General features: G+C 59.2%; 55 protein-coding genes, 1 tRNA gene and 2 pseudogenes (1 of these 58 cut by a window edge). 23 read left to right on the plus strand and 35 right to left on the minus strand.

Features of this window, described 5'->3' with window-relative positions:
* Positions 1–123 precede the first annotated feature (123 nt).
* The 15 genes and pseudogenes from AC07VF_RS23970 to AC07VF_RS24040 form a co-directional block, all read right to left on the minus strand.
* Positions 124–483, minus strand: a complete 360-nt coding sequence (locus tag AC07VF_RS23970; RefSeq protein ID WP_192174800.1) for a type III secretion protein HrpV — start codon at positions 481–483, stop codon at positions 124–126.
* 2 nt (positions 484–485) lie between these two features.
* The gene (gene hrpT, locus AC07VF_RS23975) at positions 486–689 is read right to left on the minus strand and encodes an HrpT family type III secretion system protein (protein WP_074891941.1); all 204 of its coding nucleotides are present in this window, start codon (positions 687–689) and stop codon (positions 486–488) included.
* A complete protein-coding gene (gene sctC / locus AC07VF_RS23980; RefSeq protein WP_495009804.1) occupies positions 686–2,791 on the minus strand; it encodes a type III secretion system outer membrane ring subunit SctC in 2,106 nt (701 codons plus the stop codon). Before sctC ends, hrpT begins: the two co-directional genes overlap by 4 nt.
* Before the next feature lies 1 nt (position 2,792).
* Positions 2,793–3,221: a type III secretion system chaperone family protein gene (locus tag AC07VF_RS23985; RefSeq protein ID WP_495009805.1), complete on the minus strand. Its 429-nt coding sequence runs from the start codon at positions 3,219–3,221 to the stop codon at positions 2,793–2,795.
* Positions 3,208–3,432, minus strand: coding sequence for a type III secretion protein (locus AC07VF_RS23990; protein WP_065989219.1), 225 nt, complete (start codon positions 3,430–3,432; stop codon positions 3,208–3,210). Before AC07VF_RS23990 ends, AC07VF_RS23985 begins: the two co-directional genes overlap by 14 nt.
* 90 nt (positions 3,433–3,522) lie before the next feature.
* Positions 3,523–4,104, minus strand: a complete 582-nt coding sequence (gene sctL, locus AC07VF_RS23995; RefSeq protein WP_495009806.1) for a type III secretion system stator protein SctL — start codon at positions 4,102–4,104, stop codon at positions 3,523–3,525.
* A 37-nt stretch (positions 4,105–4,141) separates the two neighbouring features.
* Complete coding sequence (locus AC07VF_RS24000) at positions 4,142–4,684, minus strand: type III secretion protein (protein ID WP_495009807.1); 543 nt, start codon at positions 4,682–4,684, stop codon at positions 4,142–4,144.
* Positions 4,684–5,487: a type III secretion system inner membrane ring lipoprotein SctJ gene (gene sctJ, locus AC07VF_RS24005; RefSeq protein WP_495009808.1), complete on the minus strand. Its 804-nt coding sequence runs from the start codon at positions 5,485–5,487 to the stop codon at positions 4,684–4,686. Before sctJ ends, AC07VF_RS24000 begins: the two co-directional genes overlap by 1 nt.
* Positions 5,488–5,496: 9 nt before the next feature.
* Positions 5,497–5,871 carry a type III secretion system inner rod subunit SctI gene (gene sctI / locus AC07VF_RS24010; protein WP_192134532.1) on the minus strand — a complete coding sequence of 125 codons (375 nt, stop codon included), beginning with the start codon at positions 5,869–5,871 and terminating at the stop codon, positions 5,497–5,499.
* A gap of 41 nt (positions 5,872–5,912) precedes the next feature.
* Positions 5,913–6,956, minus strand: a complete 1,044-nt coding sequence (locus AC07VF_RS24015) for a harpin HrpZ family protein (protein WP_192174806.1) — start codon at positions 6,954–6,956, stop codon at positions 5,913–5,915.
* 53 nt (positions 6,957–7,009) lie between these two features.
* On the minus strand, positions 7,010–7,339 hold the full coding sequence (locus AC07VF_RS24020) for a type III secretion system major pilin HrpA (protein WP_108122843.1): 330 nt from the start codon (positions 7,337–7,339) through the stop codon (positions 7,010–7,012).
* 171 nt (positions 7,340–7,510) lie between these two features.
* On the minus strand, positions 7,511–8,419 hold the full coding sequence (locus tag AC07VF_RS24025) for a sigma 54-interacting transcriptional regulator (RefSeq protein WP_192174807.1): 909 nt from the start codon (positions 8,417–8,419) through the stop codon (positions 7,511–7,513).
* 215 nt (positions 8,420–8,634) lie between these two features.
* Positions 8,635–9,576 carry a sigma 54-interacting transcriptional regulator gene (locus AC07VF_RS24030; protein WP_346628140.1) on the minus strand — a complete coding sequence of 314 codons (942 nt, stop codon included), beginning with the start codon at positions 9,574–9,576 and terminating at the stop codon, positions 8,635–8,637.
* A 1,064-nt stretch (positions 9,577–10,640) separates the two neighbouring features.
* Positions 10,641–11,726: pseudogene (locus AC07VF_RS24035) on the minus strand (transglycosylase SLT domain-containing protein); the annotation flags it as partial.
* A gap of 113 nt (positions 11,727–11,839) precedes the next feature.
* Positions 11,840–12,280, minus strand: a complete 441-nt coding sequence (locus tag AC07VF_RS24040; RefSeq protein ID WP_065989204.1) for a LexA family protein — start codon at positions 12,278–12,280, stop codon at positions 11,840–11,842.
* Between the two features lie 98 nt (positions 12,281–12,378).
* On the opposite strand from AC07VF_RS24040, the gene AC07VF_RS24045 reads away from it, so the two are divergent.
* Positions 12,379–13,107, plus strand: coding sequence for an SOS response-associated peptidase family protein (locus tag AC07VF_RS24045; RefSeq protein WP_495009809.1), 729 nt, complete (start codon positions 12,379–12,381; stop codon positions 13,105–13,107).
* Between the two features lie 45 nt (positions 13,108–13,152).
* Here the strand turns inward: AC07VF_RS24045 and AC07VF_RS24050 are convergent, their stop codons facing one another.
* Positions 13,153–15,375 (minus strand): TonB-dependent siderophore receptor, encoded by a 2,223-nt coding sequence (locus AC07VF_RS24050; protein WP_495009810.1) that lies wholly within the window; start codon positions 15,373–15,375, stop codon positions 13,153–13,155.
* A gap of 330 nt (positions 15,376–15,705) precedes the next feature.
* On the opposite strand from AC07VF_RS24050, the gene AC07VF_RS24055 reads away from it, so the two are divergent.
* Positions 15,706–16,065, plus strand: a complete 360-nt coding sequence (locus AC07VF_RS24055) for a DUF4190 domain-containing protein (protein ID WP_495009811.1) — start codon at positions 15,706–15,708, stop codon at positions 16,063–16,065.
* A gap of 16 nt (positions 16,066–16,081) precedes the next feature.
* Positions 16,082–16,531, plus strand: coding sequence for a DUF805 domain-containing protein (locus AC07VF_RS24060; RefSeq protein WP_423574732.1), 450 nt, complete (start codon positions 16,082–16,084; stop codon positions 16,529–16,531).
* Positions 16,532–16,609: 78 nt separating this feature from the next.
* On the opposite strand, the gene AC07VF_RS24065 is transcribed toward AC07VF_RS24060, so the two are convergent.
* Positions 16,610–17,494, minus strand: a complete 885-nt coding sequence (locus AC07VF_RS24065) for an EamA family transporter (RefSeq protein WP_495009812.1) — start codon at positions 17,492–17,494, stop codon at positions 16,610–16,612.
* A 261-nt stretch (positions 17,495–17,755) separates the two neighbouring features.
* Here AC07VF_RS24065 and AC07VF_RS24070 point away from each other — a divergent pair.
* The 3 genes and pseudogenes from AC07VF_RS24070 to AC07VF_RS24080 form a co-directional block, all read left to right on the plus strand.
* Positions 17,756–18,523: pseudogene (locus AC07VF_RS24070) on the plus strand (MCP four helix bundle domain-containing protein); the annotation flags it as partial.
* A 69-nt stretch (positions 18,524–18,592) separates the two neighbouring features.
* Positions 18,593–19,381, plus strand: a complete 789-nt coding sequence (locus AC07VF_RS24075) for a methyl-accepting chemotaxis protein (protein WP_407073265.1) — start codon at positions 18,593–18,595, stop codon at positions 19,379–19,381.
* Positions 19,382–19,657: 276 nt separating this feature from the next.
* The gene (locus AC07VF_RS24080; RefSeq protein WP_282369999.1) at positions 19,658–19,834 is read left to right on the plus strand and encodes a DUF3606 domain-containing protein; all 177 of its coding nucleotides are present in this window, start codon (positions 19,658–19,660) and stop codon (positions 19,832–19,834) included.
* A 180-nt stretch (positions 19,835–20,014) separates the two neighbouring features.
* On the opposite strand, the gene AC07VF_RS24085 is transcribed toward AC07VF_RS24080, so the two are convergent.
* The 7 genes from AC07VF_RS24085 to AC07VF_RS24115 all read right to left on the minus strand — a co-directional run bounded on the left by AC07VF_RS24085 (position 20,015) and on the right by AC07VF_RS24115 (position 24,872).
* Positions 20,015–21,637 carry a methyl-accepting chemotaxis protein gene (locus AC07VF_RS24085; RefSeq protein ID WP_495009813.1) on the minus strand — a complete coding sequence of 541 codons (1,623 nt, stop codon included), beginning with the start codon at positions 21,635–21,637 and terminating at the stop codon, positions 20,015–20,017.
* A 209-nt stretch (positions 21,638–21,846) separates the two neighbouring features.
* Positions 21,847–22,272 (minus strand): cell wall hydrolase, encoded by a 426-nt coding sequence (locus AC07VF_RS24090; protein ID WP_192174858.1) that lies wholly within the window; start codon positions 22,270–22,272, stop codon positions 21,847–21,849.
* Positions 22,273–22,341: 69 nt separating this feature from the next.
* Positions 22,342–22,581 (minus strand): Rz1-like lysis system protein LysC, encoded by a 240-nt coding sequence (gene lysC / locus AC07VF_RS24095; protein ID WP_346631374.1) that lies wholly within the window; start codon positions 22,579–22,581, stop codon positions 22,342–22,344.
* Positions 22,490–22,915 carry a hypothetical protein gene (locus tag AC07VF_RS24100; protein ID WP_495009814.1) on the minus strand — a complete coding sequence of 142 codons (426 nt, stop codon included), beginning with the start codon at positions 22,913–22,915 and terminating at the stop codon, positions 22,490–22,492. Before AC07VF_RS24100 ends, lysC begins: the two co-directional genes overlap by 92 nt.
* Positions 22,912–23,229, minus strand: a complete 318-nt coding sequence (locus AC07VF_RS24105; RefSeq protein WP_192174817.1) for a phage holin, lambda family — start codon at positions 23,227–23,229, stop codon at positions 22,912–22,914. The genes AC07VF_RS24100 and AC07VF_RS24105 overlap by 4 nt, the downstream gene beginning before the upstream one ends.
* A 277-nt stretch (positions 23,230–23,506) precedes the next feature.
* Complete coding sequence (locus tag AC07VF_RS24110; protein ID WP_346631375.1) at positions 23,507–24,679, minus strand: cellulase family glycosylhydrolase; 1,173 nt, start codon at positions 24,677–24,679, stop codon at positions 23,507–23,509.
* Positions 24,669–24,872 (minus strand): Com family DNA-binding transcriptional regulator, encoded by a 204-nt coding sequence (locus tag AC07VF_RS24115; protein ID WP_346628131.1) that lies wholly within the window; start codon positions 24,870–24,872, stop codon positions 24,669–24,671. The genes AC07VF_RS24110 and AC07VF_RS24115 overlap by 11 nt, the downstream gene beginning before the upstream one ends.
* Before the next feature lie 495 nt (positions 24,873–25,367).
* On the opposite strand from AC07VF_RS24115, the gene AC07VF_RS24120 reads away from it, so the two are divergent.
* Positions 25,368–25,688: a DUF1654 domain-containing protein gene (locus AC07VF_RS24120; RefSeq protein WP_346631376.1), complete on the plus strand. Its 321-nt coding sequence runs from the start codon at positions 25,368–25,370 to the stop codon at positions 25,686–25,688.
* Between the two features lie 91 nt (positions 25,689–25,779).
* On the opposite strand, the gene AC07VF_RS24125 is transcribed toward AC07VF_RS24120, so the two are convergent.
* Together AC07VF_RS24125 and AC07VF_RS24130 are read right to left on the minus strand one after the other, a co-directional pair.
* Positions 25,780–26,592, minus strand: coding sequence for an XRE family transcriptional regulator (locus AC07VF_RS24125; protein WP_346631377.1), 813 nt, complete (start codon positions 26,590–26,592; stop codon positions 25,780–25,782).
* 185 nt (positions 26,593–26,777) lie between these two features.
* A tRNA-Ser gene (locus AC07VF_RS24130) sits at positions 26,778–26,868 on the minus strand.
* Positions 26,869–27,037: 169 nt separating this feature from the next.
* On the opposite strand from AC07VF_RS24130, the gene AC07VF_RS24135 reads away from it, so the two are divergent.
* The 7 genes from AC07VF_RS24135 (at position 27,038) to AC07VF_RS24165 (ending at position 31,308) form a co-directional block, all read left to right on the plus strand.
* Positions 27,038–27,709, plus strand: a complete 672-nt coding sequence (locus tag AC07VF_RS24135; RefSeq protein WP_133777231.1) for a Bax inhibitor-1/YccA family protein — start codon at positions 27,038–27,040, stop codon at positions 27,707–27,709.
* A gap of 114 nt (positions 27,710–27,823) precedes the next feature.
* Entirely contained in the window at positions 27,824–28,216 is a 393-nt protein-coding gene (tusD, locus tag AC07VF_RS24140; protein WP_272635008.1) for a sulfurtransferase complex subunit TusD, read from the plus strand.
* Between the two features lies 1 nt (position 28,217).
* A complete protein-coding gene (gene tusC / locus AC07VF_RS24145) occupies positions 28,218–28,580 on the plus strand; it encodes a sulfurtransferase complex subunit TusC (RefSeq protein WP_282370016.1) in 363 nt (120 codons plus the stop codon).
* Entirely contained in the window at positions 28,580–28,879 is a 300-nt protein-coding gene (gene tusB, locus AC07VF_RS24150) for a sulfurtransferase complex subunit TusB (RefSeq protein ID WP_346628127.1), read from the plus strand. Before tusC ends, tusB begins: the two co-directional genes overlap by 1 nt.
* Complete coding sequence (locus AC07VF_RS24155; protein WP_423574722.1) at positions 28,876–29,211, plus strand: TusE/DsrC/DsvC family sulfur relay protein; 336 nt, start codon at positions 28,876–28,878, stop codon at positions 29,209–29,211. Before tusB ends, AC07VF_RS24155 begins: the two co-directional genes overlap by 4 nt.
* Positions 29,208–30,209, plus strand: a complete 1,002-nt coding sequence (locus tag AC07VF_RS24160; RefSeq protein ID WP_346631378.1) for a glycosyl transferase family protein — start codon at positions 29,208–29,210, stop codon at positions 30,207–30,209. Before AC07VF_RS24155 ends, AC07VF_RS24160 begins: the two co-directional genes overlap by 4 nt.
* Before the next feature lie 97 nt (positions 30,210–30,306).
* On the plus strand, positions 30,307–31,308 hold the full coding sequence (locus AC07VF_RS24165) for a glutathione S-transferase family protein (protein WP_346631379.1): 1,002 nt from the start codon (positions 30,307–30,309) through the stop codon (positions 31,306–31,308).
* A gap of 183 nt (positions 31,309–31,491) precedes the next feature.
* On the opposite strand, the gene cysG is transcribed toward AC07VF_RS24165, so the two are convergent.
* From cysG to AC07VF_RS24195, 6 genes are all read right to left on the minus strand, one after another.
* A complete protein-coding gene (cysG, locus tag AC07VF_RS24170; RefSeq protein WP_346628123.1) occupies positions 31,492–32,886 on the minus strand; it encodes a siroheme synthase CysG in 1,395 nt (464 codons plus the stop codon).
* Entirely contained in the window at positions 32,887–34,167 is a 1,281-nt protein-coding gene (gene serS / locus AC07VF_RS24175) for a serine--tRNA ligase (RefSeq protein ID WP_346631380.1), read from the minus strand.
* Positions 34,168–34,183: 16 nt separating this feature from the next.
* Positions 34,184–34,558: a fluoride efflux transporter CrcB gene (crcB, locus tag AC07VF_RS24180; RefSeq protein ID WP_282370032.1), complete on the minus strand. Its 375-nt coding sequence runs from the start codon at positions 34,556–34,558 to the stop codon at positions 34,184–34,186.
* Entirely contained in the window at positions 34,558–35,880 is a 1,323-nt protein-coding gene (locus tag AC07VF_RS24185; protein ID WP_192174829.1) for a replication-associated recombination protein A, read from the minus strand. The genes crcB and AC07VF_RS24185 overlap by 1 nt, the downstream gene beginning before the upstream one ends.
* Positions 35,881–35,898: 18 nt before the next feature.
* A complete protein-coding gene (gene lolA / locus AC07VF_RS24190) occupies positions 35,899–36,522 on the minus strand; it encodes an outer membrane lipoprotein periplasmic chaperone LolA (protein WP_282370037.1) in 624 nt (207 codons plus the stop codon).
* Between the two features lie 76 nt (positions 36,523–36,598).
* Complete coding sequence (locus tag AC07VF_RS24195) at positions 36,599–39,013, minus strand: DNA translocase FtsK (protein ID WP_282370040.1); 2,415 nt, start codon at positions 39,011–39,013, stop codon at positions 36,599–36,601.
* Positions 39,014–39,499: 486 nt separating this feature from the next.
* Here AC07VF_RS24195 and aat point away from each other — a divergent pair, with 486 nt between their 5' ends.
* From aat to infA, 3 genes are all read left to right on the plus strand, one after another.
* Positions 39,500–40,189, plus strand: coding sequence for a leucyl/phenylalanyl-tRNA--protein transferase (aat, locus tag AC07VF_RS24200; RefSeq protein ID WP_495009815.1), 690 nt, complete (start codon positions 39,500–39,502; stop codon positions 40,187–40,189).
* A gap of 48 nt (positions 40,190–40,237) precedes the next feature.
* Positions 40,238–40,945, plus strand: coding sequence for an arginyltransferase (locus tag AC07VF_RS24205; protein WP_192174833.1), 708 nt, complete (start codon positions 40,238–40,240; stop codon positions 40,943–40,945).
* 101 nt (positions 40,946–41,046) lie between these two features.
* Positions 41,047–41,265, plus strand: coding sequence for a translation initiation factor IF-1 (gene infA / locus AC07VF_RS24210; protein WP_002553999.1), 219 nt, complete (start codon positions 41,047–41,049; stop codon positions 41,263–41,265).
* A gap of 290 nt (positions 41,266–41,555) precedes the next feature.
* On the opposite strand, the gene clpA is transcribed toward infA, so the two are convergent.
* Positions 41,556–43,826 carry an ATP-dependent Clp protease ATP-binding subunit ClpA gene (gene clpA / locus AC07VF_RS24215; RefSeq protein WP_346631382.1) on the minus strand — a complete coding sequence of 757 codons (2,271 nt, stop codon included), beginning with the start codon at positions 43,824–43,826 and terminating at the stop codon, positions 41,556–41,558.
* Between the two features lie 29 nt (positions 43,827–43,855).
* Positions 43,856–44,218: an ATP-dependent Clp protease adapter ClpS gene (clpS, locus tag AC07VF_RS24220; protein ID WP_122536342.1), complete on the minus strand. Its 363-nt coding sequence runs from the start codon at positions 44,216–44,218 to the stop codon at positions 43,856–43,858.
* A 222-nt stretch (positions 44,219–44,440) separates the two neighbouring features.
* Between clpS and cspD the strand changes: the two genes are divergently transcribed.
* A complete protein-coding gene (cspD, locus tag AC07VF_RS24225) occupies positions 44,441–44,707 on the plus strand; it encodes a cold shock domain-containing protein CspD (RefSeq protein WP_495009816.1) in 267 nt (88 codons plus the stop codon).
* Positions 44,708–45,304: 597 nt separating this feature from the next.
* Positions 45,305–47,530 carry an NADP-dependent isocitrate dehydrogenase gene (locus AC07VF_RS24230; RefSeq protein WP_192174836.1) on the plus strand — a complete coding sequence of 742 codons (2,226 nt, stop codon included), beginning with the start codon at positions 45,305–45,307 and terminating at the stop codon, positions 47,528–47,530.
* A 104-nt stretch (positions 47,531–47,634) separates the two neighbouring features.
* On the opposite strand, the gene AC07VF_RS24235 is transcribed toward AC07VF_RS24230, so the two are convergent.
* Entirely contained in the window at positions 47,635–51,987 is a 4,353-nt protein-coding gene (locus AC07VF_RS24235; protein ID WP_495009817.1) for a fibronectin type III domain-containing protein, read from the minus strand.
* A gap of 215 nt (positions 51,988–52,202) precedes the next feature.
* Here AC07VF_RS24235 and AC07VF_RS24240 point away from each other — a divergent pair, with 215 nt between their 5' ends.
* The 4 genes from AC07VF_RS24240 to purB form a co-directional block, all read left to right on the plus strand.
* On the plus strand, positions 52,203–52,643 hold the full coding sequence (locus tag AC07VF_RS24240; protein ID WP_192174838.1) for an NUDIX hydrolase: 441 nt from the start codon (positions 52,203–52,205) through the stop codon (positions 52,641–52,643).
* A 128-nt stretch (positions 52,644–52,771) separates the two neighbouring features.
* A complete protein-coding gene (gene mnmA, locus AC07VF_RS24245; RefSeq protein ID WP_495009818.1) occupies positions 52,772–53,902 on the plus strand; it encodes a tRNA 2-thiouridine(34) synthase MnmA in 1,131 nt (376 codons plus the stop codon).
* On the plus strand, positions 53,902–54,522 hold the full coding sequence (hflD, locus tag AC07VF_RS24250) for a high frequency lysogenization protein HflD (RefSeq protein ID WP_495009819.1): 621 nt from the start codon (positions 53,902–53,904) through the stop codon (positions 54,520–54,522). Before mnmA ends, hflD begins: the two co-directional genes overlap by 1 nt.
* A 133-nt stretch (positions 54,523–54,655) precedes the next feature.
* A protein-coding gene (purB, locus tag AC07VF_RS24255; protein WP_369307330.1) for an adenylosuccinate lyase crosses the window boundary here: on the plus strand, positions 54,656–55,513 show its 5' portion. The gene runs 513 nt beyond the window's last position; only the first 858 of its 1,371 coding nucleotides appear in the window; the start codon lies at positions 54,656–54,658; its stop codon lies off the right edge, out of view.

The raw sequence follows: 55,513 nt of genomic DNA on the forward strand, positions 1-55,513 counted from the left end.
GGCACCCTTGGTTACTTGGGGTGCTTTTCCAAGTAACTCGCCGAAGGCGAAATGTCTGCCGTTAGGCAGACGCTCTTGATCCGGATTTTGATCCAGATCTTGAAAGCGAGCCCCGCGAGCGCGCTATTGCAAAGCATCACTGAGATGCCCCAACCCCGCCAGCTCAAGCTCCTGCCGACGAATACTGTCCAGACTCACCGCCGCCCCCTGCGCATCGGGCACCGCGTGCCAGACCACAAAATCCCGCTGCACATCCAGAAACAGAAAGAAATCGTTAAACAACTCCGCCTGCGAAAACCGCCGCTCCAACGCATCGCGCAGCTGCTCCGGGCGTAAGGCCCGGCCCTCGATATGCAGCGCGATGCCCCAGTCCCGATGCTCACGTCGACTGACAAACGCCACGCCCGTTGCCACCGGCCAGATCGCTGCACGTTCGGCGGCGACGTGGGCGTAAAACGCTGATTTTTCCGATACCCGAATCATGCTCAGTCCTTCAATGGCACCACAGTAAAATCCTGCTCATGGTCACGCTCATCAATCCCCTGACGCATGTCCGGCGGCCACCAGATCACCAGCTCCCGGTCATTGGAATCCGGCCGCTTGCACGAATAACCCGAACACCCATGGGTGGCACACCCCGCCAACGTGGCAGTGACCAGAAACAGCAAAAGCAAACCGCGCAGGTTCATCGTGTAGCCCCCTTGAGCAGCGAAGGTCGGTTCTGTTTGGCCTTGCTCGACACCTGCGGCTGACGCAGGGCGATGTAGATTTCACTCTCCGCCCCCGGCTGCAGCCACGCATGGGGCCAGGCGCTGACACCCATCACCCAGCGACCGCCGCAGCGGCTTTCGTCGATGCGCACCGGTTTGCTGGTGGTGTTGCGCGCCACGACCACCGCGATGCCCCAGTCCTTGCGGGTAAACCACTGGGAACGCTGGCGATCCATGGTCAGACCGATGCCCGGATCACACAGGCTGTCGGCTTCGAACGGCAAGGTCTCGCCACTGTTGAAGCCCACCGGGGTCACGCCGTCGAGCAACTGGGTGAAGGCGTTCTGCACGTCGCTGCGAGTCGGTTGTTCGCCACCGTCGCGGCGTTCCTTGATGCGTTTCATCTGGTCATCAACATCGTGGGGGTTGCCGTTCTGCACGTAACGCGCCGGGTTGATCTGATCGCCTATCAGCCTCGGCGTGAGGATGAACAGGCGCTCACGCTGGTTCAGCTCGCGACTGCGGGACTGGAACAGCAGTTTGCCGATCACTGGAATATCGCCCAGCAGCGGGATTTTGTTGACCTTGTCGGTGGTTTCCAGCCCGTGGAATCCGCCGATGACCAGCGACCCGTGCTCAGCGATCACCGCCTGGGTGCTGACGTTGCCCTTGCGCACCGCCGGCTGGTCTTCGTTGATTTGCGAGGTGTCGATCTGGCCGTCTTCGATGTCGACGATCAATTGCACCTGGGATTTGCCGTTCTGGTCCAGGGAGCGCGGAATCACCTGCAAGCTGGTGCCCGCCGTAATGGGCACAATGTCCGCGACGCGCTCGGAAGTGGCGGTGAGGTATTCGGTGCGGCTGAAGTCGATCACCGCCGGCTGGTTTTCCAGGGTCAGAATCGACGGATTGCCGATCACCGACGCCGCGCCGTTGCCTTCGAGGGCATGCAGGTCCGCCGAGAACTTGCCGGCATCCTGAATGAACAGCGTGGTGCTGGTGCCCTGCTCGAACAGATTGGCGCCACCGCTCACGCTGCCGCCTTTGAAGTTCCAGCGGCTGGACAGCTGCGCCAGCTCGTTGCGGTCGATGTCGAGAATCACCGCGTCGATCTCGATCAGGTTGCGCGGCGTATCCAGTTCCTTGACCAGCTTCTCGTACATCGCCCGGCGCTTGGGCAGGTCGTAGATCAGCACCGAGTTGTTGCGCACGTCGGCGCTGACGCGGATTTTCGAGCGGCCCGCCGCTTCGCTGGACGACCCGCCGCGTTTGCCCTTGGAGCCCAGCACCCGATCCAGCCCCTGTTCGATGGCCCCGGTGTCAAAGCCCTGGCTTTGCATGCCGCCGTAGTTCAGGCCTGAGGACGTGGCGCCGCCGCCTGCAGATCCCCCCGCGCCGCCCTGCCCTTGCAGCAGGTTGACGCCGTTGATGGACTCGCCACGGGAGCGACTTTCCAGCAGCTCCTGGAGAATGCTGGCGACGCCGGCGACGGTGAGCTGTTGATCGCGATAGCGAATGGTGCGGTCGGCGGCGTTGGCGTACTTCAGCGGGAGGACCACGATGTCCTGCTTCTCGGCTTTTTCCGGCGCCTCGACCTTCTTGCTGTAACTGCGCACAAAGTCGACGTACTTGGCCGGGCCGCGCACCAGCACCACGCCTTCGTCGGGCAATGCGCCCCAGCCGAAGCGCTTGTCCAGCAGGCCAACGTCGGACAGCGCCTGCTGCAGGTCATCGACCGCTTCCGGCGACACTTCGATGCGCGCCGAGGTCTGCTCGCTGGTCGGGCTGATGTACAGGGTTTCGTTGTAGACGAACCACTGGAAATGATGCTCCTGACCCAGCCGGTCGAGGAATTCCTGGGGGTTCTGCGCACGAATGCGCCCGTCCAGCGTGCCCGGTATCGCCGGCATGTCCAGGCCAATGCCGAACTCCTTGGCGAAGTCTGCCAGCGCCGTCGCCAGTTCGGTCTGCCGCGCATCGTAGGCGTAGGCGGTGTGTTTCCAGGCGTCAGGCACCGCGGCCAGCGCCGGCGCACCAATGCCGATCATCAGCAAAGGCAACCACATTAAGGCCTTGCGCATTTCACACTCCCGGTTGCCAGGTTCTGAGGGTCGAGCGGGACGACGAGGCGGTCGCGCTGCGAATCGAGGTTTGCATGAGGCTGAGCATCGCGGCGCGCTGATTGGCCAGGCGCTCCAGACGTTCGAGCAGTTGCGTGGGGTTGCAGGGGTCGGGAATCCAGCTCACCAACACCACGCAGCGGGTGTCGGGGTCGATGGCCAGCCCGCCCTCACAGGCACAGGCCACGCCGGCACCGCCCTGGGCGAGTACCGCGTCGAGGCGTTGCGGGTCGCTGCCGTCGTAGGGATCGAGCACATCGAGGCTCAGGCGAATGCCGTTGCCCGACACCGCCAGCCGCGCGTTGGCGTCATCGATCCAGCAGTCCAGCGGTGCGAGCGGACGGCGCTCGCACCACTGGGCGAGGATCGCGCTGAATTCACTGAATTCCATCGATGATCGCTTTGGTGATGCCGTGTTTGGCGCGCAGCCCTTCGTTGAGAATCATGTTGGCGACGTTGGTCTGCTGCGAGGCATCGCTGAATGCCTGGAAATCTTCCATGGTGCCGCTTTCAGAGGCGGTTTCGGCAGCGTCCTGCATGTCGTCCTGGGCGCGGGAATAGGAGTGATCGAGGTGGTTTTGCAGGGATTTGAAACTGATCATGCCGGTGGCTCCAACTGAGGGATTCAACCCCTGAGTGGAACCTGCGGCCGCTCCGGTTCCATGAACCGTCACAACCGGGTCAAGAAAAACTCATGAATGCGCCGTCGACCCCGCGAGCCCACGGCGCAGGCTGTCCCAGTCGATGTCGAACGCGCCGTTGGCATCGCTCAGGCGCAAGGTCTGCGGCGCCAGCGCCGGGTCACCTTTTAGCTGCCAGTGATCGGCAAAGCGACTGGCCGACAGCCACTCACCGAGGCTGTCGAGCATGTCGGTATGGGCGCTGAGCACGGCCCTGGTTTCGACGGTCTGGCCGGCGGCAAGATTCCTCATCAGCGCGCGACTGCGTTCAGCGAGTGTCGTCTGGTCGAGCAACTCGGCGAGGGCCTCATTGAGCAAGGCTTCAACAGCCTCCATGGATTCCTGCGCCAGCGCCGATCGCTGCTGCTCCAGCTGCTGCAGAAAACCGTTGGCGCTGTCCCAGAACTGCGCCAGCGCCTGATCCTTTTCCTGCTGCGCCTGGGCGTGTGCATCGGCAAGAATCTGCTCGGCTTCAGCGCGGGCGTTGCCCAGCACTTCAGCGGCGAGCACGGTACCGGCCAGGTCTTCGCGACGCAGAATGTCGGTGACCAGCACAGCGGAGGAAGACAACACAAGACGACGCTTGGCGAGCATGTTCAGCTCCTGAAGGACAATGAGGTAACCGCACTCATCAAGGCGTCGTCACCCGCCATAACACCGAGTGCCACAGGGTGTGCAGCTTATTTTCGGGCAGCTCGGCGCAGGGCGGCGGCAGTGCATCCGGCGCCCAGGACAGGCGCAGCCGCGACCAGCAAGGCTCACCCGCCCACGCCGCCAGCAACACCCGCGCATCCGTCACCGAGGCGTCCAGCCATAAACCGGGCCGCAACGCTTTGGCCACCGCGCGGCACCAAGGCTCATGCACGTGCCCGGCGTCATCGGCGCCAGCGCAGTCGGCCTGGCCGAAACAGATTCGGCCCGCCAGGGACAGCGCCCGGTGCTGCTGCGCTTCATCCAGTCGCAGCCACTGCATCAGCGAATCAACAGGCGGCGGCGGTTGGCTCGGGACCACGCCAACGCTGTGCAGAAACACGTCGTGGCGAGTGCCGAGCAGTTCCGTACAGTCCTCGCGGGTGATGCCGCAATGGTCGGCGAACACGTCGATCCAGTCGGCGTGGGCCCATTCCCAGGGCGCGCACCACCAGCGAATCCAGTGCTCCTCGACGCTGAGCATTACGCCCGCACCGGCATGCTCGTCCGGGCACTGCGGCGCAGGCCGATGCGTTGCAACAGCGCATTGCGCCAGTCGCCGCGCAGGATCAACACGATCAAGGCAATCAGCAACAGTGCGGCAAACGGTGCGAGCCACAGCATGCGATTCCAGAAGTCGAGGTTGGCGCTGTCGACCAGAAAGGGCCCGAAGTTCACCAGCCGTTCGGTGTCCTGAAATTCCGCCGCCGGCACGAATACGATGGCGAATTTCTTCGAATCCAGCGGCTCGCCGGACATGCCGGGGATGCTGCTGGCGACCATCTGCTGAATACGCCCGCGCACGCTGTCAGGGTCGAGGGCCGAGGTGTGTTTGATGAACACTGCCGCCGACGCAGGCTGCACCGGCTCGCCCGGCGCGATGCGTTCAGGCAGCACGACATGGACGCGGGCGACGATGACGCCGTCGATCTGCGACAGCGTCGCTTCCAGCTCCTGGGACAAGGCGTAGATGTAACGCGCGCGCTCTTCCAGCGGCGTGGAAATCACCCCTTCCTTCTTGAAGATTTCGCCCAGACTGGTGCGCGATCGCCGTGGCAGGCCGGCGGCATCGAGGATCCGCACCGCGCGATTGATCTCGGCCGTCGGCACGCTGATGACCACGCCGGTCTTCTCGCTGCGCTTGCGCGCGTCGATGTGCTGGTCGGCGAGGCTGGCGATCACGTCGTTGGAATCCTGCTCGGACAGCCCGGTGAACAGGTCCGTGTCGTCGCTGCACCCGCTGAGCAGCAGCATCAGGCAGATCAGTCCCGCAGTCAGGTAGTTCACGGTATGCCTCTACTGCAGGTTGGTCAGTTTATCGAGGGCCTGGGCGCTCTTGCTGACGACTTTGGTGGTCAGCGCCATCTGCAGTGAGTACTGCGACAGCGACCGGCTCATCTGGGAAATTTCCAGCGGGTCGTCAGTGGTGGACGCCCGTTTCATCTTCCGCGCGGCTTGCTGCGACAGCTTGTCGGTGGCGCCAAGGCGGTCCGACAGCGCGCTGGCGATCTGTTCGGATAAATGACTCTGCTGCATCGACAGCTCGGGGCGCATGGCGGCGTTGAACAGATCGACGTCCGCCTGCGAAGGCCCGCTGACCAGTCCCTGATCCAGGCGTGGCTCAAGATCGGTGGACGGCGATTTGAGTTGGTTGACATTGGAAAGGGTCACGGGCGTTCTCCGGCAGACGGTGTCGATGCGTACGGTTGGCTTCAGGAAAGGCTGTTGCTGTTGTTGCCGCCACCCACCAGGGCCGAGACAAGGGCAGTGGCGGCCTGGGCCAGCATGTTTTGCTGATCCTGCTGGGCGAACGGATTGGTTTGCCCGCCTGCGCCGTTGACGCCGGCTCCGTTCTGTTCGGCTTCGAGGCCTTTCTTGATCAGGCCGCTGAGCAGTTGCCCCAGGTCCTGGGTCACGCTATTTGTGGCACCAGCCGACTGAGACGCATCGTTCATCGGCGTACCGAGGCCGCCGCCGACGCTGGCGTTGACGCCCTTCTGCAGCAGGTCACCCAGCAGTTGGCCGAGGTCTTGATTGACGCTGTTCGGGGTCTGCGCAGCGCCGCCCGACGGGTCGGTCGGTGACAGGTTGCTCAGTGGCGATCCGCTGCCGGCATCACTGAGGCCGTTCTGTTCCTGACCGAGCTGGCTGCCCAGCGAGTCCAGTGCAGAACGAAAGGCAGCCGTTTCTTTGCCGTCGAGGAAATTGTCGCCCTCAGCCGTGAGTTCGTTCTTCCAGGAGCCCGAATCCGGCGCCGGAAACTTCTGCGGATCCTGGGCGGTGCGCTGGTCCATGAATTCGGCGATTTTTTCCAGCAGCGGCATGTCGCCCTTGGAGAAGGTCGTGCCTTGATCCGTTTTGGTCAGCAGGTCATCCAGCGAGGCCTTGGCCAGACCGTTGAGGGTCTGCGACATCAGGTCCGGCGCGCCGGCACCTGCCTGGCCTGCATCGGCGGCAGCACCAAAGTTTTCCCCCAGTTTGTCTTTGATCAGGTCACCCAAAGCAGCCTTGATCATGTCCGGATTGCCGCCAATCAACGACGCCAACGGGTTGTTCTTCTCCATTTGCTTGCCGACCATCTGGCCCAGCGGCGATTCCTTGTCCAGGTGCCCGCCTTTGGTCAGCGCCTGAGCGAGCTGATCGATCACGTCCTTGAGCGACTGCGGGGTCTTGTCGCCGCCCAGCGTCGGCTGGGACACCACGGTGCCGATGTGCAGGTTTTGCAGCGGATTGGTATTGGCATTGAGACTTAGCATGAAACCTCCATCCTCAGGTGGATGCCCCCTTTTTCAGGGGGCGCTCGGACCGATCAGTAGCTGATGCCTTTGGCGTTCTGCGCCTCGGCACTGATCGCCTTGTTGGCGCTGTCTTCCTTGCCGGAACGGATAGCGCTGAGGACATCGTTGGTCTGCTTGCGGATGTCGGCTTCGGTCTGCATGGCAATCAGGCGCGCCTGGCTGGCATCGGCCTTTTCGGTGGCGGCGTTTTGTGCGGCTTCGGCCTTGGAAGGAGCGGCAGATTCGGTGATCTGGTTTTCCTGCTTGACGTTGGTCACAGCGCTGGCTGCCTGCTGAGTCATTTGCCCGCCCGCGTTGATCGCGCTGTTGGCGAGGCCACCGACCATTGAGATTGGATTCATGTCGAACACTCCTGAGTCATCACCAGCGAAAGTGCTTGGTGCCAATGGGTGGCACCGACCTCGGGATCGGTTCCGCATGGGGCTCAATAAAATTCGGGATGTTCACGGAAGCTGCGGATATGGACGTGTGGACGAGCAGGTGTCGCCAGAAGCAGCGAGGTGAACGGGAGGTCAGACGTCCAGTTCTTTCATGCGGTGGTAGAGCGTGCGACGGGGGATGTCGAGCTCCTGACTCACCGCTTCGACGCTGTTGTTGTGGCGCTTGAGCGCCGCCTGAATCAGTGCTTTTTCGATCACCCGCAACTGCGATTTCAGGCCCGATGACTCGCCGTCCTCACCGGACTCGCCGCCCAGCAGCGGAAAGCCCATGACGTGACGCTTGGCCGCTGATTTCAGTTCGCGGATGTTGCCCGGCCAGTCATGGTTGAGCAGGACGTGACGCAGCACGCCGGTGGTCTCGGGCACCGGAATACCCGACTCCTGCGCCGCCGCCTCAGCGAAGCGGGTGAACAGCGGAAGGATACGGGCGCGCTGTTCGCGCAGGGGCGCCAGCGTGACGGTCAGGACGTTCAGGCGGAAATACAGATCCCGGCGAAAACGACCCTGCTCGACCATTTCGTCGAGGGAGCGCTGAGCCGAGGCAATGACGCAGACATCCAAAGCGATGGGTGTCGTCGAGCCGAGCCGCTCGACCGAGCGCGTTTCCAGCACCCGCAGGAGTTTGGCTTGCAGGCTCAGGGGCATGCTGTCGATCTCGTCCAGGTACAAGGTGCCGCCCTGGGCCGCTTCGATGTAGCCGACTCGCGCCTTGTCCGCGCCGGTGTAGGCGCCACTGACCACGCCGAACAATTCGCTCTCGGCCAGGGATTCCGGAATGGCGGCGCAGTTCATCGCGACCAGCCGGCCCTTGCGTCCGGACAGCGTGTGGATCCGGCTGGCGACGGTGTCCTTGCCGGTGCCGGTTTCCCCTGACAGCAGCAGGTCGATCCCCAACTGACCGAGACTTCGGGCCACCACGCGCAGGTTCGGCACCTGATGGTCGTCCTCCAGTTGCTCATCGAATAACTCGTACACACTCATCCACGACCTCTGGTATTTCAGGGTTACGCGACATTGGCTGCGCGAGATTGGCTGCGAGGCGTCCATTGCGAAACAGCGCGCCTGGTGCGGCAGGTATGTGTGGGACTCTGGGCAGGACTCGCTTTCGTGGGACCGGCGTTAGCCGGGAAGGCGTCAGGCTCTACACCACACGATTGATACGGAACACACTGGCCTCTTCCCGCCTGAAACCGGTCCTACGAAATCGCCGCTTCTTCCGCATCGTTCATGCCCAGCTCTTTCATCCGGTGATACAACGTGCGCCGGGGAATTTCGAGCTCCTGCACCACGGCTTCCAGGCTGTGCTTGTGGCGCTTGAGCGCGTCTTCGATGAGCATTCTTTCGATGACACGCAGCTGGGTCTTCAGGCCGGTTTCCAGATCGCGATCCGGAGGCGCATCGCCGCCCAGCAGCGGGAAGCCCAGCACGAAACGCTTGGCGGCAGACTTCAGTTCGCGAATGTTGCCGGGCCATGAATGGCTGAGCAGCAGTTGTACCAGGCGGTTGTCCAGCTCGGGGACCGGGCAGCCGAAATCGGCGGCGACTTCCTGGGTGAACTGGTCGAACAACGGCAGGATCTGTTCGCGACGCTTGCGCAAGGCTGGCATTTGAATGGTCAGCACATTGAGCCGAAAAAACAGGTCGCGACGAAAAAGCCCTTGTTCCACGAGTTCATCCAGAGGGCGCTGCGCCGACGCGATGACCCGAAGGTCCACCGGAATGAAGTCGGTCGAGCCCAATCGCTCGATGCCCCGGGTTTCCAGAATCCGCAGCAGCTTGGCCTGCAGGCTCAGCGGCATGCTGTCGATCTCGTCCAGGTACAGCGTGCCGCCGCAGGCCGCTTCGATGTACCCCTCCCGGGACCGGCTGACACCGGTATAGGCGCCATTCACAACACCGAACAACTGACTTTCCGCCAGCGATTCCGGAATGGCGGCGCAGTTCATACCGATGAAAGAACCTGTCCGACCGGACAAGTCATGAATACGTTTGGCCAGCGTGTCCTTGCCTGTTCCAGTCTCCCCGCAGAGCAGCAAATCCATACTCAGGTTGGCGGTATTCAATGCTATCTGCTGGATATCCAGCGCCACATTTTCAGGCTGACACGAACAGTCGCTTACATCGATTTCTTCTTTCATCGATACCTCTCGTAGTGGGAGCAAGCGATTTATTAATACCACGCATTTCAAAGGCAGCAATAATTAAATTTAGTTCCCCAGCGTCGTGAGACATACTTCACACCACCAATGTGATAGCACTTTGACTTTATTGACGGAGTTAACTAATTATCTGCAAAACATTCAAACGGCTATTTAAAATCTTCCGGTGCCCCCGACTGGACAATGAGTCATTGGGGGCGTCCAAGGGCACGGCCGGCCTGGCGCCTGCATCACAATAGCTTAACAATCATCGGGTTATGCTCTGCCATGGTGCATTTCATCCCGCCCTCCACGATCGATCCTCCCTCTGCGTAACCGTTAACCATCGAACGCTCTTATTAATGCCGCGTACGACTCGCGAACATTCATCAAGCCCGCCTCGCCGACGACTATTAACTGCCCGCCCGTGCCTGACATTAATCAGAACTAAATGCCTTATTGAACTTATGAACTGTCGGCCCCGAGAACTTATATAACCCTCTGCGAACTTTATAAGTTGTTTAACAACTTGCGTATTGCTTGCTAGTTCTCAGGACCATTAGTTTAACTACGTTCGGAAATCCGACTGCTCCAACTCGGTTTTCCGAACACGCTTTACTGTACTCTCGCGTATAGGTCCAAACCCCTTGAATTTAGAGGGTCGGGCATGGCGGTCATTTTATTTTCGACTATTAAATGCAAAGCAAAGGTTTGCGCATCAGTGCTGATTCGATAATGGGATCCAACTATTCATTGCCGTTGAGTACGACTTGTCCGACACCGCTCACCGGACCTGAGCACTCATCAACCTATGGCAGTGGATGTTTCTAATTGTGTCTTCGGAGGCGACTGGCCATGATGTATCGGCGTTTTTACAACGCGTCTGAAAAGTTCGGTGAAATTTTTGTTAATTGGTTCTATGAATAAGTCTGACCCGGCTCATCCGGGCCGATCGGGATGTGGAAAGCACACGGCCGGATTGTGTCCGTGCCGACACACGACGAGCCCATTGCTGCCAAAAGTGGGCCCGAAGCGGACAAATTGGTGACTGGAGTGTCGCTTCAGGGGCGCACAATCCCCGCTGACGCCGTGGCAGTGGTCACCGCCAGTGCCTCGTTACCGGGCATGACGTCGTCGGTCATTTTGCCGAGGGTGGCAGAAAGCTGCTCGAACTGGTCGCGAGGCACGAGCACGCGGGAGGGCCCGTCGGCGGTTTTTTTGCGCAGGAACGCCGGATTGAGGTTCAGCAGCACCGAGCGATCGATGCCGGCACTGGCGGCGAGGCGCTCCAGGTCCACCGGCCGCGCGAGCTCCAGCACCGTGAAATACGGCGCATTGGCCACCGGGCTGAGCTTCACGCCATAGGTCTCGGGTTCGCGCACCAGCATCGACAACGCCAGCAGTCGCGGCACGTAATCCTGGGTTTCCTTTGGCAGGCTCAGGTGCCAGTAATCGGTAGGCAGGCCTCGGCGCTGATTCGCGTCGATGGCCCGGCTCACCGTGCCCTCCCCTGCGTTATAGGCCGCCATCGCCAACAGCCAGTCGCCGCCGAACTGGGTGTGCAGGCGCGTCAGGTAATCCATCGCCGCTTTGCTGGACGCCACGACGTCCCGCCGTCCGTCATACCAGGCGGTCTGGCGCAGGTTGAAATCGCGCCCGGTGGCCGCCATGAACTGCCACAGGCCGGCCGCGTCACGGATCGAATTGGCTTTGGGGTTGTAGGCACTCTCGATGATCGGCAACAAAGCCAGCTCGGCCGGCATCGCCCGCTGGTCGAGGGTTTCGACGATGAAATGCAAATACGGGCTGGCCCGCTGACTGGCATTGCGGATGAAGCCTGCGTTGCCCAGCAGCCAGTCGCGCTGCCGCACGATGCGTTCGTTGACGCCGTTGTCGTCGGCCAGGCGGAAATCCTGTCCCATCCGTTGCCAGATATCACTGCCGTCGTAGGGTTGCGTTGACCGCGAATAAGCCACCGGCTCTTCGCTGCGATGGAGCCCTGCCACCAGGCGCGGCGTGCGTTCGGTGCTCGCCTCGGGCGGGCCGTAAGACTGGCAACCGGCACACAACATCGCAACAGTCAGTGAAGCGAGGCGCATCGGTCGAACGACACGCAATGCGCCCGAATACGGGCGGAAGGCAGGCGGCATCGGAGGTCATCCTGAGAGGTTTATGCTGTGTGGCACGGGCGCTTGAATGGTTCCAATACGCCCGTGCTGTCACCTCCCTCCTCCGCGCCTCCCTTATATAGAAAGCCTCTGAATCACGAATGCATCACCTTGTCGTGATCGCGAACGCTGTATTTCACCACGCCCCAGATCAGCAACTCGTCGCCTTCCATGACATAGCGCGGCGGGTATTTGGTGTTTTCGGATTTGAGGATGACTTCGTTGCCACGCATGTGCAGGCGCTTGCAGACTGGCTCGGTATTCAAGGCGGCGATGACAATGTCGCCGTGCTCGGCATACAGGCTGCGGTCGACGATCACCAGATCGCCGCAATAGATGCCCGCGCCCTGCATGCTGTCGCCCTCTATTTTCACGAGATAGACATGGGGCGCGCGGATGTCGAACAGCTCGTCCAGCGAGATGTGCCGCTCGATGTGATCGGCCGCCGGCGAAGGGAAACCTGCGGGCACTTGAAAGGCATAAAGGGGAAACCGCTCGCCCGCCGCCGATAACCGGCCAAGGATGGTGACACTCATGGGACTGACCTTGTGTTTGTTAACTGTACGTATATACAGTTAACGTTCTCAGCCGCGTGCGGTCAATCTGGTAAGCAGGAAAATTCGACGGGTGACACATGTGCGGACGCTACTCGATCTACGAGCCAATGGACCATTACCTCAAGACGCTCGCGCCAGAGCAGTTGGTGATCAACGGCTACGATCTCTGGCCCATCGCGCGCTACAACGTGGCGCCGACGACCCGCGTCGAGATCATCCGCCCGGTGTCCGACGGCCTGAGCGTCGACAAGGTGCGCTGGGGCTGGTCGCCCTACTGGGCGAAAGGCAAACGGCCCGACCCGATCAATGCGCGGGTCGAAACGGTGATGACCGGGAAGTTCTTCAAGGATCTGTGGCCGAACGGTCGCGCCCTGGCCCCGGCGAACGGCTGGTTTGAATGGGTCAAAGACCCCAACGATGCGAAGCGCAAGCAGCCGTACTTCATCCATCTGAAAGACCAGGGACCGATGTACTTCGCCGCATTGGGCCAAGTCAGGCCCAGCCTTGAGCCAGACGAACGCGACGGCTTCGTCATCATCACCGCCGCCAGCGATGCCGGCATGCTCGACATCCACGACCGCCGCCCGCTGGTGCTGACGCCCGAGCTCGCCCGGGAATGGGTCGACCCGCAGACGCCGGCGTCACGGCTTGCGCAAATCGCCCAGGAAGGCTGCCGGCCGGTCAGCGATTTCCACTGGCATGCCGTGGGCAAGGAGGTCGGTAACGTGCGCAATGAAGGCGCGAAGCTGATCGAGCCCTTGGCCGGGCTCGATTTGCTGACGGAGGATCAGGACAAGGACGTCTGATCGCAGTGCGTTGCGATCAAACGATGTGCCGGGTGCGGCGAGTGATCAGAGCGTCCACTTCACCGAGAACATCAGGTTGCGCGGATCGCCGTAGACGCCGGTGCCCGAGTTTGTCGGGATGCCCTGCCAGTAGCGGGTATCGAACAGGTTATTGACGTTCACCCGGCCGTCCCAGTGCTCGTTCAGCTTGTAACCGGCCATCAGGCCGACGATGCCGTAAGCGTCCTGATCCGCCTGGCCATCGCCGACGCGATTGAAGGTCTTGCTCTGGGCCAGCACGTCCGCGCCCACCCGCCATTTGTGCAGCTCACCCGGCAAGGTGTAGCTGGTCGCGGCTTTGAACAGGTGCTTCGGCTGCTCGGGGGCGAACAATTTGCCTTCGTTGCTTTTGGTACCGTCTTCGACAAACTGGCTCAGCACGTAGGTGTAGGACGCCGAGAACTGCCAGTCCGGCGTCAGCGCGCCGCTCAGCTCGGTGTCGATCCCGCGGCTGCGCACCTTGCCCGCTGCGCCGTAGCAGCTGGAAGCCGGGAAGCTCGGGCAATTGGTGGAATTCTGGTCCTGCAGCAGATAGGCGCGGTTTTCCTGCTCCATTTCAAAAAGCGCCACCGATGCATTCAGCGCGCCGTCGAAGTATTCGCCCTTCAGGCCGATCTCGTAGTTCTTGCCGGTCATGGGCTTCAACACCGAGCGCGAGGAATCCATTTCGGTCTGCGGTTTGAAGATTTCGGTGTAGCTGGCGTAGGCCGAGTACGTGTCGTTCAGGTCATAAATGACGCCAGCATACGGCGTGACTTCGCGCACCACCTTGTAATCGCCACTGCCGACGCGGTTGTCGAAGTCATACCAACTGACGCGGCTGCCAAGGATGACGTGCAGCGGGTCGATGGGGTTCAGGCGCGCCACGGCGTAAACGCCTTCTTCGGTGGCGGCGTTGAGGGTTTCATACAGGCTGGTGTCGACGTCAGGTTTGGTCACTGAATGGGTTGGGTTGTAGAGATCAATCGGCGTGCCGTCGGTCCAGCCGCCCCACTGGTGAAACTTCTCCTGCCGATGGCTCACGCCCACGACCAGTTCATGCTCGCGACCGAACATCTGAAACGGCCCGCTGAGGGACGCGTCCAGGTTGGTCTGGTCGTCGTCGTCGCGGTACTTGCCGTGGTACTGCTGAAAGCCCAGACCGTCGTAGTTGCCGACGTAGCTGGAGAACGTGTCCGCCTCGGCCCAGATCTTCTGCCCCGCCAGCTTGGCCGACCAGCCGTTGTCGAAACGGTGCGTGACGTCGGTGAAGAACATGATGTTGTCTTTGTTCCAGTACGACCAGTCGTTGCTGAGGAACGTCGAACGCTTGAGGTGCAGGTCTTCGCCGTTCGGACCGCTGGGCAGACCGCCCCAGTCCGAGGTGTTGTCATCACGCTGTTTGGATGCGCCGACGGTCCAGGTCGTCGAATCATTCAGGTCGGCTTCGAGGATGCCGTAAAAGGTCTGGCGCTGATTCTTGCGGATGTCGGAGAAGCTTTTGTCGTCCTCATATGCCGCCACGACACGGCCGCGAACGGTGCCGGAATCGTTGAGCTTGTTCGACGCATCGACTTCGGTGCGATACCGGTCCCAACTGCCGGCGCTGGTGGTCACGCTCACCTGCGGCACGGCGGTCGGGCGCTTGCGCACCAGGTTCAACGTCGCCGCCGGGCTGCCCGCGCCGGTCATCAGCCCCGTTGCCCCGCGGACCACTTCGACGCGGTCGTACATGGCCAGGTCCGCGCCGGAAATCACATCCTGGGTGTAGGCGCTGATGCTGCTCGGCAGCCCGTCGTACATGATGTTGTCGATCTTGAAACCGCGCGCCAGAAACTCCTGACGGTCCGATGCGGTTCGGTGCAACGTCACGCCGGGCGCGTATTTCACTACGTCGTTCAGGTCGTTCATGCCCTGATCGTCCATGCGCTGGCGGGTGATCACACTCACCGACTGCGGCGTCTCGCGAATGGACAGCGGCAGCTTGGTCGCCGTGTTCATGGAACCCGTTGTGTATGAGCCCGAATTCTCCGTGGTCGCTTGCCCCGCGATGCCGTAATCGGCGTTGATGCTCAGGCCTTCCAAAGCCACTGCACCCGGTGCCGGGTTGCCGCTGGCACTGCCCGGTTGAGCGGGCGACGTGACCGATGGCTGATCGGCTACATCCTGCTGCGCCGGCGCTGCGAGGGAATGGCTGGAGAAACCAAGGGCGACGAGTGCCGACAAGGCTGGCAGGGCGGGACGTAGCATCGGGTGCTTCCTGGAGAGGACGAAGGCGTGCTGATCCGCGGCACGGCACCCTGACGAGCGACGTTCCGCATGGCGAAAAGCTATGAGGGCGCCGATCGTAGCAACATTTTTATAAATTGGTAATGCAAAGCGTTATCAGCTGTTAAGGTTTCTGATTCGTCTTTCCAGGCATGGCATCGTTAAAGGACGCAAAGGCAGCCAGATGCTCTGCAATGACGGGCGTACGGGGTTCGAGACAGGCCGGGAGGAATGCCCACAAAAATCTTTTCTAAAGATTTCAGCCGTGCTGCCGACACGCACCTACAAGCCTTTCTACTATAGGGAAATGAGATGGCGATGGTATTTTGTCGTGGCTGTGCAAAGGAGCTGCATGAAACGGCAGTCACTTGCCCACAATGTGGCGCGAGTCAAATCACCTCAGCAACGCTCCCACTCCCCCCTGCAAACGCTGGCCCCCCCTGGATGGCAATCCTTTCGCTCGTGCTCAGTATCGTGTGCACGCTTGCACTCTTTGACGACAGTGAATGGGACACAGAGACGATTCAGGGCCTGGGCCTGTTCTCTGTCATCGCCCTGATTCTGGGGATCATCACTATCAACACCAAAAGACCGGGCTATGGCATGGCCATCGCCGGGACTGTGTTATCCGGTGTCTCGCTGCTTATTTTCGTTGGACTGTGTGTTAATTAATCAAAGGAAGATTCAAATGGCATTTTGTCGTGGTTGTGCAAAGGAAATCAGTGATGGTGCTGTCACGTGCCCGCAGTGCGGCGCGCCGCAGCTGGCGTACGCAGGCGGCGGCAATAGCGCTGCCGTTGTCGCCCAGCCAGGTTTTTTTCACTGGTATGTGGACGTTCTGAAGAAATACGCGGTGTTCAGCGGGAGGGCGCGGCGCAAGGAGTACTGGATGTTTTTCCTGATCAACGTCCTGATCTCTATCGCGATTGCCGTTGTTGACGCCATCATCGGCACCAACTCCATGCTCTCGAATATTTACAGCCTTGCGTTATTGATACCCGGCCTCGCCGTTGGCGTGCGCCGACTGCACGACACTGATCGCAGCGGCTGGTGGCTGATTGTGCCTTTCGCCAACATCGTGTTCCTGGCTACAGAAGGTCAGAAAGGCGATAACCGCTTCGGGCCGGCTCCCCTGTAAGCTGATCGGAAGTGCGCCGTCCTAGACGGCGCACTTGCCTGAATCGGGTTTGAATCGCGAAACCCTGATCCCCGCGCATCAAGCGGTCGCTTGTCGCCCACGGCTGAACAGCTTGGGCCCAAGCAGATTTACCGTCAGACCCAACATCACAAGCACACCCCCCGCGCATTGCAGCACGCTGAGTCGCTCGCCCAGCACCAACGCTGAGGAACTGAGGCCGACCACCGGCACCAGCAGAGAAAATGGCGCGACCTTGCCCGCTGGATAGCGCGACAGCAGCTTGCTCCAGCTGATGTAGCCGAACAGCGTGGCGACGAAGGCCAGGTAAGCGAGCGACAGCACTGAACTCCATCCCAGATTAAGCAACGAATGCTCAATGAGCGCTGGCCCCTCCAGCCACAGCGACATGGCGAGAAACGGCAGCGGCGGAACGATCGCACCCCAGACCACCAGGGCGACGAGATCGACGCTCCCAAACCGGCGCGTGATGATGTTGCCAAGCGCCCACATCGAGGCCGCGCACAACACCAGCAACACCGCCAGAAGCGGGGTCGCAGCCCCCGTGCCCATGCCGATAAGGGTCAGTCCGCCAGCAGCAATGAGTAAGCCCGCCACGCTATACACGCGTAATTTCTCACCGATGAATATCGCCGCAAACAGCAGCGTGAAGAATGCCTGCGCCTGCAGCAGCAAGGAGGCCAGCCCCGGCGGCATGCCATGGGCCATGCTCTCGAACAGAAAGGCGAACTGACCGAAGGAAATGGTCGCTCCATACGCGAGCAGCCAGAACCAGGGCAACTGCGGACGGCGAATGAAAAACACCGCGGGAATCGCGACCAGCGTGAACCGCAGCGCGCCCAGCAACATCGGCGGCAGGCCATCCAGGCCGTATTTGATCACGATGAAATTCAAACCCCACGCAATGATGACCAGCAATGCCAGGCAAAGGTCTTTAAACGGCATAGTGTTCCTTAATAGTTGGCAGGTATTTCGGGGCGATCCCGAGAAGCAATAATCGCCTCACGCTCGCCGCGTTTGCAAACCCATTGGCAGTGTTAAATGAAGAATTAGTTAATTGATTATTTAGCACTTAGCAAACACGCGACCATGATAGCTATAGGCCTGCCTTTCCGCTGAACGTACCTTAAGTAATCGAAAATCCGGCAGACACGCTGATAGCTGGAACGGACCTCAGCATTCCTTTGGAGCTCCGGAGAGACCCACATGCAACTACAAAACTTTAAGATTTCGACCAGAGCGCTGCTCTGCTTTGGTCTGATTACGCTCATTCTGCTAGGCCTTGGCCTGTTCGCCTACGTTCAAATTGATGAAATGCGTACCACTGAACAAAAGCTGGAAACCGACGTGGTGCCCAGCATTCAGGTAATTGACGATATCCAGATCGCCCTGCTGCATACCCGTCTGGAAAGCATACGATCGCTGGCGGTGGCGGGCTCAGACGCACAACGCAAGGTCACCGATAGTATTTTTCAGGACATTGCCATGCTCGAAGACAAAACGGGTTACTACCGAGCACACCTGGTTACTGACGAAGAGGATAACAAGCAGTTTCAGACCGCGAACGGCCTGATGGAGAAATACATAGCTGGCGTCAAAAACATTATTTCGCTGAATAAAACCGACCATCAAAGCGCGCTGGACTATGCCAACAACGAACAGGCGCAGACCGCGACGCAGTATCAGGCGGAGCTCACAAAGCTGCGTGACCTTAATTCACAGAACGCAGTTAACGCCGGGCATCGCGCTGCAGAGGTTTACAGCCACAGCATCATGGTTCTTATCTCGGTTGTTCTGGTTGCATCGGTGCTCACCATAGGCCTGGCGTATGCCCTGACCCGAAGCATCGTAAGGCCGGTTGCCAGCTCATTGACCTTCGCGGAGCAAATCGCGACGGGCGACCTCTCCGGTGTCCTCGCCGTGACGGGGCGAGATGAGGTATCCAGTTTGATGATTGCGCTCAATGTCATGGCCGGCAATTTAAAGACCACGATCACTGAGATATCGGGAGCAGCCGACCAACTGAGCACCGCCTCCGTTGAAATGACATCGATTACCGAAAGCGCAGATCGGACACTTCAAAGACAGAACAGCGAGATCGAACAGGCGGCCACTGCGGTCACCGAAATGAGTGCGGCAGTGGAGGAAGTGGCGAGAAATGCGAACTCAACGTCCGAGGCCGCGAAGTCATCCAGCACATCCGCCGAAGAGGGCAACCGCAGGGTCGTCAACACGGTGACGGCCATGACGAGCCTCGCCGACCTCGTGGACAACTCAGTGGTTCAGGTCAAGGCCCTGGCCAGTCAGGCGGACGATATTACAAAAGTGCTGAGCGTCATCAGGGCCATTGCCGAGCAGACAAACCTGCTCGCGTTGAACGCAGCGATTGAGGCGGCGCGCGCCGGGGAACAGGGACGAGGATTCGCTGTGGTGGCAGACGAGGTTCGGGCACTGGCGCACCGGACCCAACTGTCCACGCAGGAAATCGAGCAGATGATCACCAAGGTCCAGTCAGGGTCTGCCGCTGCCGTGGAGTCCATGGACAAAAGCAGGCAGGAGGTTTACAGCACGCTGACCTCTGCGAAAGACGCCGGCTCGTCCCTGCGCCTGATCACCGATGCGGTCCTGGAAATCAATGAACGAAATATGCAGATTGCGACGGCGTCGGAGGAGCAAGCCCATGTTGCCCGCGATGTGGACAGAAACCTGGTGAGCATTCGGGATCTGGCAATGCAGAGCACCGAGGGCGCGAGACAGACACTGGAAGCAAGCAACGAGCTGTCGAAGCTGGCGGTCCGGCTCAATGACATGGTCGGCAAGTTCCGGCTTTAGCCCACCGCGGCCCTGACGCCCGGACTTCAGAGCCCATTTCCAACCAGACCCCGAAAACTAAAAAGCCCCGCAGATGCGGGGCTTTTTACTGTGTTTGGCGGACCTGGAGATTTGAACCCCGGAAACGGTCTCAACCCTCGCCGGCTTTCAACACCACTGGTTTCTACCGCTCACAGATGCCGCTCCGGTAGATGTCTTGCGCCCATGTCAGACGCTCAGGATGGCCTATGCTTCGTTGGCCTGGAATAGCCAGGCTATCTCATAAGGGCGTAGAAAATGGCTGACAATTTAGGTAATCGCGGACCACAGGACAGAGCCAGAGTGAATACCTCTGAAGCCTGGGAGCTGCAGTACTGGACTAACGAGTTTGGGGTGACCGAAGAACAACTCAAAGCCGCAGTAAAGGCAGTCGGTCCAATGGTGGTAGACGTACGTAAAAAGCTGGGCAAATAAATCAGACATTCCCTGCGGAGTGCCGAGAAGCGCAGCCCAATGTGACAAAGGTCTGCGCTTTTCTCTGTCTAAACAGAAAGACCTCTGATTTACAGAAGCCCTCTGATTTGCTCGCTCAGGGTCAAGAGATCCAAGTTAGCCTTGGCAGTGTTAAACGGTTACGGCTGGAGATCGCCTTCGCTACATCTGAAACTTGCTGACTTCCACTTGCAGGCTGGTGGCAAGATTTTTCAACCCGCCGCTCGTCTTCAGCAGGTCCTGAATGGACATATTATTTTGTTCAGCCATCTGCGCAGTGCGCTCCACATTCCGAGCTACATCCTGACTAGCTGCCGTCTGCTCCCGCAAGGCCAGGGAAATCTGGTCTACAACTTCGAGTACCTTGTTCGAGCTGTCGCGTATCTCGCCTATTGCCGTGCCGGCACTACCCGCCATTTCCACGCCGTCATTCACTTCCTGGACCCCGCTGCGCATGCTTTCTACGGTTTCGCGGACGCCAGATTGAATCTTTCCGATCATGGTTGCGATTTCCTTGGTCGATTTGCCTGTGTTCTGCGCTAACAAGCGCACCTCGTCGGCCACTACTGCAAATCCACGCCCCTGTTCACCCGCCCGCGCCGCCTCAATGGCGGCGTTAAGGGCGAGTAAATTGGTCTGATCAGCGATACCTTGGATCACACTGATAATTGAGGAAATCTGCTCGGAATGCTGGCCCAAGCCTGCGACCTGTGTAGAGGAAAGCTGCACTGTTTTTGCGATGCCCATCATGCTGGACAGGGTGCTTTCTATAACTTGTGCACCATCCTTCGATTGCTGGCCTGAGCGGGTAGCCAACGTGTGAGCTTCATCCGCATTTTCGGAGACATGGTGAATGCTGACGGTCAATTCTTCGACAGTTGCAGCCATCATTGACGCGGACGTTGATTGCTCTTGAATAGCGCCGGAAAGTTGCTCGGATGCCCCCGAAATTTGTTGCACAGCGATAACTAGCTGACTGGCAGCGAGGCTGATTTGCTGGATCATCTCTCTTAGCCGAGTCTGCATACGCAAGAAGGCTTTGGGCAGCTCATCATGGCTACTGGTGTCAATAACGGTATCCAGCTTACCGTTGGCGATTGCAGTGGCTGCGTCGATAGCGAGTTGCAGGCGTGCGGAGGTACTACGGCCCAACGTGGTAGCCAAGATGACGGATAGAACCGTTGCTGCGATGCCTCCCCAGATCAGAATCAACAATGCATCATGCTTGGCGTCCGCCATTGCCTGGTTTCGGATATCCAGCAATTTGTTCTCATCAGCGGTGATGTCTCCCAATACAGCCCGCATGCTGTCCATTTTGGCCTTGTCAGCCCCTGAGGTAATACGCTGGTCTAAAGGGTCATCGGGGGCACTGCGCTGAGTCAAATCTCTGCGCATAGCGATGATCGGGTGCACGTCTTCGTCAATCCACCGTTTCTGAATTTCGCCAAGCTGGGCAAGTCTTTGTTGCTGTTGCGGGTTATCGGCGGTCAAACTTTTGAGCAGGTTGAGCACCTCGGCGAACTGCTTTTCGCCCATCATCGTGGGTTCTAGAAATGAGTCTTTTGACGAAATGACGAATCCGCGCATGCCAGTTTCAATATTAATCAACTGTTCCAGTGCGACCTGTGTTCCGCTAAGCACTTGATAGCTATGCACATTGCTCCTGGTTGCGGTTTCAACCTCTTCAAACCCCTTGTACGCGCTTCCTACCAACATCCCGATTAGCAATACGATAACGAAGAAACTGAAATACAGCTTTTGAGATATGCTTAGCTTACTTAGCATTATCTAAATCCCGGCAAAGCCCTTCCCTGGCTGATAATTGAGCTTAAGGTGGCGCGTGAGTGCGCGTTTGAAATTCAGGCTCGCCCAGGATCGAACTGTGCTCAGACCTCAATGAAAGTGTCGACAATTATGCTTTTTACTTGAGGAACTTTTTTCGAGCATGGTTGTATCGCAGGTGCTGCGAAAGCCCGGCGGGCTCGTGCCGTAGATCACGGAACGTCTTTGAAAAATACGTGGTCCCCGAGTTTCAGAGTCCGCTTAGCCCTGGCAGCCCACTCCGGAGCCTTCGACAGAGTGGTCGCGTAGTAATGAGTTGCCCCACCGGTGGGGTCTGGCACCTTCCCGTCGATCACTTGGTCAGCAGCGATTTGGCACTGCGCCAACTCCCTGAACGGGATCTGTCGCGTGCCGCTCAGGAATGGATAGTTTGGGTCGCCCCTGTTCCAGCAACTGAACTGATAGGGTTTTTGGCATACCCCGGCATAGCCCTCGCCCCACCATGATTTTTCTTGTCCATCATTCACGCGGTTGCGGATCGTCCAGGCCACGGCAACCATTCCGGCAAGCCCTTCCCCACGAGCTTCGCCGTACACCGTGCGAGCGAGAACATCGCGATCTTTATCAGTCACGGTCATGACTATTCTCCATGCAAAGAATCCGCTCATGGGTGCCTCCAGACTCGACGCACCTCCAATAAAACGGGCTTACTTATTCTTGCTTCGAACGATCTGCGCATCGACTTGGTCGGCGCATGTGTCGAGCAGCTTGATGGCCTGATCCTTCAGCTCCCATACGTCGCCGTTGTCACGCAGATCGGTATCCTCCGCATTGACCCGCTCGCACGGAATCAGCTCAGGGGCTTGCAGCCTTATGACTGTGGTCTTTGTTACCACTGGCGGCTTTGCCGCGCAGGCCGTCAGGCAAAGGCTGAGCAGCCCAATCACGAACAGGTTTACTGGTGCGCTTGAGGTCATCGAACTCCTTCCTCGCCTTCTTGGCTTTGTCTTCACTGGCCCTGATGCGCTTGTTCAGGTCGGCCGTGTAGTCGGCGTTGCGCTGTGCTTCAGCGCGCAGCGTCGTGATCGTGGCCTGGCTTTCCTTATTGGCGTCGACGGCTTCCTGTTTGGCTTTGGCCTCGACACTGATGGCCCCTTGCAACGTGATCACTCGGATCTGCTGGATGGCAATCAGCAGGCCCATCACGATGACAATGACGACCGCAATGGCCCGAAATGTAGAGCCGACCCTGGCTACTACGGCGACTGGTTCGAGGCTCATAACGAATCCGCCTTGCGTCCGAGGAACCGGATGATCAGCTCGCGGATCGCCGTCACGCCGATGAACCCGATGGTGCCGCCGGCGGCAACGGACAGGCTCGACGGCCAGGCCATCCATTCGATGACGCTGCTGGCTGACAGGCTCAATGCACCACAGATCAGCGCCTCAAGCACAACGCGCCATTTGTTGGCTTCTTTGCCTTCATAGACCACGCGCAATAGAGAAATGGTTGCGGCCATGATCGCTCCTTGCCAGAGCGGCGTCGTGATGATCAGCCAGACGTGGGCCCAGAAGTCAGGTGTTTTTTCCGACATCTTCGTCGACCTCCGACAGTCCGCCCTCTCGGGCTCGGGGAATGGGGCAGCCCCGCAGCACGCCTGGCTTAGAGCGATAGGCGTGGCAGGGCTAAATACGAAAAAGCCTCGGTGAATGCCGAGGCTCTGAATAAGTGCATGTCGTTCAGGCTGCTCCGTCGGAGCAGCGCATATGCTGTTATATAGCGTTCCGGATCGGGTGTTCACACACGCGGTCACTGGAAGAATGGGAAGGAGAGCCTCCCGGAATGGGAGGCTCAGGCTCTGCTAGCCAGACCTACGCTTGTGCATAACCCCACTGAGTGATGCGCTCAGCGAAGTATGGCTTCACCATCGTAACCGTTGCCGCTTGGTTACTCGCTTCAAGGCTCATCTTCTCGCCGTCAGTGCCCGGACCCGCGACCCATAGGGTGACGGGGATTTTCTCAGCCTTGGCTTTGTCGAGAAGATTCTTCAGCGCGGTACGGCCAGCGTCCGTTGGTGGAATGCCAGTCTCGCCGATGAATGCTGCCATCTTGTTGGCTTTGGCGTAAGTCAGAAACGGACCCACGATTTGGTCGCGTAGCGCCGTTGGCGAAATTTGGGTGTTGTCGCCGTTGTAGGCACCGCTCGATCCGCCATCGACGTCAGCATAGGCGTGCGCTTCCCACACGATAGAATTCGCCGGATCCACAATCTTCGACTGTAGATTCGCCGAGACACCCGCCCAGTCCTTGGCACTCGCGAATTGCAGGCCGCAGATGAAGACTGGCTTTTTGGAGCTATTGCGCAGGGCCTTCAGCACGGTATTCATCGTGTTGATGTAAAGGGTTTCCAAGTCGCCCGACGTAATGTAGTCCTTTGCGCCGGCGTTGGGGTTTGGATAGGGCTCGTTGCCCAAACCCCAACCAAGAACCATAGGGTCGTCGCACGCAACAACCAACTTCTGGTGGAAGTTCGCCAAGTGGACCGCACTCCAGGAACCACCACCGGCGGAGTTACCCTCCTGGATCAGAACCTGCTCCGTAATTTTCCAGCCGTCTTGATTGCCCGCCTCTTTACTTGGGTAAAGCTGACCGGTCAGTTGGCCATTCGCATCGGTCTGGTAGCGATGCAGGCGCATGTAGTGATGCGGATCGGGGATGATCCTGGCTTCACCGTTAGAGTCATCGCTGATCGCCTTCAGCATTTCCTTCCACTTGTCCACGAACTCCTGCTTCAAGTTCGCGCCTTGACCTGGCAGACCGTCAATTGTCGACAGCTCAATGGCGCGCTGCAGTTCGAACGGAAAACGGATAAGGCGCACACCGAGGTTCTTCACCCAGTGAGTGATGGTGTCCCGAGTGGGCCATTGATAATGAGTGCCGGCCGAACCTGGAAGGATTTGACCAGCATTGGCGACCGAGCCCAGGTTGATTCCTACCAGAGGAATGTTTTTGAGCTGGGCGATTACTGAGCTGCTATTGGACATTTTGATTACCTTGAGTCGAATGATTTTTAGCGGAGAATTCCGCATTCATGTCGCTCATAGGCGATAGCTCGGGGCACGTGGCCCTCACATGATTCAACGTCCCGCACCGGGCACACTTGATCTGGAGCTCCGTCATCTCACCGATACGGGCAAGAAGTCTTTTGCACTTTCCACATCTGCAATCTTTCAACATTCTGCGAAGCCTTTTGGATTCTGCCAGGCTCCGCCCCGCTCGCGCGGAGAGTAAGGGCCTCGGCTGGTTTGCAGGTACAACCTGCGATCTGGCGATCCCTGTGGGTGTTAGTGCACCCGCCTGACTGCCCTCTCTTTCTTCGTTGATTTCCCGTCTGGCCCTGTTGCCAAGGCCAGCCAGCGAAATCGGTGATTCCGTCCTGCTAAAGAGCTTTGATCCAGTCGGTCCCTTGTCGGGGCTGGGAGACCATTTCGCTGGTCCCTGGCTATCTGGCGGCTTCACCAGTCATGTACCGCAGCGGTAAGTCGCTGCGATGGACGTAAATTAGCAAACGCTAAATCTAGCGTCAATAGCTAAAGCTAAATTATTTCCGCGCTTGGAATGGGTGCTGGTCGCTCGAAGCAGATCGATATTTCTGACAGGGGTTTTGCAAACAGCTGACTGCCGTTATGCTTGCGAAAGCTGTACGCATATACAGTAATCAAGGAGAAACTGATGTCCCTGCCAGAGAAGAACAAACCTCAAGAGCGCGAGCCCATGTCCGGCCTTGAGCGCCTGAACCTAAGGGTCGCGAGCATGATCAACCACCCCATCGCTCAGGATCAGATGTGGGTGACGATCCATAAGCTGGAGACTGACGGCGAAAAGGAGTGGGACGAGGTGATGAGGGCGATCGCGGAGGTGGATGGGATAGAGATGGTTTTCAACGATGAAGACCGTTCGGTCACGCTGAAGTGGGAGGCGCCGTCAGATGACGATCCCCGCGTTCAGATGCGGGACGAATTCGAAGTATTGGAGGAAGCCGCGCCTTTCTAAGGGCACAAAAAAGCCCGCTTGATTGGCGGGCGTATGTACCTTCAAGAAACCCCATGTGCCGGCCATTAGTCGGCCACATCGGCCAGCGCAACTAGGCTTTCCTTGCGTTCCAGATCAATAAAACCTTCGCATGGATCGTCACATCGTCGACCCTTGCCGTCTGGTTCTCATAATGCTGATTGTCTGAAATAAGCCTGTAATTCTCTTCGTCCAGTCGCATCACGCGCTTGATGTACAGCTCTTGATGCCAGGTCAGTACGTAGATGCCCTCACCGATGAAGTCCTGCACGCCTTTGTCGACGATCACCAAGTCTTTATCGTTGATGGTTCCTTCCATGCTCTGACCCCAGCCACTGATCATGGCCAGAGCTGTCTTCGAGGTGTAGGTCACACCTTTCTCGCGAAGAATCTCCTCTCTGACAACCAAGTTGCGCACTACCTCATTGTAATCAGGCGGCACCTGTCCGTGACCCATCGCTGCACGTATGTCGTACTGGCGAATGACAATCTCTTCCTGGGTAGGACGAAGCGCGGCGTAATTGGCCGGAAGCACGTCTGTGCTCTGGTCATCCGGGTCGGCAGCCGCCGCCACAATCCGGTCCCGCGCCTCATTTGAAAAGCCTTTCACCTTGGCGAGGGACTGCTTGAGCTGTTCCAGTGCCGAAAGCCCGGCCTTCACTGCTGTCGCGGAAGTCTCGGACGCAGCAGGGCTGACCAGGCTTCCCGAAGGAAGGCCAATCTTCTCTTCCAAATTCGCAGCAGCTTTCTCGCCGAGATTTCTGTGCCCGTTAAGAATCTGGGACAGATACGACGCATCAAGGCCGTGCCGATTGGCGAAATCTTTCTGGGAGGCCCCGGCCATCAGGGCTTTCAGGGCGTCAGCTCTAAGCTTGTTAATGTCCATGTCCAATCATCGCTTCGGGTTAGCATACAGTAAATGACGGGCTGCTATCAGCCACATGATTAGCATCTGCTAACTTTGGGCAGCGCGGGCTGGATGATCCGATAGATTACGATCAAAAGCAGCCGAGCAAAAACCAGACCCCGAAAACGAAAAAGCCCTGCATGAGCAGGGCTTTTTACTGTGTTTGGCGGGGAACTAGGGATTCGAACCCTAGAAACGCTATTAACGTTCGCCGGTTTTCAAGACCGGTGCATTCAACCACTCTGCCAATTCCCCGAAGCATCTGGCGTCGGAAGTTTTTCACCCCTCCGTCGCTTTGCGGGCGCCATAATACCGTAATGAAACAAGCTGTCAAACTCTCCGGCTAGCGCGCTGCCTCGCCTCTGTTATGATCTTTGCAACTTGAGGTTTCAAACCCTTCGTTTTCACCATCAGGAGTAGCGCCATGCGCGAACAGGATTACGCAGTCAACAACCGCGTGCAGGTCGAGCAGCTAGAGGTTAGCCGCGTCCTGCGCAACACTTACGGCCTTCTGGCCCTCACCCTCGCCTTCAGTGGCGTCATGGCGTTCGTTGCACAACAGATGAACGTGCGTTACCCGAACGTCTTCGTCGTGCTGATCGGCTTCTACGGTCTGTTCTTCCTCACCAACAAATTGCGCGATTCGGCATGGGGTCTGGTCTCGGCGTTCGCGCTGACGGGCTTCATGGGTTTCATCCTCGGCCCGATCCTCAACCGTTACATCGGCATGCAGGGCGGCGCTGAAGTCGTTGCTTCCGCGTTCGCGATGACAGCACTGGTCTTCGGTGGTCTGTCGGCCTATGTGCTGATCACCCGCAAGGATATGAGTTTCCTCGGCGGCTTCATCACCGCAGGCTTCTTCGTGTTGCTCGGGGCCGTGGTGGCTAGCATGTTCTTCCAGATCAGCGGCCTGCAACTGGCGATCAGCGCCGGCTTCGTGCTGTTCTCGTCGGTCTGCATTCTGTTCCAGACCAGCGCGATCATCCACGGCGGTGAGCGCAACTACATCATGGCGACCATCAGCCTGTATGTATCGATCTACAACCTGTTCATCAGCCTGTTGCAGATCTTCGGCATCATGGGCAGCAAAGACTGATCAGTTTGCCCGCTTCAACAAAAAGCCCGCTTCGGCGGGCTTTTTGCTGTCCGGCGTTCATGAATTCTTTATCATTGCGCCCATGTTCCCTGCCAGCGCCCCACCGAGCCGCCCATGAAGTTCGCCATCGCCCTGCATTCGCCCGCCCACGCGCCCTCCTCGCGGCGTGCGCTGCTGTTCGCCAAAGCCGCATTGGCCCAGGGCCATGAAATCGTCCGCCTGTTCTTTTATCAGGACGGCGTACACAGCGCGTCCGGCAATGTCGTGTCGCCTCAGGACGAGTCGGACACTGCCGCGCAATGGCGTGATTTCGTCACCACCCACCAGCTTGATGGCGTGGTCTGCATCGCAGCGGCCCTGCGCCGGGGCGTATTGAATGCCGAAGAAGCGGAACGCTATTCGCGACCTGCGGCGAACCTTGCTGCACCGTGGGAATTGTCGGGGCTGGGTCAGTTGCACGACGCGGTCCAGGCGGCCGACCGTTTGATTTGTTTCGGAGGGCCGTGACGTGGCGAAGTCATTACTGATCATCAGCCGTCAAGGGCCATGGTCTGGTCCGGATGCCCGCGAGGCACTGGACATTGCCCTGGCCGGCGGCGCGTTCGATCTGCCGGTCGCCCTGCTGTTCATGGACGACGGCGTGTTTCAGCTGGCGACGGCGCAGAACCCCAGTCAGGTGCAGCAGAAAGACCTGACCGCCAACCTGCAAGCGTTGTCGATGTTCGGTGTGGAAGACCTGTTCGCCTGCGGCACCAGCCTGAATCAGCGTGGGATGCAGCCAACCGGCTTGAGCGTCGAACCCCTTCAGGTACTGGATGACCCGCAAATCGCTGGGCTCATTGACCGTTACGACCAGGTGATCACAATCTGATGGCTACCCTGCACGTACTCTCTCACTCCCCTTTTACCGACTCGCGCCTGAGCAGTTGCCTGCGCGTGCTCGGCAGTCAAGACGCGATCCTTTTGTGCGGCGACGCAACCTATGCGTTGCGCGCAGACACCGCTACCGCCCAGACACTGAGCGCGAAAACGGGCAGCCTGAAACTGTTCGTGCTCGATGAAGACGCCACCGCTCGAAACATCGCGCTGCCTGACTGGGCCCAAGGCGTCGACTATGCCGGCTTCGTCGCGCTCTCGGTGCAATACGACAAGGTCAATACGTGGCTATGAAACAGCTCATCGTCGACGGGCACAGCATCGCGCTGGACAAAGATGGCTATCTTGAGGACCTCTACGACTGGTCCAATGAAGTCGCCGAAGCCCTGGCCCTTGAAGAAGACATCGCCCTTACTCCCGATCACTGGGAAATTCTCGAACTGCTGCGTGCGTTCTACGCGGAGTTTCAGCTGTCCCCGGCCACGCGGCCGCTGGTCAAGTACACCGCGCTGAAACTGGGCGCCGACAAGGGCAACAGCTTGCACTTGAATCGTCTGTTCAACGGCACTCCCGCCAAACTTGCCGCCAAGCTGGCGGGCCTGCCCAAGCCGACCAATTGCCTATGACCGACTTCACTCCCCTCGTCATCGAAACCCCTGCCGAGCATCCGTTCGCGCCCTTCGTGCGCATTCTCGGCAAGGGCAAGCGTGGTGCGCGCAACATGACCCGCGCCGAAGCGCGGGAAGCCATGGGCATGGTGCTCGATGAAAAAGTCGAAGACACCCAACTCGGCGCGTTCCTGATGTTGCTTCGACACAAGGAAGAAAGCCCGGATGAGCTCGCGGGTTTCACCGAAGCGGTGCGCGAGCGGCTGCATGCGCCGGAACTGAAGGTCGATATCGACTGGCCCACGTATGCCGGCAAAAAGCGTCATCTGCCGTGGTATCTGCTGGCCGCCAAGTGCCTGGCACAGAACGGCGTGCGCGTATTGATGCACGGCGGCGGCGCCCACACCGCCGGCCGCCTGTACAGCGAGCAGTTGCTGGAGCTGTTGGGCATTCCGCTGTGCCGCAACTGGCAGGCGGTGGGTGAAGCGCTGGAGCAGCAGAACATTGCGTTCTTCCCCCTCGGCGACTGGGCGCCGCAGCTGCAGCGCATGATCGATCTGCGCAACACGCTAGGGCTGCGCTCGCCGATCCATTCCCTGGCGCGCATCCTCAATCCGCTGGGTGCCCGCTGCGGGCTGCAGAGTATTTTCCATCCGGGTTATCAGGGCGTACACCGCGACGCCAGCAGCCTACTCGGCGACCACGCCATCGTGATCAAGGGCGACGGCGGTGAAGTCGAGATCAATCCCGACACCATCAGCCACTTGTATGGCACGACTGACGGTCAGCCGTGGGACGAGGAATGGCCGGCGTTGTCGGACCGTCGCCACGTGAAGCCGGCCACCCTCGATCCGCAGCATCTGCTCGCGATCTGGAAAGGCGACATCGAGGACAGTTACCCGCAACTGGCGCTGATCGCCACCATGGCGCTGGCACTGCGGGGCCTCGGGATGCCGCGAACTGAAGCCTTCGCGCAGGCCGAGCAGTATTGGGCGAACCGAAACAGATCGATTTAGCCGATAGCTACCCCCCAGTCTTTGCGTTATTCGTTCGAACGATTGCCTTTAGACTGATCTCCAACGTACTTCGGTACAGCTCACTTTGGAGTCAGACATGGGCCTTCTCGTTGAAGGACGCTGGCAAGACCAGTGGTACGAAAGCAGCAAAGACGGCGCTTTTCAGCGCGAGCAAGCCAAGCGCCGGAACTGGGTTACCAGCGATGGTCGGCCCGGCCCGTCCGGTGAAGGCGGCTTCAAGGCGGAAGCCGGTCGCTACCATTTGTACGTTTCCCTGGCTTGCCCGTGGGCCCATCGCACGTTGATCGTGCGCAAGCTCAAGGGCCTGGAAAGTCTGATCGACGTCTCCGTGGTCAGTTGGCTGATGCGCGAGAACGGCTGGACGTTCGACAAGCAGAAAGGGTCTAAAGGCGACGCGCTGGATGGCCATACGTTCATGTACCAGCGCTACCTCGCCGACACCACCGATTACACCGGTCGGGTGACCGTGCCGGTGCTGTGGGACAAACAACTGAATCGCATCGTCAGCAATGAATCATCGGAAATCATCCGGATGTTCAATTCGGCGTTCGACGACCTGACCGGCAATCACCTGGATCTGTATCCGGAGCCGCTGCGCGACGAGATCGACCGGCTGAACGACCGTATCTACCCGGCCGTGAACAACGGTGTCTACCGCGCCGGTTTCGCCACGTCACAAGGTGCGTACGAAGAGGCCTTCGACGAAGTGTTCGCCGAGCTTGATGCGCTGGAAAGCCTGCTCAGCGAGAAACGCTACCTGGCGGGTGAATACCTGACCGAAGCGGACGTGCGCCTGTTCACCACGCTGATTCGCTTTGACGCGGTGTATCACGGGCACTTCAAGTGCAACCTGCGGCGCATTGCCGACTACCCGAACCTGAGCAACTGGGTGCGCGAGATGTACCAGCTGCCGGGCGTGGCCGAGACAGTGGATTTCGTGCACATCAAGCATCACTACTACGCAAGCCACGCCACCATCAACCCGACCGGCATCGTGCCAAAAGGCCCGCAGCAGGACTTTAGCGGCGAGCATGATCGCGGGCGTTTGAGCGGAAAAGGGATCTTGCACAACGACTGATGGGTTTCAGTTAAAGACCTGAAACCCGTCACTCGGTGCATGATCATTGTGGGAGCGAGCTTGCTCGCGAATAGGCCAGTGCATCCGCAAAATTTTCAGCGGCTGGAAGGCAGTCTTCGTGAGCAAGCTCACTCCCACAAGAATTGTGTAGCTCTCGCGAAGCCAGGCAGGCGCATGTCGTGATCAGACGCTAGCCTGCGCCCCTTCGAACCACGCCAGTTTTTCCCGCAACTTCACCACTTCGCCCACAATCACCAGGGTCGGCGCATGAACCTCATGCTCCGCCACCAGTTGCGGCAGATTGGCCAGCGTGCCGGTGAAGACGCGCTGGTTGACTGTGGTGCCCTGCTGAATCAGCGCCGCAGGGGTTTCGGCCGATCGGCCGTGCTTGATCAGCTGTTCGCAAATGACCGGCAGCCCGATCAGGCCCATGTAGAGCACCAAGGTCTGGGATGGTGAGACCAGGTCTTTCCATGGCAGATCGGTAGAGCCGTTCTTCAGATGACCGGTCACGAAACGCACGGACTGCGCGTGATCGCGGTGGGTCAGCGGAATGCCGGCATAGGCCGCGCAACCACTGGCCGCCGTGATGCCAGGTACGACCTGGAAGGGAATGCCGTGGGCCGCCAGTTCTTCGATCTCTTCACCGCCACGGCCGAAGATGAACGGATCACCGCCCTTCAGTCGCACCACGCGTTTGCCCTGCTTGGCCAGATCCACCAGTTGCTGGTTGATCTGATCCTGGGGCAAGGCGTGATCGGCGCGCTGCTTGCCTACGTAGACGCGGTCAGCGTCGCGGCGGCACAGATCCAGAATCGCCGGTGCTACCAGGCGGTCGTACAGCACCACATCCGCCTGCTGCATCAAACGCAGCGCGCGGAAGGTCAGCAGATCAGGATCGCCCGGCCCGGCGCCCACGAGGTACACCTCGCCGGTCGTGGCCGGCGCATCGCCGTCAATCTTTGCCTGCAACAGCCGCTCTGCCTCGGCGCCCTGCCCGGCCAGTTGCCGGTCAGCAATGGGTCCCTGAAATACATCCTCCCAGAACGCCCGACGCTGCTGAACGTTGGGAAACAGCCCTTTCACCTGATGGCGAAAGCGCGCGGCCAGACCGGCCAGATGCCCGTAAGTCGGTGGAATCCAGGTTTCGAGCTTGGCGCGGATCAGCCGTGCCAGCACCGGCGCATCGCCACCGCTGGACACCGCAATCACCAGCGGCGACCGATCGACGATGGCCGGGAAGATCACGCTGCACAGCGCAGGCGCATCCACCACGTTAACCGGCACACCGCGCTGGCGGGCATCGGCTGACACTTGCGCATTGAGTGGCTCATCGTCGGTGGCGGCAATGATGAGCACGCAACCATTGAGGTCCGACTCGGTGTAGCCGCGCAGAATCTCTTCGCCGCCGCTGCGCTCGATCAGCTCGCGCACCTCCGCTCCGATCTCGGGGGCAACCACGCGCAGCACCGCCCCGGAATCAGCCAGCAGGCGAGACTTGCGCAAGGCAATCTCGCCGCCGCCCACCACCAGCACCCGAGCGCCCCGAAGGTTATGGAACAGCGGCAGAAATTCCATTTAGCCGATCACCTCGATGCCGCCCATCCAGGGCTTGAGGACGTCCGGCACGCGGATCGAGCCGTCGGCCTGCTGGTAGTTTTCCAGCACCGCCACCAGCGTACGACCCACCGCGAGACCCGAACCGTTCAGCGTGTGAACCAGTTCCGGCTTGCCGGTTTCCGGGTTGCGCCAGCGCGCCTGCATGCGACGCGCCTGGAAATCGCCGCAGTTGGAGCACGACGAGATTTCACGGTATTTGTCCTGACTCGGAATCCACACTTCCAGGTCGTAGGTTTTCACTGCGCTGAAACCCATGTCGCCGGTGCACAGCGCCAGTACGCGGTACGGCAATTCGAGCAGTTGCAGAACGCGTTCGGCATGACCGGTAAGGCTCTCAAGCGCTTCCATGGATTTTTCCGGCTCGACGATCTGCACCATCTCAACCTTGTCGAACTGGTGCTGACGGATCATGCCGCGGGTATCACGGCCCGACGCGCCGGCTTCGCTGCGGAAGCAAGGGGTGTGGGCGACGAATTTCAACGGCAACTGCTTGGCGTCGATGATTTCCCCGGAGACGATGTTGGTCAGCGACACTTCGGCGGTCGGGATCAGGTACAGATCGGCCTCGCCTTCGCGGGAGATCTTGAACAGGTCTTCTTCGAATTTCGGCAGCTGGCCGGTGCCCTGCAACGCAGGCGCCTGGACCAGATACGGCGTGTAGGTCTCTTCGTAACCATGCTCGTTGATGTGCAGCGTGATCATGAATTGCGCCAGCGCACGGTGCAGGCGCGCAATAGGGCCCCGCAACAACGCGAAACGGGCGCCGGACAGCTTGGCGGCGGTTTCGAAATCCAGCCAGCCGAACTTCTCGCCCAGGGCAACGTGGTCCTGAACCGCGAAATCGAACGACGCCGGCGTGCCCCATGTGCGCACTTCGACGTTCTCTTCTTCATCAGCGCCCACCGGCACCGATTCGTGGGGCAGGTTCGGCATACTCAGGGCCATGCCGTCGAGCTCGGACTGGATGGCGTCCAGCTCTTTCTTGCCGGTGCTCAGCTCTTCAGCCATGCGATCGATGTCGGCCATCAGCGGCGCGATGTCTTCGCCGCGCTGCTTGGCCTGGCCGATGGATTTGGAACGGGCGTTACGCTCGGCCTGAAGCTGTTCGGTGCGGGTCTGCACCGTCTTGCGCTGGGCTTCCAGCGCTTCGATGCGGGCCACGTCCAGTGTGTAGCCACGGGAAGCCAGGCGATCCGCTACGTCCTGAAGTTGAGTACGCAGCAGTTTGGAGTCGAGCATATCGGTCTCTCGTATATTAAATTCGGGTCAAAGACAGGCCGGCCCATGTCGCGAGCAGCCCGCCCAGTACGCTGATGAGGGCGTAGCCAATGGCCAGAGGAGCCTGGCCGCTTTCAAGCAGGCGAATCGTGTCCAGTGAAAAAGACGAAAACGTCGTCAAACCACCGAGGACTCCCACCATCAATCCGGCGCGCACTTCGATCGGGACTTCCGGGCGGATCAGAAACAGCCCGTAGAGCAAACCGATCAGCAGGCAGCCCACCAGATTCACGGCGAGCGTTGCTGTATAGAAATAGCGCGGCCAGTTCGCAGCGACCACGTTAGCCGTCGCGAAACGCAGTAATGTACCAGCCACGCCACCGGCGGACACGGCAAGAATCAACTGAATCACTATTTTCTCCGTTGGCGAGGACTGGCGCGGTCGAGCGCCGACAGGTGTTTGAGTTTTTCGCCGATCTTCAGCTCAAGGCCTCGGGGAACCGGCTGATAATACTGACGCGGTTCGAGTTCGTCGGGGAAGTAGTCTTCACCCGCCGCGTAAGCGTCCGGTTCATCATGGGCGTAGCGGTATTCTTCGCCGTAGCCGAGCTGTTTCATCAGCTTGGTCGGCGCGTTGCGCAGGTGCAGCGGCACTTCCAGCGAACCGTGCTCGGTGGCTTCGCGCATGGCCATTTTGAACCCCATGTACACGGCGTTGCTCTTCGGCGCACAGGCCAGATACACAATGGCCTGGGCCACGGCCAGTTCGCCTTCCGGACTGCCGAGGCGTTCCTGCACATCCCACGCCGACATGCACAGCGGCAAGGCGCGCGGATCGGCGTTACCGATGTCTTCGCTGGCCATGCGCACCACGCGCCGCGCCAGATACAGCGGATCGCAGCCGCCGTCGATCATCCGCGCGAACCAGTACAACGCGGCATCGGGGTTGGAGCCGCGAATGGATTTGTGCAGCGCGGAAATCTGGTCGTAGAACGCTTCGCCGCCCTTGTCGAAACGGCGACGGCTGTCACCGAGCAGGCTTTGCAGCAATTCGGGATCGATTTCGCTGCCGTCTTCGGCCAGGTCCGACGCATTCTCCAGCAGATTGAGCATCCGCCGACCGTCGCCATCCGCTGCGGCCAACAGCGTCGTGAACGCCTCGTCGCCCAAAGTCAGATGCCGATTGCCCAGCCCGCGCTCTTCGGTCAGCGCGCGGTTGACCAACTGACGCAACGCCCCTTCGTCCAGGCTCTTGAGCACATAGACCCGGGCGCGGGAGAGCAGCGCGTTATTCAGTTCGAATGACGGGTTTTCAGTGGTGGCGCCGATGAAGATCAGCGTGCCGTCTTCCACGTAGGGCAGAAACGCATCCTGCTGCGACTTGTTGAAGCGGTGCACTTCGTCGACGAACAGAATGGTCCGGCGGCCGTACTGACCCGCCTGTTGCTTGGCGATCTCTACGGCCTGCCGGATCTCTTTGACCCCCGCCAGCACCGCCGACACCGTTTCAAAATGCGCGTCGGAGACTTTCGCCAGCAACCGCGCCAGCGTGGTTTTGCCCACGCCGGGCGGTCCCCAGAAAATCATCGAATGCAGCGCGCCCTGCTCCAGCGCTTCACGCAGTGGCTTGCCGTGGGCGAGCAGGTGCTGCTGGCCGACGTACTCGTCCAGATTGGTCGCTCGCAGGCGGGCGGCCAACGGTTGCGCGATCGGTTCAGTGCTGAACAGGTCCATGAAACAGGCGAACCCCTTTTATTCCTGAATGACGTCAGCGCCTTTCGGGATCTGGAACTGGAATTTGCTCGCCGCGACAGGCTCGTTGGCCTTGACGCCGGTGAACAGGATATTGGTGCGCTGGCCGACGCTGTCGATCAGTTGCATGTCGTTGATCATGCCGTTGCGGAACGACAGGCGCAGGCTGTCGAACAGCGTGTCCTTGGACTTGGGCTTGAGCACGAAGTCGATCACGCCACCCGCTTCCTTGGCAGTGATGTCGAAGCTTTCGCTGATTTTCGACACGTCGCCGGACAGCAGCAGCGCGGGGGTCTGGGTCAGACGCTGGTCGAGGGTCTTGATGGTGACCTGCTCCAGGTCAGGGTCCCACAGGGAAACCTTCTTGCCGTCGGAGACCATCGTTTGCTCCTGCGGCGGGTCGGTGTGCCAGTAGAACAGGCCCGGGCGCTGCAACGTCATCTCGCCGGCGGTTTCCTGCAACTGGGTGCCGCCACCGTCGAGGGTGAGCTGGGAGAAACGCCCGCTCAAGGTTTTCGAGTTTTCCAGCAGTTGGGTCAGGCGCGCCACGTCCTTGCTGTCGGCGTGGGCCGAGACAGCGGAAAAAGCCAGTGCAGATACCAACAGCATGCGGATAAGACGCATGGGATTCCTCTTTGAGTGTGGTTGAAGCCGGGCGCCGCCGCGGTGGCGACGCCCGGTAACGCGTGACCGGGAAGTGTCAGTCACGCACAGGGGCTGGCGCAATCACTTCGCGCGAGCCGTTGGTGTTCATCGGCGTCACGACGCCCGCGTTTTCCATGGTTTCGATCATCCGCGCGGCGCGGTTGTAGCCAATCTTCAGCTTGCGCTGCACCGCAGAGATCGACGCACGACGGCTTTCCAGCACGAACTTCACGGCTTCGTCGTACAGCGCATCGCTTTCGCTGTCTTCGCCATCACCGCCGCCACCGCCACCGTCGAAGCCGCTGCCCGGCTCTTCGACGCCGGCCAGGATGTCATCGTTGTAGTTCGGCGTGCCGCGCAGCTTCCACGCCTCAACCACGCGGTGAACCTCCTCGTCCGACACAAACGCGCCGTGCACACGAATCGGCAGGCTGGTGCCCGGCGGCATGTAGAGCATGTCGCCGTGCCCGAGCAGTTGTTCGGCGCCGCCCTGATCGATGATGGTCCGGGAATCGATCTTGCTCGATACCTGAAACGCCATGCGCGTCGGGATGTTCGCCTTGATCAGGCCGGTGATCACGTCCACCGACGGACGCTGGGTCGCGAGGATCAAGTGGATGCCTGCCGCACGGGCCTTCTGCGCGATACGGGCGATGAGTTCTTCGACCTTCTTGCCGACGATCATCATCATGTCGGCGAACTCGTCCACCACCACAACGATGGTCGGCAGCTTGGTCAGCAGCGGGGCTTCGTCGTGAATGCTTTCGCGGTGGTACAGCGGGTCGGACAGCGGCGTGCCAGCCTCTTCCGCTTCGCGCACCTTCTGGTTGAAGCCCGACAGGTTACGCACGCCCATCTTGGCCATCAGTTTGTAGCGGCGTTCCATTTCAGCCACCGACCAGCGCAAGGCGTTGGCGGCGTCTTTCATGTCGGTCACTACCGGGCACAGCAAATGCGGGATGCCTTCGTAGATCGACAGCTCGAGCATTTTCGGGTCGATCATGATCAGCTTGGCGTCTTCCGGCCCGGACTTGAACAGGATCGACAGGATCATCGCGTTCACGCCCACCGACTTACCGGAACCGGTGGTACCGGCGACCAGCAGGTGCGGCATCTTGGCGAGGTCGGTGATGACCGGCTTGCCGCCGATGTCGTGACCCAGCGCCAAGGTGACCGGTGATTTCGCGTCGTCGTATTCCGGCGTCGACAGGACCTCGGAGAAACGCACGATCTGACGATCCTCGTTGGGGATTTCGATACCAACGGTGGTCTTGCCGGGAATGACCTCGACCACACGGACGCTGGTCACTGCCAGGGAGCGCGCCAGGTCTTTCGCCAGGTTCGAGATACGGCTGACTTTCACGCCGGCAGCCGGCTGGATTTCGTAACGGGTAATCACCGGGCCGGGGTGAATCGAGTCCACGGTGACTTCGACGCCGAATTCCTTGAGCTTGATCTCCAGCAGATGACCCACCGCTGCCAGGGATTCAGGCGAATAGTTGAGCTGCTTTTTCTCTGCCGGGTCGAGGATCGAGATCGGCGGCAAGGTGCCTTCTACGGCGCTGTCGACGAACAACGGCGCCTGTTTCTCTTTCTGTACGCGCTTGCTCGGCTCCGGTGCCCGTGGAGGTGCCGGCGCAATGACGGCGGGCACGTGCTTCTCGCGGGCGGCCATGTGCTCGGTCAACGCCTGTTCGCGCTCGATCAGGCGCTCCTTGGCTTTGGCTTGCTCCCGTCGATCCGGGGCAACCGGAGCAACTACTTCGTCGACACGCATGTCGACTTCACGCAGCTGAGCCACCATCTGCTTGCGCTCGTTGCGCGCGGTCCACCAGCGGTTGAGCGAGCCCGTGAACAATTCGATCAGGTCCAGGGTGATCTTGCCGGTGTTGTCCATGACCTTGAACCAGGACAGATCGGTGAACACGGTCAGACCGAACAAAAACAAGGCGATGAACAGCAATGTGCTGCCCTGAACATTCAGCGCGCGCTTGGCCAGATCGCCCAGCACTTCGCCCAGCACGCCACCGGCAGAACCCGGCAGGCCCGATGCCGAATGAAAGTGCAAGTGCGCCAGCGAAGCGCCGGCGAGTACCAGAAACACCAGACCGATCATGCGCCAGGAAAACAGCCAGCCGCTCCACTGCCACGGCTCATGGCGATGGCGGAAAACCTGATAGGCCTTGATCCCCAACAACAGCGGGAAGATGTAGGCGAAGTAGCCGAGGATCATGAACAGGATGTCGGCAGAGTACGCACCGGCGAAGCCTGCGGCGTTCTGAACCTGGGCAGAATTGCTTGAGCTGCTCGTGTGGCTCCAGCCTGGATCGCCCTGATCGTAGGTCAGTAGCGCCATGATCAGATACAGACACAGCGCGCCGAACGCGATCAGTGCACCTTCCTTGAGCCGGTAGTGCAGGTGCTGCCGCCAGAGCGGAACGGGGGTGGGTGCTATGGTGGATTTCTTCAAAACGCTTCAATTCCTGCGCGCAAGCGCGAACATCTGATGATTGACTGTGTACGACTGCCTTGACGAAATGGCAGTGCCTTTCCCGAACATCGGCCTGAATATCGGTCCGACGGTCAGCATGACCACCGGGGAAAACACGACTGCGATAACGCACGCTCGACAGGTGACTTGAAATGAGGTTAAACAACATCGGCATTGTACGGATTTGCGCGCCGCGCGCTACGTTAGTCTGGCGCGGAGCTTGCCGATCTTCAAGCTTCGACGGCCGCAGACAATTGCGGCACGCATTTTCTTTGCCGACAAAGGCTTATGACGCGTAGCTACTGGTTCCTTGAACTGTCAAAAGGCCATGCTGGAATGAAGAAATCAAGCGGTCCGACATCCCGGTTCGATCAGGCGGCTTGTGACCCCGTTTGCAGCACGGAGTTGCAATTCGCAATGACGACCCGCGCTGACTCCCCTCCCCTCTCGTAAAGTCTGGATGCCATGCTGACCTGGTTACAACGCGACACCCTTGATTTTCCTGCGCTGGAAAAAGCCATGCGCGAGCCCAACGGACTGCTGGCCGGCGGCGGCGATTTGTCTGCCGATCGCCTGATCGCCGCGTACCGCCATGGCTGTTTTCCCTGGTATCAGCAGGGCCAGCCGATTCTGTGGTGGTCGCCGGACCCGCGTACCGTGCTGTTTCCGGATGAACTGCATGTGTCGCGCAGTCTGGGCAAGTTGCTGCGCCAGGGGCGTTATCGGGTCACGTTCGATCAGGACTTCCCGGCGGTCATTCAAGCGTGCGCCGAACCTCGGGCCTACGCAGACGGCACGTGGATAACCGACTCCATGCAGGCGGCCTACATCGAGCTGCACGCGCGTAGGTTCGCCCATAGCGTTGAGGTCTGGGACGGCGACGCCTTGGTGGGCGGCTTGTATGGATTGGCCATGGGCCAGTTGTTCTTTGGCGAATCCATGTTCAGCCGCGCCGACAACGCTTCAAAGGTCGGCTTTGCGACGCTGGTCGAACATTTGCAAACGTGGGGATTTGTCCTGATCGATTGCCAGATGCCGACCGAGCACCTGCTAAGCCTTGGCGCTCGGTCGATTCCACGGCAGACCTTCGCCGACTGTCTGCGCGAACATCTGGATAAGAGCACTTGCGCCGACTGGCTGCCTAGGCGAGTTTGAGTCGGCTGGCATACACTCTTAACTCAAGGTTTTTCTCGAGGGTTGATCATGACCGAGCTGGCGCGGCTGAAGTTCTATGCCACTCAACCCCACTCCTGTAGCTACCTGCCCGAGGAACAAGCCACCACGCTGTTCCTCGACCCCAGCCAGCCGATGGACGTCCAGGTCTATGCCGATCTCTCGGACATGGGGTTTCGCCGCAGTGGCGATCATTTGTACCGTCCGCACTGCCAGAACTGCAGCGCCTGCGTGCCCGCGCGCATTCCGGTCGGGCTGTTCGTGCCTGATCGTCAGCAGAAACGTATTTTCAGAAGGAACGCCGACCTCGAAGTGACGAGCACCAAGCCGCATTTCAGTGAGGAGTACTTCGATCTGTATCAGCGCTACATCGAGCAGCGCCATGCGGACGGCGATATGTTCCCACCAAGTCGCGACCAGTTTTCCACGTTCCTGGTACGGGACCTGCCGTTCTCGCGGTTTTACGAATTTCGCCTGGAAGGCCGGCTACTCGCCGTGGCCGTCACTGACCTGCTGCCCAACGGGCTTTCGGCCGTTTACACGTTCTACGAACCCGCCGAAGAGCGCCGCAGCCTGGGGCGTTACGCGATTCTCTGGCAGATCGCCGAAGCCGCACGCATGCAATTGCATGCCGTGTACCTCGGCTACTGGATAAAGAACTGCAAAAAGATGAATTACAAGACCCAATATCGCCCCATCGAGCTGCTCACCAACCAAAGATGGGTCACTCTTTACTGAAGCCCTTGGCTTAAACCTCAATTTTCGGGCACAATGCAGCCCGCTTTTGCCTGGCTGCCGTTTGCACCGGGCCATTCATTGGATACCGAGGGCTTTACTGCATGTCGAAAGAAGACAGCTTCGAAATGGAAGGCACTGTCGTCGACACCCTGCCCAACACCATGTTCCGTGTGGAGTTGGAAAATGGGCACGTCGTAACCGCGCACATCTCCGGCAAGATGCGCAAGAACTACATCCGCATTCTTACCGGCGACAAGGTCCGCGTTGAGCTGACGCCCTACGACTTGAGCAAAGGGCGCATCACTTACCGCGCCCGCTAACAGGTCTTAACAAAAACGCCCGGCTCATGCCGGGCGTTTTTGTGTGCGTGAGATTCACCCTACCCGCTCACGGCAAGCCGCAAAAAGCGGCTCACTCGGTCCATCAGACCGGGCGCGTTTCAACAGATGTAGGAGTGAGCTTGCTCGCGATTGCGATTTGTCTGAGACACATTAGGTGACTGACACTAAGCAATCGCGAGCAAGCTCACTCCTACAGGATTCGGCAGATTCGCAGCCAACAAAAAAGGCGCCAATCGGCGCCTTTCAGGTTTGTTGCATCAACCGAAGCGTCAGGCCAGTTCAGCCGTGGTTTCGTAATCGAACGAGATCTCGCCGTCCTTGATGTCGATGTGTACCACACCGCCATGCTCGGACAACTCGCCGAACAGAATCTCCTCGGCCAGCGGACGCTTGATCTTGTCCTGGATCAGACGTGCCATCGGGCGTGCACCCATCGCTGCGTCGTAACCCTCCTCGGCCAGATACCCCCTCACCGCGTCGGTCACTTCCAGCAATACGCGCTTGTCTTCCAGCTGCGCCTGAAGCTCGGTGAGGAACTTGTCCACCACGTTCTTGATAACCTCATGGCTGAGGCGACCGAATTGAATGATGGTATCCAGACGGTTGCGGAATTCCGGCGTAAAGCTCTTCTTGATCACTTCCATCGCATCAGAAGAGTGATCCTGATGGGTGAAACCGATCGAAGCGCGCGCGGCGGTTTCAGCACCGGCGTTGGTGGTCATGATCACGATCACATTGCGGAAGTCCGCCTTGCGCCCGTTGTTGTCGGTGAGCGTCCCGTGGTCCATCACCTGCAGCAGCAGATTGAAGACTTCAGGGTGCGCCTTCTCGATTTCATCGAGCAGCAGCACGCAATGCGGCTGTTTGGTGACGGCTTCGGTCAACAAACCGCCCTGATCAAAACCGACATAGCCCGGCGGCGCACCGATCAGACGCGATACGGTGTGACGCTCCATGTATTCAGACATGTCGAACCGCACCAGCTCGATACCCAGCGCCTTGGCCAGCTGACGCGCTGCCTCGGTCTTGCCGACACCGGTCGGACCTGCGAACAGGAACGAACCGACAGGCTTGTCCGGGGACTTGAGGCCTGCACGGGACAACTTGATCGCGGTGGACAGCGAGTCGATGGCTGCGTCTTGACCAAACACGGTCAGCTTCAGGTCGCGCTCCAGGTTACGCAGCAACTCCTTGTCGGAGCTGTTGACGTGCTTCGGCGGAATCCGCGCGATCTTCGCCACGATGTCTTCAACCTGCGGCACTTCAATGCGCTTGACGCGCATTTCCACCGGTTGCAGCCGCTGATAGGCGCCCGCCTCGTCAATCACGTCAATGGCCTTGTCGGGCATGTGACGGTCATTGATGTAGCGCGATGCCAGTTCGGCAGCGGCACGCAGGGCTTCGTCGCTGTATTCGATATTGTGATGCTGTTCGAAACGGCCCTTCAGGCCGCGCAGAATGCCGATGGTGTCTTCGACAGACGGCTCCGAGACGTCGACCTTCTGGAAACGACGGGCCAGCGCACGGTCTTTTTCGAAGATGCCGCGGAATTCCTGGAACGTGGTCGAACCGATGCAACGGATATCACCCGACGACAGCAACGGCTTGAGCAGATTGGACGCATCCATCACGCCACCGGATGCAGCGCCGGCACCGATGATGGTGTGGATTTCGTCGATGAACAGGATCGCGTGCGGGCGCTTCTTCAACTCGCCGAGCAGCGCCTTGAAGCGCTTCTCGAAATCGCCACGGTATTTGGTACCGGCCAGCAGTGCGCCCAGGTCGAGGGAGTACACGACGCTGTTGGCCAGCAGGTCCGGCACCTGATTGTCGACGATGCGTTTGGCCAGGCCTTCGGCAATGGCGGTTTTACCCACCCCGGCCTCGCCCACCAGCAGCGGGTTGTTCTTGCGGCGCCGCGCGAGAATCTGAGCGACGCGCTCGACTTCCATCTCGCGCCCTACCAGCGGATCGATGCGGCCTTGACGGGCCAGCTCATTCAGGTTGCTCGCATAGGCATCCAGAGGATTGCCTGAGGAAGAAGACTCACCGCCCTCGTCATCCTGCATATCTTGCTCACCTTCAGATTGATCGCCATGCCCCGGCACTTTGGAAATACCGTGGGCGATATAGTTGACGACATCGATACGGGCAACGCTCTGCTGCTTGAGCAGGAACACTGCCTGGCTTTCCTGCTCGCTGAAGATCGCCACCAGCACGTTTGCGCCAGTGACTTCTCGCTTGCCGGAGCTCTGCACATGGAAAACCGCACGCTGAAGAACGCGTTGGAAGCCGAGTGTAGGTTGGGTCTCGCGATCCTCGTCATGCACGGGGATCAGCGGCGTGGTGGAGTCGATGAACTCCTGGAGGTCGTGTTTGAGTTTGTCGAGGTTTGCGCCGCAGGCACGCAGTACGGTGGCGGCAGCCTCATTGTCCAATAGGGCCAGCAGGAGGTGCTCGACGGTCATGAACTCATGACGTTTAGAGCGGGCCTCCTTGAAAGCCAGATTGAGGGTGACTTCGAGCTCACGGTTTAACATAGCTTCACCTCATACCCAAGTGTCCGGCGTTAACCGTCCTTCTCGATTTCACAGAGTAGCGGATGCTGGCTTTCCCTGGCGTACTGGTTGACCTGCATAGCCTTGGTCTCGGCGATGTCGCGGGTAAACAATCCGCAAACGGCCCGTCCCTCTGTATGGACGGCCAGCATGACCTTGGTCGCCAGCTCACGATTCAGGTTGAAAAACACCTCGAGCACTTCGACAACGAAATCCATCGGGGTGTAGTCATCGTTGAACAAAACCACCTTGTACATAGGCGGCACCTGCAATATCGGCTTGGCTTCCTGTACAGCGGTGCCCGACGCATCGTCCTCATGGGGATGCGGGTCATCCTGATTGAATGTTAGTCGAATCTTGCTGATTGCATGCATGGTAAAGAAGGTTCACAGAGGACGTGATTGAAATAAGTGGTGGCGGTGATACCGGTTTTCAACTGGACCGCCGCTTGACCTTGACTATCGGCCAATCGGTGTTACAAACAATAGAACCCACATTGGGTAAAAAGGGTCCGCGCAGTCAACCAAAATTTTTTAGGTCCGGCGGATGAGAGGTGATGATACTCCCATCGGAGTCCTTTGCAGAGGGATGTGACTATGCTAAGCGGTAAGGTCAAGTGGTTTAACAACGCCAAGGGGTATGGCTTCATCGTCGAAGATGGCAAGTCCGAGGACCTGTTTGCACACTACTCGGCGATCAGTATGGATGGCTATAAAACCCTGAAGGCCGGACAGCCGGTAAATTTCGAAATCATCCAGGGACCGAAAGGTCTTCACGCCATTAAAATCAGCGCTAAGATCTCCGCTGATAACCATCAGGCCGTCTCTCATCACGAGAGGCAACCCGAGGAACAGCGGGCATAGCGCAACAATCACGCCTGAGCCGGACCGTTCAAGCGCGAGATTCGATAAGCCGGTCAATCCATCAGGGTTGGCCGGCTTTTTTTGTGCCTTAGCTGCCCCGTTGCGTGCATCTATCGTGCATCTATATAGGGAAGCGAGCCAACGCAACTGTGGCCCAGGTGCTCCTTTAGTCGAAATCCGCCTCGTTACGCGTCGGGACGGATTCACACCCGCTAACTGCGACAGGTTGCCGCAAGCCCCGTGGCGCAAGGGCTGCACGGTTTTCCCGGGGAATCCTCACGCATCCCGAGACCTGCGCAATCGTCCCGGCCACCGCAAAGCCGTCACACGAGTACCGTAGTAATGGCCGGGTGCAGTGATATACTCAGCGCCGGTGACCGTTGGGTCATTGGGGGCCGAACCACCTGAACCCAGGCTTTCAGCCCTCGACAGGCCGGACCGCTACCCGGGTCCGACCGTTTGACGCTCGACTGATGCACCCCCTATCACGCGACGAAATTCTCGACTTTCGGCTCATCGATACTTTGGGCGAAAGTGCCTACCCTGCGCATCTCGAAATTTTGTGTACGCTCAGCAAAGAAGAGAGTTATCCCGAATATGTCCAACCGCTCGAAGATCATCTACACCTTCACTGACGAAGCGCCAGCCCTCGCCACCTACTCACTGCTGCCTATCATCGAAGCGTTCACCGCCTCCGCTGACATCGCCGTTGAAACCCGCGACATCTCGCTTGCAGCCCGCATCCTCGCCAGCTTTCCCGAGCGCCTGGGTGACAAGAAGGTGTCCGACGATCTGGCAGAGCTGGGCCAACTGGCGACCACGCCGGAAGCCAACATCATCAAGCTGCCGAACATCAGCGCTTCGGTTCCACAACTGAAGGCCGCGATCAAGGAACTGCAAGCCAAGGGCTACGACATCCCGAACTACCCGGATGAAGTCGTCACCGAAGCCGACAAGGTTGCCCAGGCTGGCTACGACAAAGTGAAAGGCAGTGCCGTGAACCCGGTGCTGCGTGAAGGTAACTCTGATCGCCGGGCGCCGCTCTCCGTCAAGAACTACGCGCGCAAGCACCCGCACAAAATGGGCGCCTGGTCTGCGGACTCCAAGTCCCACGTGGCGCACATGGACAACGGCGACTTCTACGGCAGCGAAAAATCCTCGCTGATCGAAGCCGCTGGCGCCGTGAAGATCGAGCTGATCGGCAAAGATGGCAGCACCACCGTGCTGAAGGACAAGACGTCGGTACTTGCGGGCGAGATCATCGACTGCGCGGTCATGAGCAAGAAAGCCCTGCGCGCTTTCGTGGCCCGTGAAATCGAAGACGCCAAGAAGCTCGGCGTGCTGTTCTCCGTGCATTTGAAAGCCACCATGATGAAGGTCTCGGACCCGATCATGTTTGGCGAGTTCGTCGCCGAGTACTATCAGGAAGCGCTGAGCAAGCACGCTGAGGTCCTGAAAGAAATCGGCTTCAACCTGCACAACGGCATCGGCGACCTGTACGCCCGCATCAAGGACCTGCCCGCTGACCAGCAAGCGCAGATCGAAGCGGACGTCAAAGCCGTCTATGCGACCCGCCCTGCCCTGGCGATGGTCAATTCCGACAAAGGCATCACCAACCTGCACGTGCCGAGCGACGTCATCGTCGACGCCTCGATGCCGGCGATGATTCGTGATTCCGGCAAGATGTGGAACAACGACGGCGTGCTGCAGGACACCAAGGCCGTGATCCCGGACCGTTGCTACGCAACCATCTATCAAGCCGTGATCGAAGACTGCAAGCAACACGGCGCCTTCGACCCGACCACCATGGGCAGCGTGCCAAACGTTGGCCTGATGGCGCAGAAAGCCGAAGAGTACGGCTCTCACAACAAAACCTTCCAGATCGAAACCGATGGCGTGGTCCGCGTGACCGACGACAAAGGTCAGGTCCTGATGGAGCAGAACGTTGAAGCCGGCGACATCTGGCGCATGTGCCAGACCAAGGACGCGCCGATTCAGGACTGGGTCAAACTGGCCGTCAACCGTTCGCGCCTGAGCAACACCCCGGCGATTTTCTGGCTGGACCCTGAGCGCGCCCACGATGCGGCGATGATCAAGAAGGTCGAGCACTACCTGAAGGATCACGACACGGCAGGCCTGGACATCAGCATCCAGTCGCCGGTCGACGCGATGAAGGTTTCCCTGGAGCGTATTCGCGCGGGCAAGGACACCATTTCGGTGACCGGCAACGTGCTGCGCGACTACCTGACCGACCTGTTCCCGATCATGGAGCTGGGCACCAGCGCCAAGATGCTGTCCATCGTGCCGCTGATGAGTGGCGGTGGTCTGTTCGAAACCGGCGCAGGTGGTTCGGCGCCGAAGCACGTTCAACAGCTGAACGAAGAGAACTTCCTGCGTTGGGATTCCCTGGGCGAATTCCTGGCACTGGCTGCTTCCCTCGAGCACTTGGGCAACGTCTACGACAACCCGAAAGCGCTGGTACTTGCTACTGCTCTGGACAAGGCCACCGGTCAATTCCTGGACAACAACAAGTCGCCATCGCGCAAGGTCGGCGGTATCGACAACCGTGGCAGCCACTTCTACCTGGCCACCTACTGGGCTCAGGCTCTGGCGGCACAGACCGACGATACGGCGCTGCAAGCCAAGTTCACGGAGCTGGCAAAAACCCTGGCTGACAACGAAGCGACCATCGTCGCCGAGCTGAACAGCGTGCAGGGCAAGCCACTGGACATCGGCGGCTACTACTTCCCTACCCCGGAACTGGCCAGCAACGCCATGCGCCCAAGCAAGACCCTGAATGACGCGATCAATGCGTTGAAGTAAGACGGTAAGCGCTACGCAGTACTGCAAGGATGCAAAACGAAACCCGGCCTCGTGCCGGGTTTTTTTTTGCAGGTCACTGAGGCCGGCAAAACGGCCTGGCATTGCTATGGCCGGGAAGGTTTCTCGTTGACCGTATGCCTGGTGTTCGTGTAATCGCTGGGCTCACAGCGGTCAAAGGTGGGCGTGGCTGGATCCGTTTTCTTGCAGAAAATACTTAACGATTTGGCGCCTTCGCTGTTGATGGCCTCTAGCTTCACGGCGACCGAAGGGGGGTCAAGCGCCTCATTGACCAATGTGGGGAATCGAACGTCAGGTTGCTCGGTCTCAACCCCTGCGTCTGTCTGGATTGAATACAGGGTGGTTGACGGATCACCCCTGTCCCAATCGAAGATGACCCCACCACCTGGCATTAACGTGCCTTTTAAGTCTATCGGCATCGAGGGGCGGCCGTGATACATCACGAGCTCCTTAGGGGCTGAATAGTTACCCGCCGCATCATAGGCCCTAAGACCAAAGGTATGGTTTTCGCCAGTGCTGAGGCCCAGATCGGCGGTCTTGACGGGTCTTTCGCTGGCGGTTTGTACTACGCTTCCATCCACCGATAGTTCGTAGCCGGCCACGTCGGTGTCGTCGGTTGCGTCCTCCCACTTCAACAGTGGCGTGTCTGTTTCAGCACCATTCGCGCCGTAGGCATAGAAGAACGGCGCAAGCACTGGCGCAACCCGATCAACAAGCAGCAGGGCGCGGGCAGATTGATTGCCGGCGGCATCGAATGCTTCGAGATGAAAGGTGTAGGTCGTTGCGGGGGTCAGGCCCGATGCAGTGAACGTCGTCAGATCAGTTTCACCGATCGCCTCAGGCAGATCATCTCGGTAAATGTGGTAGCCCGTTACGCCGACATCATCGGTGGAGGCGGTCCACTGGATAAGCAACGTGGTGCCTGTGTCCTCGCTGTATCGGGCCCCGGACGGCGCTGACGGTGGTTCGCGATCCACCAAAAGCATCGTGGGCTGCGATTGATTAAGGTTGGCGTCGTAGGCGCTCACACTGTAACGATAAGTCGTCAGGGGTTTAAGCGTGGTGTCGTGGTAGTCGGGGGTTTCGGTATCGAAGGTCGCGCCATCGTCCCGCACAATGCGATACCCGACCACACCCACATTGTCGTGTGAGGGAAGCCATGAAAGTTTCAGCGACGTCGGTGTCACATCGCTGTATTCAATGTCACGGGGCGTAGACGGCGCTTCACGATCAACGAATACAGAAGTAACAGCTGACTGGTTATCAGCGGCGTCCCTTGCCTGGACAGCGAAGGTGTAGTTCACACCGGTCTCCAACCCCTCGACAGTGAATGTCGTGCCCGCCGTCTCGGCCAACAGACTGCCATCCCTGTAAACCGCGTACCCCTTCATTTTCGTCTCGTCAGACGACGCGGCCCAGCTCAATTTCAACGAGTGGCTTTGCAGGTCACTGAAACTCAAGCCTGAAGGTGACTGAGGTGGGGTCCTGTCGATAAACAGGGATACGGGCGCCGAATAAGTGTCATTAAACTTGTGAGCACGAAGGGACAGCATGAAGTTGAGCGGTGTGACAGCTTGGTCGATCGCTATCGACGTTTCGGGCGTTACCCCTTGCACCTGCCCATCGTAGGAAATCTCATATGCCAGGCTGCTTGCGGAGCCCGCGATCTCATCCCAGCTTATTTCAAACAGCCCGTCCTGGTGGTTGACGACCTTCAGCCCTGTCGGCGTGGCGGGCGGTGTGGCATCGAACGCCGGAACCGCCACGGATGAGGGCGCAGAACGATTGCCATCGAAATCGACCGCTACGACGGACACCTCACTGATGCCTTGCGTATTGAATTCATAGAAGTTGGTGTGGGTACTCCCCAACACTCGGCCATCACCCGATATCTCGAACTCGGCGATGCCATCCTGGTTTACGGAATCGTCCCAGTAGATTACAGACGTTCCAGGGGTCACTTGCTGTATAACCGGCTTTGTGGGCAACACCTCGTCAAAGCTGCGGGCACAATACATTCTCATGCCGTTCAGGGCAGTGTCGTCACCCTCCCCCTGATAACCCTCGAGCCGCGTTATAAATCCCGCGGCGTACAGATCCGCAGGACAGATAAAATCGCTGCTCCAGACTCCCCAGTCTTCAGGCATTGCTCCGCCGATCCGAGTAGCGTCCTGGCAAATACCGATGAGGTCGGTTGCGACCACCTCGTCGCTGTGATCTCTGGGCCATAGCGTCCTCATGGCAAAACCCTTGAGCGGCCCGTTCGAAGGGGTGCACTTATACGTCGCGCTCCAGTCCCCCCAGCTTCCTCCCGCACTCTCGATCGGGTTTGACTGAGCGTCTTCTGAACAAAACATTCTGACTGAGTTGAGCCCGGTGTTATCTCCGCTACCCTGGTTCTTTTCGATTTTCAAACTGAACCCCCAGGCAAACCGGCCGACCGGGCACTGAGCTTTAGTCCCCCAACTACCAAAAGAGCCATCGGCCTCCGCACTTGTTGGCACGACGTCCTGGCCCGTAAAGCTGTCCAGTGACACCTTCATATAAGAGACCTTGCCCGCCAGTTGCTGATCGCCCCCATATCGAACAGCCAATACCGATCCGTCAGCACTTTCCGTGCTCGCACCGAATCTGTCCAGATTGGCAATGCTGAAGGGAGCGGTCATGTCTTTGCGTACAAATAATCTGACGCAACCCTGCGAACAGGTTTCGGACGCATCTTTAGTACCAAAGAGCGTGATAGTGCTGCCAGCTAAAGCCCCCGTCAGCACAAAGGACTGGGCATCATCGTTTGAACATCCATAAGCATCACCATTTCCGCCCAACTCAAATGAAATGGCCGCATCCACCGGAACAGAGCAAACGTCATTGTCGCTGTCGTCAGCCAATTTTATTTTAGGCATGATGCTGCCTGTCTCGGGCTCGATAATGATGTGTGAGACCTTGCCATCAAGTCCGTTCTGAGGGTGATAGATCACCTCTACATCTGCGTTTGTGTAAGAGCGCTCATAACTGCCCACCACGACTCGCTCGCTGAGCCCGATGTCACGCAACACGTTGATGACGGTGTAGTCGTCCGACTTGCTCGCATTAGGTTGATCGAAAACTTTTATACTGGTGCCTTCCTTGACACCTCTAAGTGCAAGGGATCGAGTTTCGTCGTTCTCGCACCCTGCAGCTTTTAAGCGAATATCCCACTCGACACTGGTGGGCAAGACGCAGACGACATCTGAATCATCAGCGCTGGCGGGACCCACCTGACGCTTTGAATCTGGATAGGCCTCGGAAACACCGTTGTTGTTCTCATAGAAGTAGACGCCGCCCTCGGTCAATGCACCGGCATAGGCGACCGCATCACCCACTTGAGAGTAATCCAGTGCGATGAAGTTAGGTATCAGCCGCTTGCCATTTGCGACCGCGCAGACACGGTCAATCCGGTTTTCCAGCCACGTTAGATTATTGTCGATCTGGCCAGCATGGGCGGGGGAGGAAAACAACGTGTGGAACTGATTCAGGGTAAAAAGCCTGGGCCACGATGTAAATCCGACTTCGGAGACGTATGGAGTTGTCAGGGGAATGTCTGACCAGCGCGTAACGCACTCCCAGTAATCAGCGGTTGGAGACCCCAGATCATAGGTATTCTCCACCTTGAAATTTGAACCCTTCGCCAGGTAGATAGGCTTGGCCGGCGTTGAATACTCACCATTGAGGTTCTCAACGAAAAAGATGATCCTTTTGTGACTGTCGATTATTTGCTGCAACGTTGGCCAATGATCATCGCGAATGTAGTCTCTAACATCAAATACGTAGTCCGACAAACCAGGCACGCTGGCAAAGGCCTCTTCGATAAATCGGCGTTCGACTCGATCTTGCAGCAATATAGTAACGACAGCGGATTTATTCTCTTCCTTATCAAGAAACCGCATGACTTTTTGCAGTTCGTCCTTGAATGGTTTTCTTGTTTTGGATGCAGGAGCGCACGGACTCTCCTCATAACCGCCCAAGGTTTCATGACACAAATAGGCCTCGGTCCAGTAGTCGGGATAGGCCCCCAGCCTGAAGGGGTGAACGTCCCACATCAATCCGCGAACACCTCGCTCCAACTGTTCGTCCAGGTCATTCAGATAACCGTTATGAGCCGTTACCCAGACATATTCATTATAGGGCTTGGAAAAATCCCGAATGTATGGCGCGCTGTTGCCCACTCCGGCGTGGTCGGGTTCAGGTTTCTGAAGACTGCGGTCTTTGGCTTGTAATATTACCTCCGGCGACACTGCTGCACCGCCCCGCTGCTCGCCTCCCACTTCAAGCGGCCCCGCCCACCCTCTTTGCATTAATCCAATTAGGAGTATTACCCCAAAAACGATAGGTCGCCATTCAATAACGTCTACATACCGGCAAGCGCACGACCGGCCTTTATCACCATCCATAGTGTTCATGTACTTCTCCATTTATAACGGGCGACGATATCCGGCACTCAATGAATGCGGACTTGCGCACTGATACAACAACCTTATCTTTCAGTTAAGCACTATTTTTCCCTGGCAAGAAAAGCAAATGCTGGATAAGACCAACGGTAGCCAAGAGGACGGGTTTGAGGCAGGTCACTGTAGCGGCTATGCTCCGAACCTTATTTGTATTCTCCGAGCTATCCATGACCTGGCACCCCCACATCACCGTCGCAACCGTCATCGAAGACGATGGCCGTTTCCTGTTCGTCGAAGAGTTGAAAAACGGCAAGCTCGTACTCAATCAGCCTGCCGGTCACTTGGAGCCTGATGAAACGTTGCGCGAAGCGGCCATCCGCGAAACGCTGGAAGAAACCGGCTGGGACGTCGAACTGACGGGCGTCGTCGGCATTTACCTGTACACAGCGCCATCGAATGGCGTGACCTACCAGCGCGTGTGCTTTTCGGCCAAAGCAACGCGGCACCACCCCGAACGTGCGCTGGACACCGGCATCGTCGGCGCGCCCTGGTTCAGCCGCGACGAACTCGCCCGTCAACCGGAGCGCTGGCGCAGCAAGCTGGTATTGCGCTGCATCGACGACTACCTGGCAGGCCCGATTCACATTCTGGACGTTGTACGCGACTGACTGGCCCTTTCCCGGCTGAAGCCGGTCCTACTCATCCCATGCGTCTGTGCAACTGAATAGCTTTTAGCCTTGGCGCCGACTCCCTGCTAGAATCGCGCCCTTTCCTGCTGCTACCCAATCGAATTCCTATGTCTGATTCAGCCTTTTCCGATACAGAAAAGAAGCGCGTCATTGTCGGCATGTCCGGCGGCGTGGATTCTTCGGTCTCCGCCCTTCTGCTCATGGAGCAGGGGTACCAGGTGGAAGGCCTGTTCATGAAGAACTGGGAAGAAGACGACGGAACGGAATACTGCACCGCCATGGACGACCTCGCGGACGCCCAGGCCGTGTGCGACAAGATCGGTATCAAACTGCACACCGTGAATTTCGCGGCCGAGTACTGGGATCACGTCTTCGAGCATTTCCTCGAAGAATACAAAGCCGGGCGCACGCCGAACCCGGACATCCTGTGCAACCGCGAGATCAAGTTCAAAGCCTTTCTCGACTACGCCTTCATGCTCGGCGCCGATCTGATTGCCACCGGGCACTACGTGCGCCGCCGCGACATCGACGGCCGCACCGAACTGCTCAAGGGCCTGGACCCGAACAAGGACCAGAGCTACTTCCTGCATGCCGTTGGCGGTGAGCAGATCGCCAAGACCCTGTTCCCGGTCGGTGAACTGGAGAAGCCCGAGGTGCGTGCCATCGCCGAGAAATACCAGCTGGCGACCGCGAAGAAGAAGGACTCGACCGGCATTTGCTTCATCGGCGAGCGTCGTTTCACCGACTTCCTCAAGCAATACCTGCCTGCGCAGCCCGGCGAAATCAAGACCACCGAGGGCGAGCTCATTGGTCGGCATGCCGGCCTGATGTACCACACCATCGGCCAGCGCCAGGGCCTGGGCATCGGCGGACTGAAGGACGCCGGCGATGAGCCGTGGTACGTGCTGGCCAAGGACCTGGAGCACAACGAGCTGATCGTCGGCCAGGGCAACGAACACCCGTGGCTGTTCTCCCGCGCCCTGCTCGCGTCGGAGATCTACTGGGTCAATCCGATCGACCTCAGCAGCCCGCGCCAGCTGACCGCCAAAGTGCGTTACCGCCAGAGCGACCAAACCTGCACCCTGGAACGTACCGAGACCGGCTATCGCGCCACCTTCGACGAACCGCAACGCGCCGTGACGCCGGGCCAGTCCGTGGTGTTTTACGACGGCGAGGTCTGCCTCGGCGGCGGCGTTATCGAAATCGCCGAGCCGTGGCACACCAGGGATGCACGTTGATGACCCCGATTCAGGAACAACTTGTCGCCCTGGCCGGAGTCTTTCAGGCCGCTGTGCTGGTCGATCGCATCGCCAAGACCGGCCAGGCCGGTGAAGCGGCTGTTGGCTGCCTGATGGGCACGCTGCTGGTCATGGACCCGAAAGACACGCTGGACGTGTTCGGTGGCGGCGACCTGAATCTGCACGAGGGCTATCGCGCCCTCGCCAGCGCTCTGGAACGGGATCCGGCCACGCTGCAACGGGAACCCCTGCGTTATGCCCTGGCGATGCTGGGCCTGGAACGTCAACTGTCCAAGCGTGAGGACATGCTCGACACCATCGGCAAGCGCCTGCCGCAGATCAAATCCCAGGTCGAGCATTTCGGTATCGCGCACGAAAACGTCATTGCTGCCAGCGGCGCGCTGTATCAGGACACCCTGAGCACCTTGCGTCAACGGATTCAGGTCCACGGCGACATGCGCAATCTGCAGCAACCCAACAACGCCTCGAAAATCCGCGCGCTGTTACTGGCCGGGATTCGTTGCGCGCGACTTTGGCGACAAGTGGGCGGCCACCGCTGGCAACTGGTCATCAGCCGCCGCAAGTTATTGAAAGAACTGTATCCATTGCTTCACCGCTGAGTGGCCAACCCCATTCAGCCCGCTCCGAACCTGACATCGCGCGATGTCATAACGGTCAGCCAGCCTCGGCTGACCGGAATTTTCATGTATGATACGCGCCCCTTTTCGTCGCCTGACAGTCCGAGAACACCCCATGCAGCTTTCTTCGCTCACTGCGGTTTCCCCTGTAGATGGCCGCTACGCCGGCAAAACCCAGGCCCTGCGCCCGATTTTCAGCGAGTACGGCCTGATCCGTTTCCGCGCCCTGGTGGAAGTACGCTGGCTGCAACGCCTGGCGGCTCACCCGCAAATCCCTGAAGTGCCGGCATTCTCCGCCGAAGCCAACGCCATCCTCGATGCCCTGGCCAACGATTTCGCTCTCGAGCACGCCGAGCGTGTCAAAGAGATCGAGCGCACCACCAACCACGACGTCAAGGCCATCGAGTACCTGCTCAAGGAGCAGGCGGCCAAGTTGCCGGAGCTGGCCAAGGTCAGCGAGTTCATCCATTTCGCCTGCACCAGCGAAGACATCAACAACCTGTCCCACGCGCTGATGCTGCGCGAAGGCCGCGACACCGTGCTGCTGCCGTTGATGCGGGAAATCGCCGAGTCGATCCGCGAGCTGGCGATCCGCTTCGCCGCCGTGCCGATGCTCTCGCGCACCCACGGTCAGCCAGCCTCGCCGACCACCCTGGGCAAGGAACTGGCCAACGTCGTTTACCGCCTGGAACGCCAGATCGCTCAAGTCGCTGCCGTGCCGCTGCTGGGCAAGATCAACGGCGCCGTCGGCAACTACAACGCGCACCTGTCGGCCTACCCGGACATCGACTGGGAAGCCAACGCCCGCGCCTTCATCGAAGACGAGCTGGGTCTGGGCTTCAACCCCTACACCACGCAGATCGAGCCGCACGATTACATCGCCGAGCTGTTCGACGCGATCGCCCGTTACAACACGATCCTGATCGACTTCGACCGCGACATCTGGGGCTACATCTCCCTGGGCTATTTCAAG

The organism is Pseudomonas sp. GW821-FHT02H06, assembly GCF_059421525.1.

What these genes read in the sequence shown, in the direction of transcription:
- AC07VF_RS24045 (WP_495009809.1), top strand. Translation starts at nt 12,379, where the DNA reads ATGTGCGGACGCTACTCGATCTACGAGCCAATGGACCATTACCTCAAG.
- AC07VF_RS24065 (WP_495009812.1), bottom strand. Translation starts at nt 17,494, where the DNA reads ATGCCGTTTAAAGACCTTTGCCTGGCATTGCTGGTCATCATTGCGTGG.
- AC07VF_RS24015 (WP_192174806.1), bottom strand. Translation starts at nt 6,956, where the DNA reads ATGCTAAGTCTCAATGCCAATACCAATCCGCTGCAAAACCTGCACATC.
- AC07VF_RS24155 (WP_423574722.1), top strand. Translation starts at nt 28,876, where the DNA reads ATGAAACAGCTCATCGTCGACGGGCACAGCATCGCGCTGGACAAAGAT.
- mnmA (WP_495009818.1), top strand. Translation starts at nt 52,772, where the DNA reads ATGTCTGATTCAGCCTTTTCCGATACAGAAAAGAAGCGCGTCATTGTC.
- tusD (WP_272635008.1), top strand. Translation starts at nt 27,824, where the DNA reads ATGAAGTTCGCCATCGCCCTGCATTCGCCCGCCCACGCGCCCTCCTCG.
- AC07VF_RS24165 (WP_346631379.1), top strand. Translation starts at nt 30,307, where the DNA reads ATGGGCCTTCTCGTTGAAGGACGCTGGCAAGACCAGTGGTACGAAAGC.
- AC07VF_RS24230 (WP_192174836.1), top strand. Translation starts at nt 45,305, where the DNA reads ATGTCCAACCGCTCGAAGATCATCTACACCTTCACTGACGAAGCGCCA.
- AC07VF_RS24105 (WP_192174817.1), bottom strand. Translation starts at nt 23,229, where the DNA reads ATGTCGGAAAAAACACCTGACTTCTGGGCCCACGTCTGGCTGATCATC.
- AC07VF_RS24050 (WP_495009810.1), bottom strand. Translation starts at nt 15,375, where the DNA reads ATGCTACGTCCCGCCCTGCCAGCCTTGTCGGCACTCGTCGCCCTTGGT.
- AC07VF_RS24160 (WP_346631378.1), top strand. Translation starts at nt 29,208, where the DNA reads ATGACCGACTTCACTCCCCTCGTCATCGAAACCCCTGCCGAGCATCCG.
- AC07VF_RS24020 (WP_108122843.1), bottom strand. Translation starts at nt 7,339, where the DNA reads ATGAATCCAATCTCAATGGTCGGTGGCCTCGCCAACAGCGCGATCAAC.
- AC07VF_RS24075 (WP_407073265.1), top strand. Translation starts at nt 18,593, where the DNA reads ATGACATCGATTACCGAAAGCGCAGATCGGACACTTCAAAGACAGAAC.
- clpS (WP_122536342.1), bottom strand. Translation starts at nt 44,218, where the DNA reads ATGCATGCAATCAGCAAGATTCGACTAACATTCAATCAGGATGACCCG.
- AC07VF_RS24240 (WP_192174838.1), top strand. Translation starts at nt 52,203, where the DNA reads ATGACCTGGCACCCCCACATCACCGTCGCAACCGTCATCGAAGACGAT.
- AC07VF_RS23985 (WP_495009805.1), bottom strand. Translation starts at nt 3,221, where the DNA reads ATGGAATTCAGTGAATTCAGCGCGATCCTCGCCCAGTGGTGCGAGCGC.
- serS (WP_346631380.1), bottom strand. Translation starts at nt 34,167, where the DNA reads ATGCTCGACTCCAAACTGCTGCGTACTCAACTTCAGGACGTAGCGGAT.
- AC07VF_RS24000 (WP_495009807.1), bottom strand. Translation starts at nt 4,684, where the DNA reads ATGCTCAGCGTCGAGGAGCACTGGATTCGCTGGTGGTGCGCGCCCTGG.
- AC07VF_RS24090 (WP_192174858.1), bottom strand. Translation starts at nt 22,272, where the DNA reads ATGACCGTGACTGATAAAGATCGCGATGTTCTCGCTCGCACGGTGTAC.
- AC07VF_RS24055 (WP_495009811.1), top strand. Translation starts at nt 15,706, where the DNA reads ATGGCGATGGTATTTTGTCGTGGCTGTGCAAAGGAGCTGCATGAAACG.
- AC07VF_RS23990 (WP_065989219.1), bottom strand. Translation starts at nt 3,432, where the DNA reads ATGATCAGTTTCAAATCCCTGCAAAACCACCTCGATCACTCCTATTCC.
- cysG (WP_346628123.1), bottom strand. Translation starts at nt 32,886, where the DNA reads ATGGAATTTCTGCCGCTGTTCCATAACCTTCGGGGCGCTCGGGTGCTG.
- AC07VF_RS24115 (WP_346628131.1), bottom strand. Translation starts at nt 24,872, where the DNA reads ATGTTGAAAGATTGCAGATGTGGAAAGTGCAAAAGACTTCTTGCCCGT.
- AC07VF_RS24025 (WP_192174807.1), bottom strand. Translation starts at nt 8,419, where the DNA reads ATGAGTGTGTACGAGTTATTCGATGAGCAACTGGAGGACGACCATCAG.
- AC07VF_RS24205 (WP_192174833.1), top strand. Translation starts at nt 40,238, where the DNA reads ATGACCGAGCTGGCGCGGCTGAAGTTCTATGCCACTCAACCCCACTCC.
- aat (WP_495009815.1), top strand. Translation starts at nt 39,500, where the DNA reads ATGCTGACCTGGTTACAACGCGACACCCTTGATTTTCCTGCGCTGGAA.
- AC07VF_RS24135 (WP_133777231.1), top strand. Translation starts at nt 27,038, where the DNA reads ATGCGCGAACAGGATTACGCAGTCAACAACCGCGTGCAGGTCGAGCAG.
- AC07VF_RS23970 (WP_192174800.1), bottom strand. Translation starts at nt 483, where the DNA reads ATGATTCGGGTATCGGAAAAATCAGCGTTTTACGCCCACGTCGCCGCC.
- AC07VF_RS24080 (WP_282369999.1), top strand. Translation starts at nt 19,658, where the DNA reads ATGGCTGACAATTTAGGTAATCGCGGACCACAGGACAGAGCCAGAGTG.
- AC07VF_RS24120 (WP_346631376.1), top strand. Translation starts at nt 25,368, where the DNA reads ATGTCCCTGCCAGAGAAGAACAAACCTCAAGAGCGCGAGCCCATGTCC.
- cspD (WP_495009816.1), top strand. Translation starts at nt 44,441, where the DNA reads ATGCTAAGCGGTAAGGTCAAGTGGTTTAACAACGCCAAGGGGTATGGC.
- hflD (WP_495009819.1), top strand. Translation starts at nt 53,902, where the DNA reads ATGACCCCGATTCAGGAACAACTTGTCGCCCTGGCCGGAGTCTTTCAG.
- tusB (WP_346628127.1), top strand. Translation starts at nt 28,580, where the DNA reads ATGGCTACCCTGCACGTACTCTCTCACTCCCCTTTTACCGACTCGCGC.
- AC07VF_RS24100 (WP_495009814.1), bottom strand. Translation starts at nt 22,915, where the DNA reads ATGAGCCTCGAACCAGTCGCCGTAGTAGCCAGGGTCGGCTCTACATTT.
- AC07VF_RS24030 (WP_346628140.1), bottom strand. Translation starts at nt 9,576, where the DNA reads ATGAAAGAAGAAATCGATGTAAGCGACTGTTCGTGTCAGCCTGAAAAT.
- hrpT (WP_074891941.1), bottom strand. Translation starts at nt 689, where the DNA reads ATGAACCTGCGCGGTTTGCTTTTGCTGTTTCTGGTCACTGCCACGTTG.
- infA (WP_002553999.1), top strand. Translation starts at nt 41,047, where the DNA reads ATGTCGAAAGAAGACAGCTTCGAAATGGAAGGCACTGTCGTCGACACC.
- AC07VF_RS24185 (WP_192174829.1), bottom strand. Translation starts at nt 35,880, where the DNA reads ATGGACCTGTTCAGCACTGAACCGATCGCGCAACCGTTGGCCGCCCGC.
- AC07VF_RS24235 (WP_495009817.1), bottom strand. Translation starts at nt 51,987, where the DNA reads ATGAACACTATGGATGGTGATAAAGGCCGGTCGTGCGCTTGCCGGTAT.
- AC07VF_RS24040 (WP_065989204.1), bottom strand. Translation starts at nt 12,280, where the DNA reads ATGAGTGTCACCATCCTTGGCCGGTTATCGGCGGCGGGCGAGCGGTTT.
- sctL (WP_495009806.1), bottom strand. Translation starts at nt 4,104, where the DNA reads ATGCTCGCCAAGCGTCGTCTTGTGTTGTCTTCCTCCGCTGTGCTGGTC.
- AC07VF_RS24110 (WP_346631375.1), bottom strand. Translation starts at nt 24,679, where the DNA reads ATGTCCAATAGCAGCTCAGTAATCGCCCAGCTCAAAAACATTCCTCTG.
- sctC (WP_495009804.1), bottom strand. Translation starts at nt 2,791, where the DNA reads ATGCGCAAGGCCTTAATGTGGTTGCCTTTGCTGATGATCGGCATTGGT.
- lolA (WP_282370037.1), bottom strand. Translation starts at nt 36,522, where the DNA reads ATGCGTCTTATCCGCATGCTGTTGGTATCTGCACTGGCTTTTTCCGCT.
- AC07VF_RS24125 (WP_346631377.1), bottom strand. Translation starts at nt 26,592, where the DNA reads ATGGACATTAACAAGCTTAGAGCTGACGCCCTGAAAGCCCTGATGGCC.
- AC07VF_RS24060 (WP_423574732.1), top strand. Translation starts at nt 16,082, where the DNA reads ATGGCATTTTGTCGTGGTTGTGCAAAGGAAATCAGTGATGGTGCTGTC.
- AC07VF_RS24085 (WP_495009813.1), bottom strand. Translation starts at nt 21,637, where the DNA reads ATGCTAAGTAAGCTAAGCATATCTCAAAAGCTGTATTTCAGTTTCTTC.
- clpA (WP_346631382.1), bottom strand. Translation starts at nt 43,826, where the DNA reads ATGTTAAACCGTGAGCTCGAAGTCACCCTCAATCTGGCTTTCAAGGAG.